This is a genomic window from Bacillus sp. 007/AIA-02/001 (genome assembly GCF_004634455.1).
Classification (GTDB): domain Bacteria; phylum Bacillota; class Bacilli; order Bacillales; family Bacillaceae_G; genus Bacillus_A; species Bacillus_A cereus.
Genome location: NZ_SEIY01000026.1, coordinates 1 through 49847, shown reverse-complemented (window position 1 = coordinate 49847; position 49847 = coordinate 1). Strand labels below are relative to the sequence as shown.

Sequence of the window (49847 nt, the reverse complement as noted above, 5' to 3'; positions counted from 1 at the left end):
TCTTTTAAAGACCAGTCAAGTGTACCTTTAGTATTGTTTGTCATATGAACTCTCATATCTGCTTTTTTTACATGCTCGAACGGTACTTCTCTTTCACCATTCATCAGACTGAAATCATCTTTAAGTATTTGGGTACGTTGGACAATTGGTGCAGAATTTTTAGTATTATCTACACCTTCTGTACTTGCTGATGTTGCCCCAATCCCTCCAGTTAATACGATACCAGTTGTTAATGTTCCTACTACTAATTTCTTAAACATAATAAATCCCCCTTAAATATTTTTTATAACTTGCACCTTAAATGTATCACTTTTGTATCTTTTGTAAATATTTTCAATTTGTAGAAATATTTATTTAATTATTAACAATATTGGGATTGTATTTTATCAAATGGAAAATAGAGGGATTTACAATGATATGTAATAATGCATAATAAATCAAGCAAATATCATGATATACTCTCAAAGAGCTGATACAAAATTTCTTTAGATTGGAAAACTAAAGTCTTATCTACCTAAAAGGAAGGCGCCTTATGGCGTCTTTTTTCTATTTTCAAAAGGACCTGCTCAATTAATTCTTAAAAACATAAGGTAAAGTGAACCCATTAAAATCCATGGAATGAACCCTAGTTTTACCCTCTAATCTAAAGGAGGCACTATTGTTATGGGATATGGTGGTAGTTGCGGCGAAGGCTGCGGTTTCGCTGGAGGATTCGCTTTATTAGTTGTATTGTTTATTTTATTAATCATTATCGGATGCAGTTGTTTCTGCTAAAAACTATTGGAAAAGGCACCCTTATATGGGCGCCTTTTTGTATATTAAAAACCTCCCTATTTCCGTAGGCAGGCTAAATGTGATTTTGCACAATTGAGTTATAGCAAAATCATTTATATTGAAAGTAATGAAAATTAACTTAGTAGTCCTAATACCTTAATAATCTCAATTGTTTTATTATCTTTTATTTTAAAATAAAGCCTTTTCCCTATACGTTCACTAATTACAATATTTCCAAAGGCTAATTTACGCAAATGTTGTACAATCAAATCCTCTGTAATTCTTGTTTGCTTACTTAAATCAGAAACTGACAACGATCCATATGTAATCAATTTACAAACAATTGATAAGCGAGTAGAATTCCCTAATAACCCTAAAACTTTTATACTTTCGGTATAGAAACTAAAATCCATATGAAAAGCATGTAACAGATTTTCCAACCTCCTAAAATAAGATGAATATCAACCAAAATATCTTAACATAAAAACAGTGAAAAACACCCTAAAATATACCAAATATTCATTAAGAAAAATGATACTTGAATGGGAGTCCAATACATATTATTAAAATTAATGTGTATTGGACTTTCCATCCTCAATGAATGGAAAGTAGAGATGCTTCAATTATGTACCGATCTGGAGCGTCTCCTATATAGTCAAAAGGATAACAAGTTGTTAATGTTAATGTTGGCTCACTTTTTTCTACAATAACTGTTCGATCTTCTGAATCTGTTATCCAATGCTTGTTAATTTCATATGTATATGTTTTATTTTCATATTCCACGATAAGTTGGTCATTTTCCTTTAATTGACCAAGCTCGGTAAAAACAGTATCTCTATGTCCACTTAAAACTGTATGACCATTTCCAGATGGTGTAGTAGTTAAGTCACTAACAAACATACCTACACCCTTTTTTAGTACTTTATCATCAGCTCCCCAATATATAGAGTATTTCTTTTGTATTTTAGGGATAATTAAATATGCTACTTTATCTCCTAACTGATGGTTTACCTTTGAAGCGGGAATTTGCACAGGTTCTTCAGGTTGTAATGAAGTGTCAATCTTTGTCTCTGTCTCTGTTTGATTGATGTTTTGCGTTTCATTTTCTTTAGAAGGTGTGGAGGTCTCATATTGTTTAGCCTCGTTAGTTGTTAACGACTCTGCTGATTGTCTAGCACTATACCATTCTAGAAAATAATAGGAAAAGATAGTAAGTCCAATAACAGTTAAACATAAGCCTATCCATTGTTTTTTATTCACTTTTATCACTCCATTTGAAAACGACAGGATTTCTCCTGCCGTTTTAAGGAACTATTTTATGCGTTTGTCTTTTTACGACGGAACATTAATACAGAACCAGCTAATGCTAATCCTAAGCTTGCTAACATCATTGTAACACCGTTTGATGCTGTATTAGGTAATTTTTCACCTTGTTTTTTCGTTTCTTTTTTCACAACTGTATTAGTATTTTTCTTTGTTTCTTTTGCAGTTGTTTGAGGCTTAGTTTGTTCTTGTTTATTATTTGTTGTTTGGTTATTTTGTTTTGAATTCTCTTGCTTAGTGTTTTCTTGTTTAACAGGTTCTTGTTTAGTGTTTTCCTGTTTAGTATTTTCTTGTTTAGGTTGTTCTTGAGGTTTAGTAGTTTCTTTATTTTCTGTTGTAGTATTTGTGCTCTTTGGATATTTATAATCTTCACATGGAATGCCGTCTTTATCATTATCTAAACGGTGTGGATCATTTCCAACACCATATCCATTTTGATCCCAGAATGCTTGAGCATCTTGTTGACTTTTAAAATGACCACAGTTTTTTGTATCATTAGGACTCTTAGCTGCAAATGCAGAAGAACTGTACCCCACTGTTAATAGTGTTACCGCTGTTGCTGAAGCTAATAATTTTTTCATAAATTTCTTCATCCCCCTAAATGGTATGTATTTACATTGAAATATTTTACATTTAAAAATCTAAAAATACAATAATAATTTGTAGATAAATGTAAGATTTCTAGATAATAATACCAAACTATTAATTCATATATTGTCATATTATGTCGAAAGAAAATAAAAAAGAGCCAAAGCTCTCTTTAATAACTAATACTAACCATAGTCACTATTCTCACAGTAATATGAATTTGATTTATCACAACAAATATATGTTGTTTGTTGGATAAATAATGGAATCAGTAAAGCGTTAGCTGTAGTAGCATTTGAGACAGTAATACTTTGAAAACATCCTCAAGTAAGAAAGTTTTTGTATCTCTTGATGTTAATGTTGTTAGTGTAAAAACTCCCTTTAGATGTCTACGGAGGTTTTTTAAATTTATATTTTATTAGATTCATAAACTTCTCATAAATTATAATACAAAATATAGAAATACAGTTATAATATACTATGTTCTTATATATTTTTGGGGAGGATTTATAGTGAATAAAGTATATGAATTTAAAAGTGCTGGAAAGTCTACAATTACTATTGATGGGAATTTTATCCGCATAAAAAGAAAAGGCTTTGTAAACCTTATGAATCATGGTTTAGATGGCGAAAAGACAATTGATATCAATACGTTAACTGGGGTACAAATGAAGCAGGCTGGATTTACTAGTGGATATATCCAATTTATTTTTATGGGGAGTAAAGAAAGCAAAGGTGGAGTATTTGCAGCTACAAAAGATGAAAATACAGTTATGTTTGTAAAAAAAGAGCAAAAAATGGCTGAAGAAATCAAAACATACATAGAAGGAATATTGTCAAATAAGGGGCAAACACAAGTGGCTGCAACTACAAGTGGTGCTGACGAAATATTAAAGTATAAAGAGTTGTTAGACCAAGGTATTATTACTGAAGAAGAATTCCAAGCGAAGAAAAAACAATTATTAGGTATATAGAGGGCACTCAGTTGAGTGCTTTTTTATTTTATGGATATCAACACATACACATCAAGCTAAAAATTCTTTGTGTTTTATACTAAGGAAATTTATTTTTATCATTTTGGTGAGGAACGTTTTCCTTAACCTGATAGCGATGGGGTGCCGCCAGCATTCCGAAAAAATCACGCTAAGCAAAAAATATAATAAGCTGTCGATATAGACAGCCCTTTACATAATTATCGTTATTGGAATCAAAATATACTTACACATCCAAACTATTGATAATAGCTAATATTTGATGATCTGTCCATTTGCCATTAATCCTTATATTTTCTTTCGCTATACCTTCTTTTTTAAACCCCACTTTTTCTAATACACGAATAGATGCTATACTATCAAGCATCGCTCCTGCTTCAATTCTATGTAGCTTTAATTCCCTAAAAGCAAAATCTACAACAAGTTGAAGAGCCTCTGTTGTATAGCCCTTTGCATTATGCTCCTTATCTAAAGTGAATCCCGTATAACAGCTTTGGAGGTCTCCCCTAACAATTTGAGTTAATGAAATGTCTCCAATCAGTTTATCATTTTCTCTTAAAAAGATTCCAAAAGGGTATACTTGCCCTTCAGCTGTCTTTTTTAGAGCTTGTTCAAGACGTATTTTTTGATGTTCTTCTGTATAAAAAACTTCTGGGAGCAACGGACAAACTCGTTGAAAAAATTCGCGATTTCTAATATGTAAGTTAGCTAACTCGTTGGCATCATCAGTTTTATAAAGCCGAATATAAATGTGCTTCCCTACTAGTTTCATAACATCCCTCCAACATTTTTATATGTCTAATGAGGCAAAAGTATACCGTATACTTTATACAGTTGGCTATTGTCAGGAATCATTTTGCACGAAAGAAAAGACACTCTATATGAGTGTCTTTTCCAATAGTTTTTAGCAGAAGCAAGAAGCTCCAACGATGATTAATAAAATGAATAACACAACTAATAAAGCAAAGCCTCCAGAAAAGCCACAACCGCCACAACTACCACCATAACCCATAATAGTTCCTCCTTTAGATAAGAGGGGAAAACTAAGGTTCACTCATGTATTTTAATGGATTCGTTTCATCTTATGTTTTTCCGCATTGATTGAGCAGGTCCTTTCGAAAACTATTCACATATTAACTATATTTTTAAAAATAAATAATTTAACTATATTAATATATAGATAAATTAATATAATGTATTAATCCTAAAAGAAGGGAGGAATAGCCATGCAATTAGTTTGTTTTAAAATAGTAAGTGGTCAGTATTTCTTGTTTGTAGAAGGTATTCAAATTCCTGTACCAATTCCAGCAGTTGCTGCAGCTTTATTAATTGGTTTAGGAGTAATTCCACTTTGTTCTTAATGTAAAGAATTCGGACCATTCCTATCTTTCCATTGGAAAAGCCTCAAGTATATGAATACTTGAGGCTTTTCTTTATATCAGAGAAAAAACACCTTACAGCGCTTGAAGATCTCCTGATTTAATTAATGCGGCCGTTACATCATCACCGAAAGTATTGAGACAGAATACTTGCTCGTCTACCTTATCCATCACTGTAGCTTCACCTATCACGCCACCTTGAAGTTTAATAAAATAGTTATGTTCTTCTACAATTTTACTAAAATCTCTATTTGCCCATCTTTCAGTAATTGCTAATAGCTCTTCTTTGTTCTTGAAATTGTTTCCGTTTAGAATGTTTCTTACTTTCTCTGCATTCTTTTTGGACATAGGGGTTGCTCCCTTTCCTTCACACGCTTTTACTTTTTGATGAGTCATGCTATGCATAGCTGAAATAACTTCTTCTTCAGTAGAAGTTACTGTAATGTGAAGTTGTGCATTTGAACCTTTCACTTCTGCTTCATTCGATAGTATGTCTTCTTTATTAACCTCTGCAAAAACATGGTCCTCACCCTTAAGCGGGACTTCAGCAAACTGTAATATTCCATAAGTCATACCAGTTGCAAGTACTACTCCCCCTATAATAGATGCTAGCCAATACTTTAGCTTCTTATCCATCTTCATTCCCCCGTCTTCGTTTACATATCTTAACTAAAGAATACCATATTTAATTCCTTTTTATTGAAGAGTCTCTAATTTCTACTATTTAAAAATGATTATATTGTCTAATGTAATACGATATAATCATTTTATAATACAAAAAAAATCATATTCTCATTCCCTATTTTTTTGGAGGTGATTGTCTTGAATAAAAACATCAATCTACTTCTTCAAATAATAATTGGAATTATAATTATGATTGCACCTATTCTCATAACAGGATCTATATACGATGTCACTAAATCATTTGGTGAACTATTAGTGGCAGAACTTATTATAAGAACACTTTCTCTCATTATTGGACTTTTAGTTATTAGCACAGCTTTGCATCGTTATTCTCAATAATTATTCATGTTCAAAAAATACAAATATTTTACATACCAATTCTTATGTATTAAGACATCAAAAACAAGTGTTACGAAAAAAATATAAAAAAGACATCTTTTTTAGGGAAAGATGTCTTTTTTATATAAACCTTAATGTTCGTTCTGTAAAACCCTCGCTGCCTTTACTCCCTTTTTCTCTTCTTTTAAAAATAACGATATGATAAACGCAACAATTATAAAGACTAGCCCCAGTGTAAATGCACCTTGGAATCCGGATGTTAAACCGTTTAACTTCTCTACTGGATTCAGTGGATTTGCAGAGCTTTCCATATAGCTAGTTGTTCCTGAAGACATTTTCGATATGAATATAGCTGTACCAATTGCGCCAGCTACTTGTTGCAGTGTACTAAACAGTGCTGTTCCGTGCGGATATAAATCTGGTGTTAACTGATTTAAACCGTATGTTTGTGCCGTCATGACAAACATGAGTCCAACCATTAATACGCTATGCATAACAATAATTTGTACCATTGATGTATCAGGAGTAATGCCTTTAAACAAGAACATTGCTATCCCCACTAACACAATACCGGGAACGATAATAACTTTTGGACTAAATTTATCGAATAGTTTACCTGCGATTGGTCCCATGATGGCGCTAATAACACTTCCCGGAAGCATGATAATTCCTGATTTAAAAGCTGTAACGAGTAAAACAGTTTGCAGGAACATCGGTAATAAAGTCATCGTTGAAAATAACGACATCATCACAATGACGATTAATCCAACTGATAATGTAAACATCGGAACTTTAAATGCGCGTAATTCTAAAATTGGATTCTCAATTTTCAATTGTCGAAAGACAAAAATACATAATGAGATAAGCCCAACAAGTAAAGTGCCATACACTTTCGCATCGGACCATCCTAAATCACCCGATGCACTAAAGCTATACACAAGTCCGCCAAATCCGAGTGTCGATAAAAGGATAGATGGATAATCTACTTTTGGCCTTGTTAACTCTGAAACATTTTGAATGTACTTCATTCCAATCATAATGGAAATGATCACGACAGGAATAACAATATAGAATAACCAGCGCCAATTTAGTGAGTCTACGATTACTCCAGATAATGTAGGGCCAATTGCTGGAGCTGCCATCATTACAAGTGCGATTAATCCCATTGTTGCACCACGTTTTTCAGGCGGACAAATAATTAAAATCGTATTCATTAATAACGGTGAAATTAACCCTGTCGCTACCGCTTGGACGATACGGCCGACTAATAAAACGGAAAATGTCGGCGCAAATCCCGCAATTAATGTACCAGCTAAAAACGTTACCATAGCGATTAAAAACATTTGCCTCGTTGTGAGCCATTGTTGAAGTAACGCTGTAATCGGGACTAAAACCCCAACTACTAACATGTAAGCTGTAGAAAGCCATTGAATCGTTGAAGCTGTTACATCAAATTCTTTCATTAATACGGTTAACGCATTACCAAGTAACGTTTCGTTTAATAATGCAACCATTGCCCCTAGAAGTAATGCAATTAAAATGGGGGTATGTTTCAAATTAGAAGTATCAACTTTGCCACTTGCAGGGCTCTTAGTTGTCATATTCATTTACAAATTCTCCTCCTGTTTCTTGCTAAAAAAACGATAAATATACCTAAACACATGTAATATAATATACATATGTAGATTAAAAAGGGAGAATCAATTTTCAGCCACTGTATATTTAATCTACAAAAAAGGAGAATTGTAGATGAACGATAATGAAAAACAAATTGATTTACGTATTAGACGTACACATAAATTACTATGGGATTCCTTATTTGAATTAATGACACAATCAAAGCAGAAATATAGTACGATCACAATTAACCAAATATGTGACCGCGCGATGGTACACCGAACAACCTTTTATAAACACTTTGAAGATAAAGATGCTTTATTAGCATTTGGATTTAAACGATACAGCAAGATGATTGCTGAAATACCCGTTTCAGATCGATTAAGTAAACCATTTCAAGTAATGGAACAATTTCTACACCATGAAGAAATCGGTAAAATATTAGAAACGCAAATGTCTGATGAACAATTTATTAACCGGACACAGTATTTAAGTCACGAAACGAGAAAACAAGAAATAGAAGCGTTACATCAACTGCGCAAAAATCATACGATGCCAAATGATCTAATCATTGAATTTTATTCAGGGGCAATCACCTCATTAAGCGCATGGTGGTTTAAAAATGAAAGAAGCGTTTCTGCGGCTGAAATGGATAGGTATCTCCACCAACTTATTAACAGGGATATTTTTCAGTTTGAAGAGGAATAAGACTACACCTTTTCAATCATGCAATAAAGTGAAACTTTAATCAGTGGGGGGTTTTGTTCATCCCCCACTGATTATTAGTTGAACCAATCGGACTTTTACGGACAGTTGATCCCCCACCTAACTTCTTTGCTTCCACTGAATTTTGAGGTGGGGGTCTTACTGCCCGTTAAAGCGGGATCAAATTGACCACAAAATAGGAATATGATATATTTTCCGTAGAATACTATATAAGTATGACATCAAATAAAATGGCATATAATAAAAAGAAGAGATGCGCTAACATCTCTTCCTTAACTGCTACCGTATAGGGTGGTGGTTATTACACGTTACTATTTTTTACGAAACCCACCCTTTTGCTTCCTACGGCGCGGAGTGGGTTTTTTGTTGTCCTTATCCAGAAGTTGCTTCCGCAAAAAATACGCTGAAACTTCACGTACAGTCGCTTTTACAAATTCTTTTACAAGGTCAAACAAAAACTCCATATTATCACCCCCTTTCCTTCCAAATGGAAAGAAGGGATAACCACCCACCCTCACAATATGCAGTTACATATATTTTATCAAATGATTGTAAAGATATTATGTAAACCAAACAAATGAAATTTTACATAGAAAAAAAGCCCTTCTAAACCGGGCTTTTCTATCACCATTATTTAGCGACCTTCTTCAAATCCGAACTTTCTATAACTGAAAGCTATTAAGACGGACCATAACCAATAAGATGAGCAATTATAACTGCTATTAAACCGATCGAGTATTCAATTAGAATTAAAGGAAGAATCCACCTTGCCCATCTTGTCCATGAAATTCCTGCAATTGCTAATCCAGCCATTAGCGTACCACCTGTCGGAAAAATAATGTTTCCAATACCATCCGCGAATGAAAAGGATAATACAGCTGTTTGGCGTGTAATGTCCAATAAATCTGCAAGTGGCGCCATGATAGGCATTGTCAACATTGCATGACCACTACCTGATGCTAAAATAAAATGAATCGCTACTTGGAAGTTGTACATTCCAACAACACTTAAAAAAGGAGAAATATGTTCCATTCCTTCCGACACTTGATACAGTAGTGGGTCTATAATATGCCCTTGATTCAAGACAACTAAAATAGCGCGTGATACACCAATAATTAAAGCTCCCCCGATTAAAGATGCCGATCCTTGTGTAAAAGATTCTACTGTATCATCAAGAGATATCTTGCCAAGAATTGCAATGATTATAGTTAAAATAATAAATAAGGCTGCAATTTCTTTTATATACCACTCGTACTTAATAACACCAAATACAAGAATAATATAATTGATTAAAAAGGCCGTTAATATCCATTTATGTCTTTTTGTTAACTCTACTTTCGCTGTTAGTAGGCTGTCTTGCTTGTTTGTATCGAATTTTCCGTAAATTCCGCTTGCAGGATCCCTCTTTACTTTCATCGCATGACGATAAACGAATGTAACAGCAATTACATATATGACTACGAATAAAACGAGGCGGAACCCCATCCCCGAATACATAGGAAGACCCGCTATCCCTTGAGCCAGACCAACTGTAAACGGATTCATAATTGCCGTTGTAAATCCGACGGACGCTCCTACTAGTACCATCGCAGTTCCTGTTATCGTATCAAATCCAACCGCAAGAGCTAGCGGAATAAATAGAGGTACATACACTAAAGCTTCCTCAGCCATCCCCATTAATGACCCGCCAAGTGCAAAGAACAGCATGATAATAGGAATCATTAACTTTTCACGGTTAGCGAGTTTTTTTGCCATCGTTGAAACAAGAGCCTCAACTGTACCGGATGCCTTTAATACACCAAAAAAACCTCCAATAATAAGAATAAAAAAGATAATATTAGCAGCTTCTACCATCCCTGTAGGAATAGATTTTACCGTATCAAAAAATCCAAGTGGCGTTGATTCAATCCATTTAAATGAATTTGGATCTACTGTTGTATACCCATTTTTTTCAATCTGTTCATATTTTCCGGCCGGCAATATATGTGTAATAACAGCCGCAATAACTAGCAAGACAAGTAACATTGCAAATACGTTTATTTTCCATTCTTTTCTTTCCTTTTTTTCTTCTGGCTCGAATGAAACTGCCTTCTCTGATACTTGACTCATATACCAATCCCCTTTGCAATAAAGTGAAACTTTGATCAATGGGGGGTTCGTTCATCCCCCACTGATTATTACTTTTCCGGGCAGCCGGCAGTCTGGTTGCCCCCACAACCATGACATACCAAGCTATCCACCAATTCTTTTATTTATAACACGCTATGATTTAACTACCTTTTTACTAATTTCATTTACAAATTGGTTAAATAAACGCTGCTGTAGAGCATCCCTTTCCGACATCATTTCTGGATGCCATTGAACCGCTGCTACATAACGATGAGCTTTGGATTCAACAGCCTCTATCACACCATCAAAGGACCATGCGCTTGCCTCAAAATCTTTCCCTAATGTTTTCACTGCTTGATGGTGAAAAGAATTAACCATTAAAGATTTTTGGCCAATGGCCTCATAAATTTTTCCCTCTTCGAGAAGATCTACAGAATGAGAGCCTTGCCATTTACGGAACTGTTCTCGAACATGGAAATATTCTGGCCCCATCTCGTGCTCTAAGTCTTGATAAAGAGATCCACCAGCTGCAACATTTAATACTTGTAATCCTCGGCAAATTCCTAAAATAGGAATATCTTTTTCTAAAGCCTGCTTTGCCAAATTCAATTCAAAATTATCTCGTTCTTCCTCTACAGTGCCTATATATGATTTTGGAGTATCACCGTAATAAATTGGATTGATGTCCGCGCCACCAGCCAATAACAATCCATCTAATTGATTAAGTGTGGACTCAATTTGATCCACTCCCTCAATTGGAAGTAGAACAACCGTTGCACCTGCCCTTTGAAGGGAGCGGATGTAGTCATAAGAAAAGAGAGCCATATCTTGACCTGGTAGCCCTCGCAAGCCCTCCTTCCCTATTTCACTATGATCAACATAATACCCAGTAACACCAATTAGTGGTTTCATTTTCTCTCACCTCATAATTTAAATGGTTTCGTTGTCTTTCTCTGCTGAAATTGTATACTCTTAACCTCCCTTTTCTAGCAAGTGGTAAAGAATTAAATATGTAAATTATGACTCTACTCATTTCCCTATTTCTTTACACACCATTGATATAAGCAAATATCGTGCCAACATTAAAATTAAAGTGATTATTTACATATTTTTAAATATTTTGTCGTTTTATCGGTGTTTACTCTACTGAAATGTATTATAATTGGTTATTAATTGGTTACATAATGACCAATTAATAACCAACTTTAGACCAATTCCATTCAACTAAAGAGGTGCTCTATGAACAAATTTGAAACCAACCACATTGTATTGATCACCGTTTTAAAAGAAACACGAAAAGCCCTACATCAACAACTAACGGAGATGGTAGGTGATCTCATAGATATCGAAAGTTTTTCTGTAGAAGAAAGTATTCCAAAAGTATTTCATTCTACATTAATTGTGTTACCTAATACATTTACGATAGAAACGGTGAAAGACTTTATTGGGGAAAACTGCGAAGTAATAATAGCAAAACGAACATTAAATTATGAAAACGTAGACCAGCTTTTATTTTTACCAGAAGGAACACAAGCCCTATATGTGAATGATAATCATGAAACAGTATACGAATCAATTGAAACGATGCGTCAATTAGGGCTAAACCATATTGAATATGTCCCATACTATCCTGGAAAAACGAATATACAAATGATCAAGCTCGCAATCACACCTGGCGAACTTGAAATTATCCCTGATTTTGTAGAAAAAGTAATTAATATTGGCCATAGATTAATAGATATTACTACAATCATGTCCATTCTAGATCGATTTCATTTAATGGAGGAATCAGGTAACCACGTTTCTGAGAGATACTATCGAAAAATAGTAGATTTAACAAAGAATTTAGCTAAAGCTCATCGACAACTTCATCAAGTTATTGATGGTGTTGGTGATGGCATACTAGCTATTGATTATGAAGGAAGAATTGTTGTCTTTAATGAATTTCTGGAAAGCATGCTGAAAATAAAAAGTAAAAATGCTATTGGTCATCCGATTGATGCCATTATTGATAATATCGATTTAGTAAACTTCATCCTTTTGAATAAGCAACAAGAAAGCGGAATATTTGTTGTAAACGGCTCGGATGTAATAGTAGAACGCCTACATATAAATGATCAATCGATTATTGTTACTTTTAGAAATGCCCTTAAGACCATCGGATTTGAACGGAAATTGAGAAAAGAATTTGTCAAAAAAGGTTATGTAGCAAAATACAATTTTCATAATATCGTTGGGATTAGCTCTACGATCCAAGACACGAAACAAATTGCCAAAAGGTTAGCTAAGACTGATTTAACTGTATTAATTGAGGGTGAGAGTGGTACCGGAAAAGAGTTATTTGCAAGTGCTATTCATAATGCTTCCCAGCGAAATAGCGGCCCTTTTCTTGCTGTTAACTTCAGTGCTTTATCGGATGATTTAGTCGAGAGTGAATTATTTGGTTATGAAGACGGAGCGTTTACCGGAGCAAAAAAGGGCGGGAAAATGGGATTATTTGAACAAGCAAATGGCGGCACTATTTTTTTAGATGAGATTGGAGATATTAGCCTGAAACTTCAAGCACGACTCCTTCGAGTATTGCAGGAAAAAGAGATTATGCGTGTTGGCGGAAGCCAAATTATCCCGATAGACGTCCGAATTATTGCAGCAACCAATAAGGATCTACTGAAAATGATTCAAGAAAATATGTTTAGAGAAGACTTATACCATAGGCTTAAAGTACTCTTTATACACCTTCCCGAATTAAGGGCGCGCCGAAATGACATTGAATTATTAGCTAAACATTTTGTCGCACTATCGGACCCTAAAGTCAAAATTGAACAAGAACTAATTGAAGAACTGCAAGGATATCCATGGTACGGAAATGTACGAGAACTTAAAAATACGATAGATTATATGCTTGCTGTCCGTACCGGAAACCAAATAACAAAAAATGATTTGCCTAATCAACATTATTTTCAAAAGCCTCCACATAAGAAAACAAATAGCGATCAGGCAGAAAATATTAAACCCTTTTCTTCAAATTCAAACGCTCTTGATCAAGAATCACTTTTCATCCTTACCCTTATCATGAATTATGAAGAAAAAGGAAAGGCAATCGGACGAAGAATTATTTCTGAAAAGAGCCAAGAAGTCGAAATGAAATTAACTGAGGCACAGGTTAGACACCGATTGAACTTCCTGAAGATGAAAGGGTATGTGGAAATAAAAAAAGGTAGAGCAGGGATTCATTTAACAAGAAAAGGGTTGGAGATTGTACGTAGTCTTTAGTCAAGGTTCGGATTTTCAGGTACATAGAGGCTGTTTTATAAACAGCCTCTTTTTTTTATGGAATAAAACGTCGATAAATTTAAGTTACAAATATTCAGAATTAATATTAAAATGAATAATGGGGATAGGGGTATGGGCTTATAAAATTTATACATAACGAGGGAATAGAAATGAAACTACAATTAAAAGCGGATTTAATGTTACTACTAGTTACATTTTTTTGGGGTGCATCCATCCTACTTACAAAACTTGGACTTGATGGCATAGAAGAATATAATTTAATCGCATTACGATTTATTATCGCTTTTCTTTTATCAGGTTTAATATTTTACAAACATTTATTTAAGATCGATTTTAAAACTGTAAAATATGCATTTATACTCGCTTCTGTCTTATTTATCGTTTACATTTTCGCGACTTTCGGTACAAAGTATACGAGTGTTTCTAATGCTGGTTTCCTACTATGTCTCACAGTCATTTTCATTCCAATATTATCAGCTATATTTTTAAAACACACTCCGGAAAAGAAAGTTATGGTGGGAATTATTTTAACGATAATAGGAATCGGCTTATTAACATTAACGAGCGAATTCAAGATCGGTAATGGCGATATATTTTGCATACTGTCTGCCTTATTTTATGCGATTCACGTCATCATTACTGGAAGTGTAACGAAACATGTGAATTCCATTGCACTTGGAGTAGTGCAACTCGGCTTCGTCGGCCTATTTAGTCTTATTTTTTCATTCATTATTGAAACGCCAAAACTGCCTAGCACAACCAACTCATGGCTAATCATCCTAGCCTTAAGTATATTTTGCACCGCAGTCGCATTCATCGTGCAAGTTATCGCCCAGCAATACACGACGCCTACACATACAGGACTTATCTTCTCATTAGAACCTGTCTTTTCCGCAGGCTTCGCTTTCGTTTTCACAGGTGAAACGCTGACAGGAAAAGGATACTTAGGGGCTACGCTTATATTATTGAGTGTGTTAATTGCTGAGTTGGATTTTAAGAGTTTGTTGAGGCCTAATTATAAGAAGAATATAGAGTAAACATTTCAATAGAATTAATAAACATACCCCAGAAAAATATGAGTTTATATTATTTTCATTCTCTTCACTTAGATTTTCTTTTTAGATGCTATCTTCAAACAAGGTAGCATCTAAAAAATGTTAAAAGGAATCTCTCCTTAGTATCTTCTTATACTCGATGTAGTTTGCATACTTGACCTTTTCTACGTTCTTTAATTACTTACCGAATATAGTCATACAGATTTTTCGCTAACAATAAACAAGTTACTGTAATGAAAAGGGCACGAACATACCCGCTCCCTTTTTTTATAGCGAATTTGGAGCCAACAATCCCTCCAGCAATTTGAGCAATCCCCATTATAAAACCATACGCATAGTTTACTTGCCCTACATACATAAACATCAATAATGCACCAACATTACTTCCTAAATTAAGAAGCTTCGCATTACCTGCTGCTTTTAAAAAGTCATACCCAATAAATAAAAGAGAAAACATTAAAAACGAACCTGTTCCAGGACCTAGAAATCCATCATAAAAACCAATAGCAAAAACAAAGAAAGTAAAAATAATGACGTGTCGACCAGACAATTTCTTATGAGTGGAAATACTACCCCAATCCTTTTTGAATATCGTATAAATAGCGACCGCACCAAGCATGATCAGCATTAATGGCTTCAATACTTCTGGATTCATTAAATGAACAGTCCATGCCCCTATTATGGAACCTATGAAAGTGAGCGGAACTAATTTAAACGCCGATTTCAAATCAAGATTACCAGAACGATAAAACACAATATTACTAGTTGCACTTCCCATTGTCGATGCTAGTTTATTCGTAGCTACTGCACTTGCTGGATTCAGTCCTGTAAATAATAAAGCTGGTAAAGCAATGAGTCCACCACCGCCTACAACTGAATCAATAAATGCAGCTACAAATCCAAAAACAATCAAAATAATTAATATAGATGGGTCTAAATACAAATCCATACTAGTAGCCTCCCCTTTAGTCACTATTGTAATAGTAACTACCAATTTGCTAAATGTAAAGAGTTATTGTAACGTTGAAATATAACAGCAAGCATCGGAGGACGAAAAAGTGGACTACATAGTACAACAGCTTAAAAAAATTGGTTTCAATGAATATGAAGCTAAATCTTATGTATCTCTTGTTAAACAGGGGCCTGTCACAGCCTATCAAGTGAGTAAAGATTCGGGTGTCCCAAGAGCGCGAATTTATGAGATTTTAGGTAACCTTGTAGAAAAAGGAATTGTCATGAAAGAAGAAATAAATGACACCACCCGCTATTCACCTCTACCTGTTGAAATCTTTTTACAGAAGGCGCAAACAGAATGGCAATCTACTTACGAAGGAATAAGTGATTCATTAAAAAAACTAGAAACTTCCGAGGAAAAAACGGATAATCGAGTAATTACTTTAAAAGACAATCAAACAATCATTAGCTACTGTCAGACATTAATAAAAAAAGCAGAACGACGTATTGTCATTTCAATGTGGGATGAGATGTATGAAGCGTTAAAAGAAGATCTATCTGAAGTAGCTGATAAAGTTACAATACAAGGTATTACCCTACATGTTGAAAATCCCATTAAAAATCTAGAAGCCCATCGCATAACACCTTATACAGAAACCTTGTCTACAGAACATTGGTTTATTGTATCGATAGATTCTAAAGAAATGATTTATGGACCATCACTTGAAGAGCGTAATATTGCTTTTTATACAGATGACCCCGTTCATATATACTTATTAGAGGATTATGTATGGCATGATGTTTTAGTAAATCGACTTGTCCGACGTAGCCAAGATGACTTGCAGCAATGGATTACTGCAGAGAGAAAGTCTTTCTTTATGGGGAAATAAGTAGCATATTGAAAGAATCAAAAAACAAAGCATAAGTGAATGAAATAGAACACTTATGCTTTATTTTATTTGCAAAGTGATACTCCAGTCTTTTCACTATTTTCCCTCCACAAACCGACCAAACTCCTTCATAAACCTCAGCTTAAAACTCCCCACAGGCCCATTCCGATGCTTCGCCACATGAATCTCCGTCATCTCTTTCTGCTTCGTTTCCTTATCGTAATAATCCTCGCGATACATAAGCATAATGACATCCGCATCTTGCTCAATTTGTCCGGTCTCTCTTAAATCAGATAATAGCGGACGCTTATCTTGTCGTGACTCTACAGAACGAGATAACTGTGATAACGCTACTACACAAACATTTAATTCACGCGCTAATAACTTAAGCTTACGAGAAATCTCACTAATTTCTTGAAATCGATTGCCCTTATGCTTCGGATCATCCGTAATAAGCTGCAAATAATCTACAATAATTAAAATCTTTTTATCACCGTGCTTCCTCTTTAACTTACGAGTTTGCATCCAAATATCTTGCACCGTAACGCCTGCATTGTCATAAATCTCAAATGGCAACTCACCAATCTCCGCAAACGCCTTACTTACCTTCTCCCAATCTTCCATCGCAAAACGATGCTTCGGATTTTTCAGCCTACCTCCTGACACTTCGCCTACGCAAGAAGCCATCCTTTTCAATAATTGCTTACTACTCATCTCTAACGAAAACAATCCCACCGCCGCTCCAGACTTCGCCGCATGTAGTCCAACATTTAGCGCAAACGCAGTCTTCCCCATAGAAGGACGCGCACCAAGGACGACAAAATCACCTTCCTGCAATCCGCACGTCATTTTATTTAACGATGTATAACCAGTCTCAATACCAGTAATCTCTTTCACATCTTGATGAAGCTCCTCATACAAATCAACTAACGCATCCTTCAAATCAAACTCACATACAGAGTCTTTCTCCTCTAACTCACAAAGTGCCGTAATCGTCTCACCGATAACTTTCTCACTCTTCTCCGCAATAAGACGCTCTCCCATCTTGTGCCCGAGAACACCAGCCTGATACATTTTCCACGCACCTCGAACAAGCCCCTCATAATATGAGAAGTTGCTAGTAGTAGGCACACCATCCATTAACCCTATAAAATACTCCATTCCCCCGATGCCCTTCAAAAAATTCGGGTCCAACCTAGAAGTGAAAGTCACAAGATCAATCGGTTGCCCCTCTCCTTCCATCTTTCGCATTAACTGAAATATAGACTTATGCACCGGCATCGAAAAATACTGCTCCGTCAAACGGCACTCCTTAATAAGCTCTCCATCAATTAGTAGAGAACCTAACACCGTCTTTTCCGCCTCCACATTTTGAATACTCATGGCCGCCACCCGCGCTCCGCTAAAAAGCGCTGCAACTCTTCCTCTGACGGCGCATTCTTCTCCCACTCCTCACACCTCGCCAAAAACTCCTCCGTCTCCCCCGTACTAACAGACGACTCCTTCTTCCGAAAGCTCGCCGTATCCGCCTCAACCTCAGAAACTTTCGTAAAACCTTTCCCATGCCAACCTCTCAAAATGCCCTTCACATAAGCAATCGTTCGCTTATTATTCTCAAACGCAATTTGAAGAGCCTTCAGCACAAGCTCCTCTGACAAATCTTCCATCCACGCACTCAGTTCCTCTACAGTATGAGGAGACAAACTACCGAAATGCTGCTCATAAAAAGAAAACACGCGACTTCCCGTTTCTTCCTCTATAACCTCTTCTTCCACCTCTGTCTCCTCACAAACTGGATCAACATCATCCACAGCTAAATCACTCGGCATACCAAAATGCGCTAAAAGCATAGGAACATTCAGCTCCTCCTCTACGCACTTCTGAAGAAACATATGTACAAACTCCTTATTCTTCACACCCTTAAGCTCACGAAGAACGCACTTCTCCACATTCGTATTCGTCACCGGATTATAACGAAGCCAATTTAAAACGAATAACTCTCTCGTATCCGCATCATAAAGAATCTTCCCATAATCAATGAAGCGCTGCACAAGCTTATCAACAGTCTCCCGATTATAACCCGTCTCCATCTCCGCTAACCGCTTCGGAAAAGGAAAAATCCCACACTGCGTCGTCTTCGAACAAGTTAACAAATAAACATAAAAATACCGCTCCTCCGGCGTCAAATCCAAAACAAAATCATCCTGCCAAAAATTCACCTGCACATTACGATACACCGCCATCCTAACTCCTCCCGTCTCCGTTCAAAAGTAAAAGCCTCTTCATAATATATATGGGAGACTGGCTGGGTTTTTGGCGTGTTATTTCAAAAATTTTTTTGACTACTACTACGGTGTTTGTTGGTGTTTTTGTTTTGTTGTGCTTTTTCTTAGTGATTTATTACTTGGTAGGGGCTTGTAAGGGGCTTAGGAGGGGCTAGTTATCGGTTACTTCGATTAGGAAGACTCGATCTGAGAAGCCGCCTCATTCTTTTTACGTATTTTATTGATTTCTTTTAGTTTTAGCTAGAGCATTTTTAGTTTTAAGAGGTTGGCGTGGTTCCCTTTGTTACTTTTTTCTTCTAATATAACTAAAAAAGCAGTTAAACTAGGTATGACTAAAATGCATTGAGCCATTAAAAAATGAAAGTGGCATTCTGAAAACAGAAGAATTTCAAAAGGTGCTATCAACCTCAACTTGGATGATTATTACGAACATTATTCATTATTATTTGGCTCTACTTCACGACAGTGCTGCGTATGAATAAAGCTGCTACATTACGTTGGAAGCAAGATATTGATTTAAATAATCATACACTAACTGTCAATCACTCACTACGTCTTAAAAATATTGATGACTGGACTGCTTGGACCAACAAAAACAAAAGCAGGTCTGCAGACAATTACTTTTAATAATGATGCAGTAGAAATTTCAAAAACTTTGAAAGATAGGCAAGGGGATTTTGGGAATTTAATTTCATATTCTCTTACGAGATGGTAGACCAACATGGTAATCAACAATCGCTCGAATTATAAAATGTCATGCGAAGATTGCTGGAGTTAAACCTATTCAAGATAAGGGATTACGTCACTCTCGCGCTTCTTTTTAATTAACGAATATAACACTAACCCCCTCATTATTAAAGATCGTTTAGAACATGACGATATCACAAAAACTTTAAGCACCTATTCACCTTTATATCCGAATGTAAACTTTGAAATTGATAATAATTTGAGTGGCTCAATTAAATATGAGACATCTAAAGAAAACTAGATTCAATAAAAAATATTAATTCTAATATAGTAATAAATAATTATTTTTTTTATAAATATAGAGACAGAAAAGATACTTATAACTCTTTTCTGTCTCCTCGAATATATATTTTAAAACTCTGCACTTTTACAGCTTAAAAGAATTTTGTTCTCTATTCGTTTCATATAATCTCTCATAAAAGCATAATCGATTTTACCATCTTCCATAATTGGTAGAAGGATTTTTTGTTTTTTTATTCTTTCTGTACCCATTTTATATCCATAAGCATACTTATCTTTTTGAGATTGAATCATCGTTTTAACAAACAAATTAATATATTTATCATCACTATACATATTCAATTTTAAAAATCTAGTATCCCCTGAAAAGTAAGCAACATAACTATGATAGAAGGTATATCCAACAGAACCATTACGATTCACGCCGATAACATTAGAATCTACTTGCCTTTCACGGCCGGCTGGATTAACGAAGTCTGTTATCCCATTCCCCATAGAAGTCGATCCAACAAATGGAACAAGCCCCTGCTTTCTATCTCTTTCTGGCCAGTCTTTACCACTTTTCACTTTAGCAATTTCATCTAATGAGAACTCTCCCCATCTAACTTCTTTCAATTCTTTAAAGTCATTTACAACATTTAATTCCGGAAATTCAAATTTATTTTCTGTTTCTTGTTTTTTCAAGCGAGTATATTCATCAATAAAATCCCAATCTGGTTTTTCATTTTCATCAACCGGTAACATGATTTTTTCTCGTTTTATTCTATAATCATTAATTTCTCTATTGAAAGAATATTTATCACCAATTCTACTTAAAACCGTTACTAAAAATAAATAGTGATTTTTAGTAAACAATGGATTACTAAGTATCGTTACATGATCAGAAGCTATAAATTCATAGTCATGATAAAAAACACTACCTACACTACCACTATTGGCAATAGTTATACATTTAGAAAATTTACGTACATTTTTTTCATTGCCTATAAATCCATCTATACCATTTGAAAAAGAGGTACTTGAAACATAGGGCATATCTCCCGGAAGCTGATTAGCCTTTGTCAAACGTTTCCCTCTTTGAATAGTAGTAAAAATTTCATTCAAGAAAAATGATCGCCAATTTTTAGATTTTAATATTTGATTAGACATTTACTCACCCTCTTCAAATAAATATCTTTTACCATGACTATACATATCGACTTGAAAGGTTAAGTAATCTGCCAAAGTTTTTTCAAAATCCTCTTCTTGAGGAACTTCCTCATTAAAATAATAAAAACTATGCAACCACTCATCCTCTGGTGCAATAGTAGTTTTTACAATAAATTTAGTTCCATCATCTGCATTACCATTTAATACATCAATTAAATGTTCTCTCTTTGATTTTTCAGTACCATTACTAATCAATCCAGTATGTTTTCTAACCTCATATCCATCATCCGTAAAATCTACAAAGTTAACACGTTTCTTTTTCAAGTCATGAGGAATACCAGCAGTAAAAATGCAAATACAAGGATTAACTCCTTTCCCATGAAAAGTGTCCGTATTTAAAGTAATTACAGTCTCTAAAGTATTATTTTCTAAAATTTCTTTTTTATATACTTTTTCTTCTTTTGTTTTCCCTACCATTGTACTTATAGGAACAATGGCCGCTAATTTCCCACCTTTCATCATCATTTTCAACGCCGTATTAATAAAACTAATTTCAGAAAGATGGGATAAAGCTTTGGTCTTAGCTTGACTATATGGTGGATTAATTAAAACCTTAGTAATGAAATTATGTTTCTCTTCCTCACCATTGTTAACTTTATCTTTCTTATAAATATCCTCTGGTAGATGGAACATATCCCCATTATATAGATTTGATTTTCCATCTCCTCTTAAAATCATATTAGTAGTAGCAATTGTAAACAATTTCCCTTGCAATTCTACTCCATATAGTTGATTTTGTTTAATTCCTTCTATCCACTCTTTCTTTTGTTGTGAATTTAAGTTTGGATTATTTTGCACTTGAGACATCATACGCTGCATTGCACTAATTAAAAACGCGCCACTGCCACAAGCTGGATCCAAAACATAATCATCTGGTTCAATATTAATAAGCTCTGACATTAAAGAGGTAATATGCCGAGGTGTTAAAACGATCCCCAGTGAGTTTCCATCTGAGCCTCCGTACTTAACAAATTCCCCATAAAATTTACCCAGAATATCTATATCATGATTTTGATTTTTAACGTGATGATGTACTTTTTTTTCAATTTGTTCTACAAAATACTTTAACGGTGTTTTACCTAAACTTGGATTAATTCTATTTAAAGTCTGGTCATTTTATATATATAAAAAATTTTCTAGCAAAATCCCGTATTTAGCCGGTCTTCCATTATATTCTATGCTCTTTAAATACATCTCAATAGCATTGTAAATTTTATCACCATCTTTGGCTCCATCATCTTCAAAGCCCTTCAAGTCTTCAATTGCGAATGTTTTTTGTTCTAATGCTAAAAGAATTCCGGACACTACAGTCGCTTTGAAATCATTAGACAAATTCCCATAATTCCGTAGATCTTCATGCAGTTCCACGGCTACTTTCGTAACCTCTTGAAGTTCTCGTTCCTCTTTAGGTAGTTCACCTTTAATTGCTACTCGCCAATATTCTTCAATATTTTCTGGTGAAAAATCTTCAAAGCTTTTTATACTATTTAGTTTTCTGACCTCATCCTTTGATACATAATAAGGTTGAATCTCATAGTAATGTTTATTACCTACAACACCTATTGCAATAACTTCATTAAAGTTAGTCTTTTCTACAATATGTTTAGAATAATGAACAGCCCCATTTACAGCATAATCATTACGATAGGGATATTCTGTGATAACAACATCATTATCCGTATACTCTAGCTGCTTTATATCTGTTTTATTTTCTATAATAAATAGATGTCCTCCAGAAATAAAAATATATTCAGGATTTCCTTTCCCCTCACCTTTTTGAGACTTACTTGCTCCCACCAAGGCCTGATCTACTTCAACTATGGTTGATTTTTGATAGGAGTAAGACACCCCTATTGAGTCAAGAAAATCTTTAACCATAAAATCTGTATCTACTTCTTTTCCAGTTAATTGATAATTACTCACAGCTTTTCTCCCTCTGTTCAAAATTATTTAATATCATTTTACATTATGTTCTTCTACTTATTATACAGATCATTGATAATAATTGTATTTAAATTGAAAATTTCCAATCATATTATCCCTATATTAAAATTATCGCTGCCATTTCTGTTATCACAAAATAAAAGAACTTAGAAAAAAACATAATTTATAGGCTCTCCAAGCTTTTTCTTGTCGCTATTTAATTATTCCCACTCAATGCGTTCTAAATATGGTAGGAATTAATTTATTGAATATCAAGCTTTGGGGATTATTTATAGTTCTTTGATTCATTATAAGTTGAATGCTAATGTTTGCAAATTGTTTGCATGTTCAAACCAACTCAAAATAATTATTAAAGATGATTTCTTACTCACTCTCAAACGAAAAGTGATCTTTTAGTGTTTCAAAACAAACTCGAATTTCCTATCCTTTTCTTCATAAGCAGTAAATAAAGCATCGATCTTTTGTGCTCTACATGTGTATTGTTTTCTGTTTGATAATCGGCTAATAAGTTTGCAGTCTGAAAGATACGTTTCATTCTCTGACTCGCTAATCTTTTAAAGTTTTCATTTATACTTTCTTTCATTTTACTCCTCCTTGCAAAACAATTTCGAATACCAATATAACACCACACACTTAATGAGCAACAAAAAAATGCAAAACCCCATATATACTTGTATTTAATATAAATATATTTTCTAATTATTGACCGTGTTATTTTTTGAATCATCTCGTTTATAAACTCGTTAGAGTAAATATAAATATTTTCAGGCGTACTATACGAGGTTTAACAAAATAAGAGGGATGATATAATGAACGCAAAAGAAATATTAAAAACAATTAAATATGTAGAAGAAAAATGTCATGAAATAACTCAAATGAGTAAGTCAAGAGTACGTTATTTTCACAAAAAAATTTATCAATAATAGAGGGAGTAGAATACGATAGTTCATTTGATGATTTTATCAAAGAACTGCAAGATGTAATGGAAAGTGAGATTGAACAAACTATAGCAAGAAAATCCCTAACAATTGATACATATGGGCTGAGGATAACTTAAACACTTTTCAATCAATTTCAAAATCTGAATACAGTTCAGACCCGAATAATTTTCTAATAAAAAATGATTTTAAACCAGTATGTAAAGAGAAATTTGTAAGAGAGCTAAATGCTCTCTTTTTAATATTAGAGGATTTTTATATTAAGTTATAGAATATAAATAATATAATTTTTAAGGAGTGATTTTATGGAGGAGCCTAAATGGAAGGATGAAATTGTCGAAGTCTTGCAATTTCTAGGTGGCGAAGCAACTTTAAAAGAGATTTACCAAGAAATAAGAAATAGAGGTAATAAAACTCTCACTAAATCTTTTAAAAACACTATACAAGGTGTTATTTATAGTAAATCAAGCGATAGCGATTATTATCAAAACGGAGAAGATTTATTCTACACTGTATCTGAGAAAGGAGAAGGTCGCTGGGGTCTTAGAAATTATAAGGCAACAAAAGAAAGTATTGATCTTACAGAAGAAGATTCTTCTTTCCCAGAAGGAAAACAAACATTACGTTTACATATTTATAGAGAAAGAAATTCTAAATTAATTAGAACTGTAAAGGAACAATTTAAAAAGGAAAACGGAAAAATTTTCTGTGAAATTTGTGAATTTGATTACACAGAAAAATATGGAGATTTAGGTGAAGATTATATTGAAGCTCATCACACAATTCCTGTTTCTGAATTAAAAGAAGGTTCAAAGACGAAAATAGAAGATATTGTTCTAGTATGTGCTAATTGTCATAGAATGTTACATAGAAAAAGACCTTGGCTTTCAAAGAAAGACCTAAAAGAAATTCTGCAGGCAAAAGTAAAATACTAAGCTAAATTTGTTAATTCATTGGGATGAACCTACCTATTGTAAAATTACGTAATTTTATTAACCAGCAGTATATTTATAGAAGTGGGGCATATAATAGATCAAAAAAAGCTCAATATAACAAAGAAGGTTATACATTTGTTACTGGTAAAAGATAGCTAGAAAATATGCAAAACAATTTGTTCAATTAAAACTTTCATAATCTATTTTTTAAAATCAATCGTTTTTTTTGCAAATTATTCACAAATGCAAAAAGAAAGCCTAAAGCCCTTTTAAATAAGGAGTCTAGGCTTTCTTTTTATTATTTCCACTCAATAGTAGCTGGTGACTTCGACCTAATATCACATACAGCATTAAAAAATATTGTTATATTAATGTTCACAGTTATTTCAAAATACATGGTGGCTCTTAAACCCTACACCATATATTCAATCCTAGTAGGTAAAGGGTGTTTTTACAACATTATTGAAGTTGAATAATGAAACTGTATCAAACAAGCTTTCTTTTACTCCTTAATAATTTTTCTGCTTTTTTAACAATTCGTTGTTCTTCTTCACCAATTGACAAAAGCATAAATGTATTCATTAATACTTCATTCGAAATTTCCTTAAACTGTTTCGTAACCTTAATTTCTTTAATCCCAGCTGGAAAAGATCTTTTATGTAGATCATATATTCTTCTAATAAAACCTATACCTGCTTCATGTAAGCATTCATCAATTCCTTTATAAATTGGGTTCGCCCACTCTGCTAACCAACAAATAAAAGCATCTTGCGAGAACTCACTTGTTCCATGTGAAAATTAATTTGGTCTCTTATCCATTATTTAATCCCCTTTATATCTAAGTGCTATTCCCCAACATTTAACACTTCTAAAACTTCCCTAAACAACACCGATCCTCTCCCAACAACCAACTCCAAAGGAACTTCCTTAACTCGCCCATCTCTCCCCACCACAACAACCCCATTCTCATAATCAACCCAAATCTGAACATCCTGCACATAATAACTCTTAACAGAAGAAGCCTCATCTAAATTACGATGATCCAGCTCAACTTTAACCTGTTTCGTAAAACGACGCAGCGTTTTCCAAAGAGTTCGTTCTTCTTTTGATTTCATAAATAGTTCTGGGAGTTCTTGTACTTCTTTTAATAAAGACATAGTTGTTATTGTGTATGTTTGAATACCATATCCTACCGGGCGGATGAGGTGTTCTAGTTTTTTCCATGGCTCTAGTTCGAAATGTACATACTCATCGTTTTGTTGCATTTGAATGTGTTTGATTTTGGCTACGTATTGGATACCACCTTTTTCTCCGTGCCATTTTTTCGGTGCATATAATGCTATGTGTTTTGCTTCTTGCCATCCTGGTTTTAACTGTGTGACCGGTAACTGGTATAAGCCATTCTTTCTATATGTTTCATATTCACTTTCAGTTTTCACGCTGCCCACTAATACTTTTTCTTCTAGTGAAGAGTGCCATTCTTCTTTTGTTCCTCTTGGAAGGATGCCTTCTCTTATAATTTCTTCTGGGCTTTTTTCAATGAGATGGTCTAGAAATTGTTCGACTAGTCTTGTTGCGTTTGGTAAGAATGGAAAGCCACCGATATTTACTTTTTCGATACTTTTATAAAATGGATGGTTCTCGTACGCTTCCTCTTGGTTCCATGGGAATAATACGTACGCTCCGTAAGCTGTCCGCTCAAAAGGTCCATCTTGTTCCACAACTAATGCATCTCTGTAGCGGTGCATTGTATTAATGTCTTCTTCCATTGGACCAGGAGTACCATACTTCTTTTTATAATGAGACCTTTCAGCAAAATCAATTCGGTATTTTGCATCAAAAATGTATTGATATTGATAGTTCTTTCCCTTTTTCTCAATAGCGAGCATCGTATCTGGCTTTTGTGTAACTGTTGGCAGTCTACCGTTCCTTTTCTGGAAATACAGTTCTATTACTTCACCAGTGACTGGATGCTTAAACGCTCTTTTTGCAGTTTTACTTTCATCGAGCGTTACGTATAAACCGTCTTGTTTAACTTGGATAACATCTTGATGGAGCGGTATATATTTTTCAGATAGAATTTGTCCGAGTTTTAAATACGTCCAGTATTCGTATAACCTTGCGACATCTTTTAACGACATTTTGAAAATTTGTCCTCGTAATGTTAAACCTCGCGATAGCATTAAGAAGATTTGATACGCATCTCGATAGCCCGCTGCCATTTGAATAACGAGCGAAAAAACTGAGCGATCTAATTTTCCGATTTCTCTCCAAAATGGATCATTCAATTCATTTTTCATTCGATACTTCATATTTTTTACACGCTCTAGCAAATCTTCATCAGTTACACCACGTGTATATCTAGACTTTGGCTCTAGCGCCTTAAGTAAATCATCTATTTTATGTACGACTCTTTGAATCATCCATTTAACAAATCTATTTTCTAACGTATCATAAGAAACTTCCTTATAAGCTGTAATCCCTTTAGTCGGTATACTTTTTTCTCCTTGCAGTAAGTGTGGTCGCTTTCGCAAATAGTTCATTCCGACAGAATCCAATTTACGAATTTTTTCTCCTCGTACAAGTTGATGTCTAGTCATAAGCGTATGATGCGGCTGTCTTTTAATATGAGAGATCGACTTCATAAACCGCTCAAAGGAATCATTTAAAATATGATAGAACTCACTCTTCGATGGATTTGTAGCGTAAATTGTAGATGCTCCTAAGTAAGTTCTCTTTAGTAAATGAAACGCTAAATTATAAATTTCATCATTTACTTCATCTAATAAGGATCTGTAATCATCCTTATAATCCAGTTTTGCCGGGAAAACTTCAAATGTAACAGTTAATAAAGTTTCTTGCTCGTCTTTAATTTCGAATGTTGTATTTCCTACTTCATTTGGAAACGAAAGATTCCCCATTAACACATGAAGTGATCCCATTTGAATAGAACTAACTTGCTTTCGAAAACCCGGATGTTCATGATAAAAAGAGAGCTGTTGACTCTTTTTTGGAACAACAACAAGCTGGTAACTTCTATTTTCAAAAAAGATTGGTGGGTGTTCTTTCCATTCGTCTAGCCTCTGCAATCTCGCATCAAATACAGAAACGGATTCCGTCTTCCCATCTACATGAAAATACATCATTTCATCTGTGTTCATAGCCTGATATTCTTTTAAACTCTCATATTTTTCATGATAAGGATTTCCCTTAATTGTCAATGATAGCTCCTCTGTTTCAATCTTAACTAGCTCTATCTCATTATTAGATCCAGAAAGAAGTGAAACCATCATACTCGAACCTCCTTAACATATGAGACAGCTTGTTAGCTGAACGAGGATACTTAGCGTAGGAAGCGTCATTATTGCCACTATCATATTCTTCATTTGCACATAATACATACAACTGCTTCAATACCTCTTCTGTTCTTCCATCGCTCCCCGCAAGACGCGGTAAAATCTTTTGATATATTTGATAATCAAGTGCTTCATCGAATGACAATAACTTTCCTTGTTCGTTGTATGCCATATAGAAACAAATTTCATCTCGTATACGGTATCCAACTTGAGCACCTACTGATTCAAGTATTTTATTTATTTCTATTAAAATGTTCGATATATTTCTCACAAGATCTTCGTTTTCTTTAAAACATTCCTTCAGATGAAGATACTCAGTTTCTAAAGAGCGATTTGAAGCAATTTCAGCTTCCTTCTCTTCTACATCCATTAAAAAATTAAAATAATCTAAGTTAACGGTATTAAATTCAATTGTATTCGCACGATCTAATACTTTCTTACTTAACGGATGTGTCGTTTCATCCATATTTACCGTTCCGATAATGTATACATTTGATGGAATCGTAATATGCTTATTCGTAATTGATTCTGGAAGCACTGGTGACGTAACAATTTTCCCATCTTTCCATTTACGGCTTTCAATTACACTTAAAAAGTCACTAAAGTAGTACTCCACTCGAGCTAAGTTCATCTCGTCCAACACTACAAAATACGGCCTATTTGGATTTGCATCTGCATTTTCAAGAACTTTAATTAACGGTCTTTCTTGAAAATCCCCTTGAAGATTCACATAACCAAGCAAATCAGAACTATCACTCCAATCAGGTCGAACCGGAATAAGTGTAAACTGCCCATTCTCTTCCGTAGCCCCTAAACTCTCCGCAAACCACTGAACAATTTTCGTTTTCCCTGTACCTGAAATACCTGATAAAATTACAAATGGCTTTGTTTTTAATGAAAGGAAGAAATTAATAAGACCCTTTTTCTCATAAAAGAAACCTTTACTTTGAATATAAGAAGACACGTGATCGATAATTGATTGCTGATCTAAATACACTTCTTTCCTCTCATAAATCATTTCATATTTCGTTCCTTCCTCTTTGTAACCAATAAACCCCTCATAATAACGAAGCATTTCTTCTAGATCTTCTACTAACTCTTTTTCACTTGGCATTTTATTAGCATCATAAGCAATATAAGCCGCTGTTGAATTCGCATATCCTCTCGCTTTTGGACTTGTTCCTAAGAAAATCTCATCATCTTTTTTTACCTTTTGGGACATATGTATTTGTTCACGAATCTCTTCTTTAATTTTTTGCATCTCTTCTTTAGACGTTTCCGTCACACCTTGCGCCAATGTTAAATATAATCGTTCCATATCTTCACTAAATAAATAAACGATATAGTATCCTCGTTGCGTAGATGTCGTAATATCTTTATTCATAATTGCAAGCCATGGAACAGCAGCCCAGTTTCCTTGTCCAATTGATCCTGTGACAACATACTGATTATGATCAATAAATGGTAACCTCGTTATTTCCGTTGTCATCTCATTCCTAACAACCGATCCCATTTTATGACCCGCAAATCTTTCTGTTCTTGCCTGTAAATACTCATTCATAACTGTTAAAAACTTTTCACGTAAATTACTGTTCATGCTACCGCCCTTTTCTCCATCATCTTTTACATATTTTTCAATAGGAATCCATTCATCATTAATTAGTCCTACTTGTTCAAGCCAATCCAGTAAGTTATTCGTACGCTTCCTCGTCACCGATTCAACCATTAAATTATCCCCTACTGAATTTCGGACAATCGTCATTCCAAAATCAACTAGAGCTTCTTTCTTTTCACCCTTTGAATATTTCTCTAGCAATCCAAGAACAAATAGAACATGTCGGAAATATTCCTGCTTTAAAACTAAATGGGCAATATAGATATTTTTATCTTCTGATTGAACATATTCATTTAATAGAAGTTGATTCATTTCATGAGATTCATTCAAAAATCCCAATAATCTTAAATCCTGGCGCGCATTAGATTTCATTCTATATAAATTTTCATCCGTTTGTTCACGTAATGTACTCGGATTATATGTACCATCCATTATCTCTTTTAAAAACAGCATGACTTTATCATATTTTTCACTTGGAAGGTTATCAGTTTTGAATTCTTTAAATGTAATAGCTCCCGATTCCTTTACATCCACAAATGGAAGCTGTGAAAGGAAAGTTACCAAGAAAGTATTACATTCACCCGCTTGTCCAAAATCTTCACTCTTTACTGTACGCATAGCGATAAATTTTCTCCAAGCATCCTTAAGAATTTCAAAGCTCACTTTAAAATAAGGTGATGCTTCCTCTTCATATTGCTCACGTGAAACTTTAGCTTCAACGTATAATCCTTCATCATCTTTATTTATAACTAAATAAGTTTTATCATCATTTATTTCTTCAACCTGCTTCGTTAATTTAACCAATTCAATTATAAGTTGCTCTAACATTTTCATCCCCACCGTTACAATTAATTACAATTACTACTATTTTACCAAACTATGTATAAAAGAAAAATCATACAATATGATGTATGATTTTCTACTCTATTATTTAAAATACTTCTGATAATCCTCTTCATTTTTAAATTCAATCGGTCCGACATCCATTCGAAACTTCCCGTTCTCGTACAAGAGTGGTGAAGCTTCTGAATGGTCTTTTGAGTAGCTTTCTACATGTGAAATTTTCATCTCATTTGAATTCGTGAAATCAATATGAGCAATACACACCCAATAAGCATGGTCATTTATTTCTAATAACGGTGCTGTTACAACGCTTCCCATATGATTATCGACAACAGCTTTTGCCCTCATAGAATAAAAACTACCTACCCCATTGCCGACAGCACTATACGCAGCAAATAAAACATATTTTAAAGCTTCTGGTCGGTAAATACGAATTGTTTCTTTTCCTGGCTCTTGCGAATCACCATCTAACACAATATATGGCGAGACTTTAGACGAACCTAGATTTTTATAATAAACCTTTCCTATTTCTCCATTAGTTGTTACGTAAAAACAGTATAAGTCTAAATCTTTATTTGTTTCCCATTCTAAAGTAGCTGTTACCATTTTAGATTTTTGTATATTTATAGATTGTTTTTTCTTCAATTCAACCTTCACTGCATTAATAGTTTTTTGTACTGGAGGCGGAGTAGGAACTATTTTCTTCTCTACAGGAGGAGCAAATTGTTTTTCATCTTCTGCGATTTCTATTCCAAAATTTGTACACAATGCAGCTAATCCACCAAAATAGCCAGCTCCAATAGGATTGAACTTCCATTCTCCTCCATGTCGATATAGCTCTCCAACAATAATGGCACTTTCATCTGTAAATGGATACGTGATAGGAAAATGAATAATTTCTAATCCTGATTGTGCGTTGTTTATTTTCAATTGAATATGGGAAACATCTCGTAGCGCCTGTTTCTTCTCTTCAGCATTATGAATTGTAATCGAAAATACAACCTTTTGTACCTCATCTTTTATATGAGTAAAATCTATCGAAAATCTTTGTTTACTTCCATTTGCGATATTTTGATTTAATTGAACAGATCGACAACTAGAATAAGGTTGTCCATAAAAAACGAAATCCTCTTCTTTAGTAATTTTCCCATTAAAACCTACTAAAAAAGCTGATGCATCTACATCCATATTCATCGGGGCATTCCAAGTTAAATCTACCAGTAACCCTTCCATCTCTGGATGATTCTTTGTAACATCTATCTTTTGTCCCCTTACTAAAGTATGTATCATCATAATTCCCCCGTCCTACACCTTTAATGTTTTATCACTCAGTTCAATTATACTCCTGTTTAGATTTTCAAGGATATCCTCAAGATATTTCGTTCCTTAATACTTGTCCAAAGGAAGGTTTATCATAACTTCCAGCATGAATGTATAAATGCTCAGATGATCTTGTCATGCCTACATATAATAGCTTACGTAGTTTAATATCATTTTGTTCAAGCTCCATTCTTTCAAACTTGTCCACATCAACTAAAAAGACAATTGGTGCCTCAAGACCCTTTGATGAATGATATGTTGTTATAATTAAATGTCCTTCAGTAATATTTTTTGTAACTTTTACTTTTTGACGTATCTCACGATTTAATTTCTTTTGTATATTCTCACAATCTTTTCCTTCTCTACACAAAATTAATATATCTTCAGGCTTATAGCCCTTGCGCTTAATAAGCTCGTAGACTTTATTACTAATATCTTCATACGATCCTTCAATAAAACTAACTCCATCTTTCATTTCATTCTCAAAAGATAGTTCGCTCATTGGACAATAAAATTTATTTACTTCCTCTTCCAATTTCTTTTCTTGTTTCAAGAAATTAAGGGCTAAATCTATATGTTGACTACCGGCACGATAAGATTTCTTTAATAAAGAACTTCTCCCGCGCATATCAATACCTAAGCTCTTTCAACTATGATCTGAGTTGTTATAGATGCTCTGTAGTCTATCTCCTGCTAAAAATAAATTTATCCCCGTAACAGTTTCCTTTTGATTATTAACATACGTATGTTCTTTACAAGACTTCACACATAATCGAATCCAATCATCTAGAAAGTCTTGGTATTCGTCCACTAAAACAGCATCATATGATGACTGAGCTCGCTGTATAGCTACTTCCGGCAATTCTTCATTCCACCACTTCACTGTATTTTTTTGGGGTACACATATACTTGCTGTATCTAGCGCAAATTTATGAAAAGTGCTAACATCTATATTCTCCAAGCGCACATTCATAAAGACAAGATCAGCTGCTAAAGAATTCAATTTGTTTTCAATTTTTGTTTTTAACGACCTATTATACGTTAATATTTTTATTTTCCATTCTGGATGTTCACGTACTAGATGAATTGCACGACCTAGCAATAAAACCGTTTTCCCACTACCCGGAACTCCAGTTACCATATAGTGACCGTATGGTACACGCTTCGCGAAACGCTCTTGCTCTGCATCTAGTGCTGTAATTAATTCTTTTGTACTGATTTGATTATCGCTACAACTAACCTTAATTTCTGGAAATAATAGTGTTCGTATTGCAATAATTTCATCTTCTTCTACGAAACTAAATTCATTTTTAAATAATTGATTTATATTTACTGTACTTAACATGTCAGATGAAATACACTGCGCTGGTGGCTGATTAAATACTTGATCTAATCCACTCTCTTCAATCTTATTAGAATGAAGATACGGAAATATAACATTAGTATGTAATTTAAACTTTAATTCGTTCCGTTCATTTTTTAAAATATCGTGCAACCTAAATAATCTCTGTGCTGCAGTATGGTATAAGTTAGCTTTACAAAATGGATTATCTACCTGTTTTCCATCTGCTAAATCTATTTTTCTTCTATCTGCTCTATTAATATAAGAAAGTTCCCAATCTTTCACTTCAAAGATTGTTACACCTCTTTGTGAATCAATTAAAATAAAATCAGGTTCTAAATGTCTAATTCTTGGCTGAATATATAAGTACGCTTCTCGCTCCACGTCTTTATATAAAGAGCGAATCTTTTCAAGCACTCTTCTTTCACCTGGAGTCAAGCTTGGCAAATCATTCGGTATAATGTGTAAACCCACAAGAATCCCCTCTTTTTTCATATTATGCGTGTATTTCATTTATATAAATTAAATATAAATATATATAAATAAGTGAGTTACAATAATAAAAAATAATCAAAAGTTCTCTTTTACTATTAAAAATATTATTACACGCCATTCTCATTTTAAATTATATACTAAAATATAAGTTTTCTGGATTATTTTTCTATATCCAAAACAAAAAGACACTTTTCATAGTGCCTTTTCCATAAGTCTATACCTGACCTTTTGTATCACTAATTTCTCTTTTCTCGTTTGCCCTGACTAATTAACTTAATAAGTTTCTCTCTATTAATTAATACAACTCGATTCACTTTAGCGAGTTTGTATGCTGCAGCTGTAAATTCACTATTTGTAACAACCCATGTTTCATCAGCTTTATAAAATTCTTTTGCACCAACAATCTCCTGAACAGATTTAATTCCAACGTTATTCTTATAGCGTTTTGCCTGTACAATAATTCTTTTATCATTTTTTCTCAAAATTAAATCTGCACCAAAATCGTTAGATGCTTTAGTAATCTCTGTTTTATAACCCAAAGCCGGAAATAGACTTCCTAAATATTTTTCAAACTGGTGTCCGCTCATTTTATCAATATCATAAATTCCTGATTGCCGAAGTTCTCTTAGCTTTTTTACATTCACATACATATATAATAATATAATTGCTGCCGATACCATTACTATCGGCACTAAAAATTCCGGTTTCCACAACACTCCGAAAAACGTAATAACTAGTAAAGATCCCAATATTGATTCATCTTGCTTTTTCTTTCGCTTAGCCATCTTAACTCCTTTTCACTCATAAACTATAATAATTACTTTAATGACCTAAATAAAATATCCCACCTAAAATAACTAATGCTATAGCACCTTTAATTATAGGTAGCATATTATCTGGTATATAAGATCTAATAATTACAAGCACAGTACATACAACAAATATAATACCAAGGAACATCCATCCATCCCAAAGTACTTCTTTTAATGATTCTGGTAACTCTATATTATTAACATCCATTTTAGTTCCCTTTCTATCTTAATTTATAAAATTATAATAACGCATTATTTTTATAAAAGGAAACATTTATATAAATGTATATACTAAGAATGATATCGATATTTTATAAGTACAAAGCACTAAAATTACTTATCTCCCCTATCTCCACCAACCATCTCTCCATACCACTCATATCTCTCCTCCAAAAACCCCCTAGTCTCCCCACTCCCCTTATAAAAACTCTCCCAACCTCTCTCCCTCAAAATCCCCTTCCAACTATCACTCTCCACCATCTTCTTAATAATGCTATCCCAATAAGCAATCTCTTCCTCCGTCATATCTTTCGGTCCCATAATTCCTTTCCAGTGTTGGAAGATGACGTTGATTCCTTGTTCTTTCCATGTTGGGATTTCTGGTAGTCGGTCTAGGCGTTTTGGTGCGGATACGGCTAGTATTTTTATTTTGCCGGCTTTGTATTGTTTTTCGGCTTCGGATAGAGTCATGGTTGCGGCGCTGATTTGTTTGTTCGTTAGGGCGTTTATGATTTTTTCTTTGTTTTCGTAGACGAAGAATTGTAGTTCGGCTGGATTTATGCCGAATGCTTTGCTTACTTGTACGAATGATAGGTGATCGTCGTTTCCTAGGCCTGGGGCAACGCCGATTTTGAAGTTTTTCTTGTCTTGTTTTAGTTGTTCCATGAGTTGTTTTGCGTTTTCTATGTTTGATTCTTTTGATACGACAACGACTTCCCAGTCCGATGCTAGTGTCGCGAGCGGCGTGAAGTCTTTATATGTTAGTTTACTGTGGCCTAGTAGGTTGTTCGTTATGAGTAAGCTTGAGTTGATCGCTAGTACGTGACCACCTTTTTGTTTCGTATATTTCCATCCGACGTCACCGCTGCCACCTACTTTGTTTGTGACTGTGATTGGTTTTGTGAAGATTTTTTCTTCTGTCAGTGTTTTTTGCATCGCTCGTGCCGTTAAGTCCCATCCTGCTCCTTGAACGTTTGGCGCAACGATTTCTACTTTGTCTATGTTTACTTTATTCGTATGGGATTTTTCCGAAGAACAACCAGCTATTACTCCTGTCATGATCCATATACATAGTAATAATCGTTTTTTCATAGTCCTCGTCCTATGCGATATTTTCGTTCTGGTCGTCCGATAATGCCGTATGTGTACTCTACTGTGCATTCGTTTGTCGCTACTAAGTATTCTAAATATCTTCTTGCGGTTGTTCGGGAGGCCCCCATTTGTTCTCCCATTTCTTCTATTGTAATGCCCTCTTCGAATCCTTTTATAATCCCTTTCACTTTTTGCAGTGTTAACGGGTCCACACCTGTCGGTAAGTTTTTTATGTCTTGTGTTTGCGAGATGCCGAAGAAGTTATCGATGAGTGCTTGATTCACTTCATTGTTACTATGTAATAATTGCTTCTTTCTTTTATAGTCTTCAATTGTGCGAACGAATTTTTCTAACGTAACCGGTTTTATAAGGTAGTTGCTTACGCCATTTCGAATTGCTTTTTCTAACATATGATTTTCATTTGCCGCTGTAACCATAATGACGTCAACGTTTGGAAAGTCAGCATGGATTTTTGGTAATAAGTCCGTTCCGATTCCATCTGGTAAATAATTATCTAATAGAAGCAAATCGACTTCTTCCTTTTGTAGTAATTCCATCGTTTCTTTCGCGTTCAATGCTTTTCCGATCACTTTTACGTCCTTTATTTTTGATAAAAACTCTTCCTGAATTTGCGCGACGCGGAAATCATCTTCTGCAATTGCAACCTTCAACATATGTCCATCCCCCTGTTTGTTATGTACTTTCTTTCAATGTTTTCGGAAGGTAAATTGTAAAAATAGCTCCCCCATTTTTCTCGTTTTGAATTTCAATTGTTCCCCCTAGTAGATCTACCATTTCTTTCACGTTTGCTAGTCCGTAACCACGATCATTTCCTTTCGTTGAAAATCCTTTTTGAAAAATAGTCGTGATTTTTTCTGCCGGTATCCCTATCCCACTATCTATCACTTCAAACACAATATCGTGCCCAATATCCGTAACAAAGAAGGACACATTCTTTTCCTCTTGTGTACTCACCGCATCAAATGCATTGTCGATTATGTTTCCAAGAATCGTAATAAGGTGCGAAACTTTTATATGGTCTGGTAACGGATGAAGCGCACTATCTCCTTCAATATGAAAATCAATTTTCTTCTCAGATGCTGTTCCGATTTTTCCTAATAAAATAGCTTGTACTTTCGCATCATGAATTTGATGGAATAAAATATGGTTTTGACTTTGATGAATATTAGATTCTTGTTGAATAAATTCAATCGCTTCTTTGTAATGTCCTAATTGAAGTAATCCTGATAAGACGAAAAGTTTATTTGTAAATTCATGCGTTTGAGCGCGTAAATCCTCGGAATACTTTCTTACCTCAGATATTGTGTTCACAAGGTTTTGCAGTTCTGTTTTATCTCTAAAACTGCATACAACGCCTACCGTACTATTATTTTCGAGTATCGGTGTCATGTTTAAAATAAACACTTTATCTTGAAACGCGATTTCTTGATCGCTTTCTAGCACTCTTTCCATATTAAATTCCGGTAAAACTTTTGAAATGTGCTGCTGCATATAATCACCATTTACATGAAGCATCTCTTCTGCCGAAGTGTTCATCATCGTAATAAAACCGTTTTGATCAATAGCGATAATTCCTTCTTTTATAGATAGTAGTATCGCGCTTCGTTCCCGGTATAACGCCGCAATTTCATTCGGCTCTAAACCGAGTGTATCTTTACGAATGCTACGTGCTAAAAGAATGCCGCCAATAATTCCGACTACTAATACAGCTAAGGAAAAGAGTATAATTTCTTTCGTTCTGCTCAGTATGTTAGATTCAATACCTTTTATTAAAAACTCTACTGTCACAACACCTACGACTTGATCGTAGTCTCCGTTATGAACAATAATGGGTGCCTTTGCCATTAAAGCCGGACCACTTTCACCATTTCCTTCGAGCGTATAATAGCCACCAAAAGTAAGTGCCTCATAGTTATACGGGTTGTTACTCTTTGTGCCAATTAATTCCGAATTTGAATGGGAATACATCACCCCAAAGCGATCTTCTATAATGATATAATCTGCATCAGCTTGCTCACGAACTTGTTCCGCAATGGATTGGATCGTACTTTTATGTTCTTTATTTTGAAAAGCATCTTTTATAGCTGGCATGAAAGAAAGAGATTTAGCCGTTTGCAGTGCTAACTGTTCCACTTGGTGCTTCGTATCAACGGACTGAATGTAAACAAATATTCCTGTTAGTAGGAGAACGACAAATACAATTAACGCGATAATTAAGCTTACTATTTTCGTTTGTAATGACACTTTGCGTGATTTTTTCATGCTTCATATCCTTTGATAAAATATTCAAAACTATCAATCTCCTTTTTCTATTATTATGACAAAACTGAAAATGAAGCAACTATTAAAACTCTCCATGTACATAAAGTACAAAAAGAATAAAATTGTCATAATATTGAGATTTCTAATAAAGAACAGTACAATTCAAATACAATGAACACGCTTTCATATATACCTTTTATTACTAAGCAAGAGGAGGAAAGATTATGGCTCAAGTAAAATCTAATCGAGTCGCCGGCAATATTTTTAAAGGGTCTGTCGGCAATTTAATTGAATGGTACGATTGGTACGTTTACTCTGCTTTCGCTGTTTACTTTTCAGCAGAGTTCTTTCCTAAAGGAGATCCAACGAGCCAGTTACTGAACACAGCAGCTATTTTTGCAGTTGGATTCTTAATGCGCCCTATCGGAAGTTTATTAATGGGACGCTATGCGGATCGGCACGGACGCCGGGCAGCATTAACGCTTTCGATTACAGTTATGGCCGGTGGTTCTTTAATTATCGCCTGTACACCTAGTTACGAAAGCATCGGTATTATGGCACCAATTATTTTAGTTCTTGCTCGTTTACTACAAGGATTATCACTCGGCGGAGAGTATGGAACTTCCGCAACGTATTTATCTGAAATGGCTAGTAGTGGTCGCCGTGGCTTTTATTCAAGCTTCCAATATGTAACGCTCGTTGCTGGGCAAATGGTTGCGTTAGGCGTTCAAATTGTTCTTCAGCAATTGCTAAGCGAACCAGATATGAAGGCTTGGGGCTGGCGCATTCCATTCATTATTGGAGCGATGGGTGCAGTAGCTGTATTATGGCTTCGCCGCACGATGGATGAATCGGAGCAGTTCGCAAACATAAAATCACAAAAACGCGAAAGCGCAGGAACCGTTCGCGCTCTTATGAAACACCCGAAAGCAGTATTAGCAGTAGTCGGCCTAACATTAGGAGGCACTGTCGCATTCTATACGTACACAACATATTTACAAAAGTTCATGGTAAACACAGTCGGTCTTCCGAAAGAAGTTGTAAGCTGGATTAACTTTGTCGCACTACTTATTTTCGTCGTACTTCAACCAATTGCAGGACTACTATCAGATAAAATCGGACGCCGCCCATTATTAATGGCATTCGGTATTCTTGGAACATTACTAACAGCACCGATCTTCTTCTTCATGGAAAAAACGACAGAACCAATCGTAGCATTCTTACTCATGATGGTCGGTCTCATCATCGTTACTGGTTACACTTCTATTAACGCAATTGTAAAAGCAGAACTCTTCCCGACCGAAATTCGCGCACTAGGCGTAGGTTTACCATATGCACTAACAGTTGCGATATTTGGCGGAACAGCTGAGTTCATCGCATTATGGCTAAAAAGTATCGGAATGGAATCACTATTCTACTTCTACGTAGCTGGATGTATCGCGATCAGCTTTATTACGTATTGGCGTATGGATGAGTCATCGAAGACTTCGCAGATTGAGGCAGAGCTTGGTGGTGGGGATACATTAGTTAATAATAAGTCTAGTTAAAATTATGTATTCTATAATCTTCGTTTATCTGAACTCGATTTACTTTATCTAAGAAGGCATAATTCATTAAGATATAATTTAAAAACCTCTACTTATATGTAGGGGTTTTTGTATGACGAAAAAACACGTATTATCGACAATTGCAAAAAGCTGGAGACTTTGCTGGTATAGAATCTATCGGTACTCACACCATGCGAAAAACCTTCGGCTATTGGTTCTATAAACAAACAAAAGATGTTGCTATGTTACAAGAAATTCTTAACCATAGCACATCCCCCTGAAATATATTGGAATTAATAAAGAAGAAAAAGATAATATTCTTGATACATTTCAAATTTAATTCACTTAAAATTACTATTTCAATCATCATAAAAAAGACCTTTTATTTTAAAATAAAAGGTCTTTTTTATAAACATATATGTATTAAGATTTATATTTTTTTACTGTACAAGGAATAGTTACAATGTACAAATCAATAGCATAGATTGTAACACAGATACCTTTACCTTCAGCTTCTAACTTTTTATCTAGTTGAGACAAATGCTCTGAAACTTTTCTTTTTCCCCATCTTCTAGGAAACCATTGAAAAACCTTAGGAACATTATATTTTTTATTATACCAAGTATTCAATCTCCAAAAAATGAAAAAAACCAAAACAATAATTATGATATGAAAAATATCAGAATATGAAATTCCTAAAACCATATTATATTTTCTCCATTTTCACTAAAACTCAGATAATTTACTTCTTAATTCTAATTCATCCTCTGTTTCGAAACCCTTAAATAATAAATGAATTATTTGATTATGATTAAAAAACACATTATATTCTTTTGATAAATTACCATGAGGATATGGACAAGAAACATAATCGCATAATTTATTATCAGCTTGTTGTTGCTTTCTTCCATAAATCATAAGAGGTTGATTAATTTCTTCTATAAGAGCTACAGAACCAATTGGTAATAATTAGCCTCCAATTGGAAAATAAGAGACGAACAAAGACAATCTACTCAGCTCTCCTAAGATTTTAATAGTTTAATATTTGATTTTCAAGTTTGCCTTCACAAATTCCTGTTAACACTAATAATAAGAAGAACAGGCCGTAAAACGGGCGATCAATTTGATCATATAGGTCATACGCTTCGCCAAGTGGAACATCCGAATCATGTGGTTGTTCACCCTGTAACAATTACTAACAGCGCGTAGAAAACATTTGGATAAATAAGAGGCAAATAAATGATTAAAAAGTTGTAACCCCTACTATAAGAAATACTATTATTACCAAAGGAAGAATGATAATCATAAAGGATATTATTATTGTTAATAATGCTTTCCATGCTGAAAATTGGTGTGCTTCTCCTAAACATTTTAAGGAAATAATGATTGTCCAAATTCCAATAACTATATCAATTATGGCAAAAATAAGAAACAAAATCGTTAAAGTTATGCTACTCTCCATTTTCGGTGTCTCACTCGTAAAGTTTTCTATCCCAAACAAGAAAAATGAAGGCACCCAAACTAATATAAGAGAGTAAACGTAAGGGATATAAGAATAGGCAACTGAGTAACGTGTTTTCTCAAAGGTACCTTGTCCACCAAGTTTTTTTGCCACCCAATTAAATAACGCTGGTAACAAAAAATAATAAATTAAGAAGGCAACGAAGGTACCGAATATAACCATTGAGATTAATGAAACTGGACTACTTATTGAATCCGCCATATTTTTAGAAGATGCTCGATCTAAAGTCTGTACGAATGAGCCTAGTAAAATGAGTAAAAACACATTCTTTGGTTTGGATATAAAAATTTCTTTCATTGTATCACGTGGTTTTGTCCAAATGGAGAACCAAGGATTAAGCGCACGTTTAAATTGATTTTCTGGAGTTTCCATATAAAAAACATTCCCCTTTCTTAAAACATATTAAATTTAAATCCCTAATTATCCCAATTATGTACATATAAATATTAAAGCATAAATAGTCGATTATTTAAATGTAAATATTCAATCATTTAATTTCATCTGAAACTTAGGGGGAGTGCTTCTTAGCAATTACCTCTATATTTTCTTACATTTTTAACTATGGGCTGATTAGTTACTTTCATTTTTGAGTACCTCACATTCTTTAATACACGGGATAAACAGCTATAATCTTATCATTAATAAGAACAAACCTAATTTCCATTCCTTCAGATGTTTTACCACAATATAATCTTCCACTTATACATCTTTTATTGCTATAAGCCTCGTGAATGGCTTCCATAAGAAGAATGCGATTATATACTTGAAATGCAACAAATTCTCTTTAAAAGCCTATACGTATTTTCCCTCCATCTTCTATATGCTTCCGTAAATAATAATACTTATGGAGTTCTATAATCATATAAAACAAACCAAACGAAAACACTGTGCATGCACACATAAATACAATCGCACCCATCTGTTGTGTTGCAATGCTAAGAATTATATTAGCAATTAACTGCCCCGATCCAGCTGCAATAGCTGCTACTTTTACACCACCAATTTCTTCATTCTTAAATGTTTCTTTTATCATAATTAATTTATTTTCTTCAATGACCTAATCCTCTCTAACTAAATAGCTTTTATTCTTATCTTCCCAGTATCTATATTCATAGGGTACTTGTTCATCAAATCGCTGTAAATAACCTCTCCAGTTATTCGGAATATATTCTTCAAAAGATATTGATTCCGGATAATTAGAATAAAAAGTTAAACGCTCAAAATCTATTAGGAAACATGGATTATAATCATAATAGGCTTCTTCTCTATTAGTTCTTAGTTCTCTTAAAAATTCTAACCTAATATCTTCTGTAAATCTTTTATATTTTTCTATTCTTTCTAAAAAGTTAGCTATTGTAGTCTCATTTAAAATACTAATGCCTTTTCTTTCTTCTGGATATTCACTAGGAGGATAACCAGCTTGATTATAATCTAAACACCATAAATCTGATTCAGTTATATACCAATTGAGCTTATTTTTATATTTTACACCCACTATAATATTTTCGGCGTATAAAGGCTTAATCATTTAACTCGTTCTCCTCTCTTACTTAATAACTTTAGCATTTCGTCCATATTCTACTAACCACCGACTAGTGGGGTCAGGTAATTCGTATGCAATACCTTCAAATTCATTTTTATCAAAAGTACCCTTGTCAACAATCTTAGGAGCTGTTCTACCCTCGTTAAGTGGATTAGTTTTATAATCCTTCTGAATAAAAACAGCCTATGTAGTTATACAGGTTCTTCAACCATAAGTAGTTGTTTTCTTCCGTAAATTACAACCTTTTTTGTCCCTCCTTTTAAGAGAACAATAGAGCCATTTGGTAAAAACTTTTCTTTAAAAAATTGCATAATTCCCTATCCTTGCTTTATCTAAATGTAATTCTATATTCATGATGTTGCTTCTCCCTTTTCTTTTCCGCATTCTTTACTGACTATAGGAGAACCACGATTATATACTTAAAATTCAATACAGACTCTTTAAATGGTTTCATGTGTTCTACCCCCATCTTCTATATGCTTCCTTAAATAATAGTACCTATGGAGTTCCATAATGAAATGAAACAACATAAACGAAAGCATGGAGTATACACACATTAATACAATTGCTACCATCTTTTGTGTTGCAAAACCAAGACTGATATTAGCAATGAGTTGACCCAATCCTACAAAAGCCACTACTCCAAAACTAGAGTTTTTTTTCGATGATTTTGATTTTTTGATTGATTCCTGAAGTTTTTTAATATGATTTTTATAATAATAATGCAAAGCAAAAATATACAAACCAACCGAAAAAATAAAATAGATAGGAGTTTGTAATCCTAACATTCCATATGCAAACTTTTGGGTTATAACTAATAATCCTACTGAACATACGATGCCAAATACCCCACGAAATAGAGTGTATTGTAATTGCTGTTTCCTAGGATTTATAACAATCTATATCGCCCACAATTTACACTTAAATACATTGGTATCAATAAAGAAGAAAAGGATAATATCCTTGATACATTTCTCCTTTAATTTCTTTAAAATATATATCAACCTATTAAAAAGCAAATATTAGTCTTCTTTTTTAATTAAAATATTAAAAGCAAAAAAACTTTAATAAAAATTCAAACCCATAAATAAAATTTAATTATTTTTCTTACATTATTCTTTTAACATACTTAAAAACTCACTAAAATTATCTGCAACTTCACTAGTTACCGGATTCAACTCTTCTGATTCTTCATGATACCATACCACAACAGATGGTATTTCCTTTTCTCTAAAATCTAAACAAAGAAAATCACCTGCGAATAAAACAGCAAATGGAATAACATTTATCCCTGTTAAATCTTCATCATCCGTTAAACGAGTATCGATATCAGATAATACAACCTCTATATCATACCAACCATTTTCATCATCATCTTCTGGGTCCTCCAACAAACATAAGAAACGTTCAATTAAAAGTTCGTTTTTTTCATGTGAAAAAACATTAGTAATTGGAATAGAGCCATTATATTTTTTCAAAAAATCTATAAAATCATTTGGTAATTTTATCTCACAATATTCCTCAAATGATTCAATTAATTCATCATTTGGTGATTGAAGTTCACTACCATTTTTAATCTTCATTTTAATTCCTCCATTTCTTTACCTACCTTTAGATCTATAAGACCAATGTCCTTCACTCCGCCCACCTTTATGAAATATGCTATTATGTATTCCAAATGGTACTAATTCCATTTTACCTGGCATCTAACCATTTAAATTGTTGTTTGTCACTTGCCAACCACATTTCCTCTGGTAACTCATCCGATTTAATAATTAAACCAGCTTTCTTAAAATCAGGATATTGTGTACCTAATTTCATAGGGACATCAGGTATTAAACCTTTCTCAATAGCAACCTGCCTAATAATAGCTTTTTGGGGAGCTGTTAATTTTTCTCCACCACTAATCTACCTCCATTTCCACGGACTATTAGAATTTACTACTGCAGCATTATATTCTAATTCAAAATCGAGATATTTCCCTTCTACAGCATCGTCTAAAATCTTTATATATTCATCCACTTCATATAAATTTTCTATAAAATCAGATACAATAGCAATCTCTTCCTGTAAACGAATTCTTAATCCACTAAATGGATTACACCAAAATTCATGCGAACTATCTCTCCACCCATCATCATATCTAAATACCTTTAGATTCTTTTGCAATGACTATTGCTGATAATTATTTAGGAAAAAAGACTTTAAAACCTGAGATAATGGAGAAATATGAAATAATAGATAGAGCTGACCTCTATAAGAAGTCAGCTCTATCTATTATTTCAATTCTTTATTTTTTCCTTTTTTAAATTCTTTTTGTTTATCTTGCCAAATATGAATTAAATCTACTAATTCAATCGTTTCTATCTCACAAAAATCTCCCTTACCATCTTCAGCCAAATTGTCTAGGACAGTAGTTGTATCTTTCCGAATTTCTAAACCACAAATGTTTCCATTTACTACTACGTAATTTTCTTTCCCATTTAAAACACTATGTATTTCTTCTAAAATCCAATCTCCAAACGCAGAAACTTCAACGCCTAAAAAAGTCTCCATAAGTTTAATTTCTTGAGGAAGCCTCATAACTAGTTTTCCATTGGTAAGTACTTCAAAGCTATATGGATATTTCATTACTATTGTACTCCTTTATACTAAAGATAAAATTTATTCCGCTGGGAAAGCAGAGATAATTTTCCCATTCCCATCTATATACATGCTAATCCTTATACCCTCTGAACCTATTCCAGAATATGTGTTACCAAATTCATACGTTCTATTATTATATGCTTCATTTATATTATCTACAATCTTTTGCGGGCTCCAATCTTTAGGAAAAAATGTAGAAAATCCTCTATTTCCAGTTTTAGGGGTTCCATTCACTTCTACCCTAGCTTTATAAATGCCTTGATCATTTAATATCTCTTCTGTTCCGCTAATTATTTTTCCAGGTGTATTCTCCAATACTTCAGTATGATAACCCATTGCGTCACCACGCCAATTTATTTCACCCTCTAGGATATGTTTGAGTGTATTTGGTCTAAATTTTTCTGTATGTTGTAAATTAGATATAATTTCCCTATTAGAAAGTGAAGATCTATGATTTTCATTAACAAAATTACTCCCACCAGAATTACTTTCACCTCTAGCAAACTGATAGGTCGACAGCTTTTCTTCAGCTTTTTTAAAATCAGGCGTATCAAATCTAAATCGCAAACTATTTCCACCAGCAAAAGCAAAGCGATCTCCCATTTGTAAATTACTTGTAATATGTGAAACAGCTTGCGGAATCTTATTTTTTGCTAGTTTGGTCACTTTACCTGCTTGACCTAATTTACTTGCTTTACTTAATCCTTTATCACCAATAAATCCTAATCCAACTTGTGTTAAAGCATAACTTCCCCATTTAGCACGACTTTCAGCATCTCCATTTATTACATCATTAATAAATGAATCTGACAATACATTATACATCGTACTGAGGGTATCAATAGGGTGCAAAGCAGCGTTCCCCATGTTTTCCCACGTTTCCCAATCTCCTAAAGCTTTTATTCCGTCTATTGTATCGCTAACTGCTTGTCCCGTACCATCTACAATACCGTCCCAAATTTTTTCACCAGTAGATTTTTCAGGTAGCTTACCACACATTTCACCTTCTTCAATTGAATTGGTAGCTTGTCGTGCCCTCTCTTCTGTAATCCCTTGAATTGAAGTTGTCCATTCCATATTCAACCCTTGCGTACTAAATGTACCACTTGCAGGACTAAACCCTTTCCCACTTTGAACTTCCGCAAGACCTGCAGCAATACTAGCTGCTAATTGAAGGGCTGTACTATAATTATTACTAGAGGTCTGATTGAATTGATACAAATGATCCAGCTTTTCTTGCAGTTTTTTCCTCATCACAGTAAAAAGATTCGCCATAGCGTCCATACCTGGGATTGGCATAGCTTGACTGATGGCTTCCATACTTGCTTTCATTCGGTCAATTTCTCGAATTTGTTCTAATATTTCTTGTTCAATTACATCTGTGGAAGCGACTTGTGATTGAAATTGACTTGGAAAAGCATCGTTCTGGCGAATTAACTCTTCACACAGATAAATGATTCCTTGCGCTAAAGGACGAAAGGTTTGTACAAAAAATGATTTTGCACTGCTATAAGTTTGTCCTTGTAGAACAGTATCAATTGCAAAGGCATCAATTGACTGAATGACTTGTTCCATACCTTGAATAGTAGCGTTACATACAGCATTCATACTTTGAGTTTGGCCTTGTACTTCTCCTAAATACATATTTAAGCTCATGCATTGACCTCCCTCGCTAATTGTTGTTGTTGATAGGAAAGGTCGTTTTCTAAATCACTAAGGTTTCGTCTTTCTTTAAGCAACGTTTCTTTTTGGTTTTCTAATTCAAATGTGACTTTTCGTTCAATATGTTGTGCCTCTTGATATGTATTCATAAAAAATTGAGACATTTCTCTATCACCATGCCAAGTTCCTAAAATTCGATCAAACAAACGATGGTTTCGACCTCTCCATTCATAAAAATCTGCTTCCGCTTGCTCCTGAATGTGAATCGCGGATTGATTTCGGTCTTGTTCTTCAAATACACTTCTTAACTTTTGATTTACTTGATTGATTTGTTTTTCAATATCTTGACTCATTATATTCCTCCTACTATTTTACCTTTACGTAGGTTGTCACATTAGCGAAAAGTGTTGTGAAGTTCGTTATCCATTCTCTCAAACTCTTGGGCTACTGAATGAATATTATCGACCGCTTGTTGAAAGGCAGTGGAAAATTGTTTCGTAAAATCTAACATTTGTTGATTCGCTTCTTGTGCTTTGGAATTAACAGATAGTGTTGTACGCGTCGCCTTTGTTATAGAACGATTTGTTGCACTTTGGATTATATTCGAAGCTGTTCTCATCTGCGTAGCAATTTGTTGTGCCGTTTGAAAATTACTTTGAAATTGTCCCATCACTCAAATCCTTTCTCTAATTTTCAGAAGATGCCAAAGAAATCCCAATAAATATATGAAAATTCCCTATTAATATCACTCTTTTTAAACGTGTGTCCAGCTAAGTTGGGCATGCAATCAAATGAGCCATACACTATAAGCTGTATGGCTCATTTGAAATGCCTGTTATATAGAGTATGACAATTTTTATTTCAAACCGAAATTACGTGATAATTCTTCATCATGAGAAGCAACAGCTTCTGCAGTTTTATTAAGCTGCATATTAATTTCTTGTAATAGCTGTGCGAAGTTTTGTACTTTTGGCTTTAATTGATTGAACTGTTGATCAAAACCTTCGAAAGCACGACCTTCCCATTCTCCTCTTAATTCATTTTGTAAATTTTGTAGTTGACTTAAAATGTCCTCAATTTGATTTGCACCTTGTCCATATTGAGCTGCTTTCGATTTAAGCTCCTCTGGTGACATACGAATTTGTCCAGCCATTTTCATTTCCCCTTTAATACATAATGAGCAAAATATAAATTGGTTAATTTTACTAAATATATTATAATGTATTATTTTGAACTTTAAAACATTTTATCTTTCTATTGAATATTAGAATATTAATATTCAACTTTTTCTTACTTTACAAGATTTTATGCAAAAAAGACCACCAAAAGGCAGTCCCTCAAAACTCAATCCCATCCCGCGCTCCACTACTTTCTCATACAAATAATTCGCAACGATTATATCTACTACAGCCAAACCAACTGATTTGAAAATAGTAATCTCTTCATCATTTTCGCGTCCGTTTTTCCCCCGCTTAGGATTTGTCCAAGTTTGGCGTGGAGATTGCTAGTTTTATCGGAATTTGAAGATCATCTGTTTCTAGATCATATTCAATTAAGCAATCCTACAAATACCTCTTCTTCCTCCTCTATAAAACCTACAAATATAATTTCTTCGATATCCTTATGATTAAATACAAATGTATACTCAGGATTAATATATCCTTCTGAATAAAAACAGCCAATATAGTCATACATCACAAGTTCTTTAATCCCAAGTTTTTGTTTTCTTCCATAGTTATTTATGTGAATTCAGCTCGTTTTTTTGTTTTGGGTGAAAAAATTTTTAACTTGATAGCAATGTGGTGCTGCACCTATTAGGCAAATTCGACAAAGAAAAGATACCCAAAGGTGCCTTCCTCCCACTTGAACCATCTTAATTTTATTGTGTTGTTATTATATAAGAAAAGAAGACATCACTTAAGATGTCTTCTTTTCTTGTACACTTGGTGTTAAGAAGGTATTTATTGCTTAAAAACCATAAAAAAATATAACAATCATCGAGTAAACCTATTATAGCATCAATAAATAGAGTTTTTATATGCATTTTTACATATATATAGATTTATTTATGTTTTATCTATATAGTTAAATTGTCTGTTTCTTGTTTTAATTCGTTTGTTTATTTTGAGTGCTCCAGCAATGGAGCCTTTTTTATGCAATAAAACATTTTCTTAGCATTACTTAGTTGATCTATATTAACTTTACCCTCTTAAATTATATCTATATTTTACCAAACAATTATATAGATAACCAGTTTTTTCTAATAATCTAGTGGATTGATAATTTTAATGGTAGTTATTAATACTTACAGGAAAATTCAGTATGCAATGGAAATTGAGAAATCAAGAATTATAAAAAACTTATAGTATCTTTTGTAAAAGCATATTTATAATTTGTATATTAATATGTTATAATTTAATTTCTAAAACTACCAAAAAAGGACTGCCAGTATGAAGTGCACCCCAATTGTTAGACACATAATTAACAATTGGAGGTGCATTTTTTATGGCTAAATTTTCTTCAAAAGA

At 33.9% G+C, this 49847-nt stretch carries 50 protein-coding genes and 10 pseudogenes; 12 read left to right on the top strand and 48 right to left on the bottom strand.

Annotated elements, in window-relative coordinates; genetic code table 11:
• Positions 1-260, bottom strand: a pseudogene (locus ES895_RS27440) (hypothetical protein); the annotation flags it as partial.
• 403 nt (positions 261-663) lie between these two features.
• Between ES895_RS27440 and ES895_RS27435 the strand changes: the two are divergent.
• Positions 664-774: a YjcZ family sporulation protein gene (locus ES895_RS27435; protein WP_000540371.1), complete on the top strand. Its 111-nt coding sequence runs from the start codon at positions 664-666 to the stop codon at positions 772-774.
• A 134-nt stretch (positions 775-908) separates the two neighbouring features.
• On the opposite strand, the gene ES895_RS27430 is transcribed toward ES895_RS27435, so the two are convergent.
• The 3 genes from ES895_RS27430 to ES895_RS27420 all read right to left on the bottom strand — a co-directional run bounded on the left by ES895_RS27430 (position 909) and on the right by ES895_RS27420 (position 2678).
• On the bottom strand, positions 909-1187 hold the full coding sequence (locus ES895_RS27430; protein ID WP_000347623.1) for an ArsR/SmtB family transcription factor: 279 nt from the start codon (positions 1185-1187) through the stop codon (positions 909-911).
• 181 nt (positions 1188-1368) lie between these two features.
• The gene (locus ES895_RS27425) at positions 1369-2034 is read right to left on the bottom strand and encodes a class D sortase (protein WP_001036106.1); all 666 of its coding nucleotides are present in this window, start codon (positions 2032-2034) and stop codon (positions 1369-1371) included.
• A 56-nt stretch (positions 2035-2090) separates the two neighbouring features.
• Positions 2091-2678 (bottom strand): excalibur calcium-binding domain-containing protein, encoded by a 588-nt coding sequence (locus tag ES895_RS27420; protein WP_000734536.1) that lies wholly within the window; start codon positions 2676-2678, stop codon positions 2091-2093.
• Between the two features lie 519 nt (positions 2679-3197).
• Between ES895_RS27420 and ES895_RS27415 the strand changes: the two genes are divergently transcribed.
• Positions 3198-3659: a DUF4429 domain-containing protein gene (locus ES895_RS27415; RefSeq protein ID WP_001045577.1), complete on the top strand. Its 462-nt coding sequence runs from the start codon at positions 3198-3200 to the stop codon at positions 3657-3659.
• A gap of 244 nt (positions 3660-3903) precedes the next feature.
• On the opposite strand, the gene ES895_RS27410 is transcribed toward ES895_RS27415, so the two are convergent.
• Together ES895_RS27410 and ES895_RS27405 are read right to left on the bottom strand one after the other, a co-directional pair.
• Entirely contained in the window at positions 3904-4449 is a 546-nt protein-coding gene (locus ES895_RS27410; protein WP_098587217.1) for a GNAT family N-acetyltransferase, read from the bottom strand.
• Between the two features lie 132 nt (positions 4450-4581).
• Positions 4582-4689 carry a YjcZ family sporulation protein gene (locus ES895_RS27405; RefSeq protein WP_000540375.1) on the bottom strand — a complete coding sequence of 36 codons (108 nt, stop codon included), beginning with the start codon at positions 4687-4689 and terminating at the stop codon, positions 4582-4584.
• A gap of 214 nt (positions 4690-4903) precedes the next feature.
• Between ES895_RS27405 and ES895_RS30060 the strand changes: the two genes are divergently transcribed.
• Positions 4904-5038, top strand: a complete 135-nt coding sequence (locus ES895_RS30060) for a hypothetical protein (RefSeq protein ID WP_001177693.1) — start codon at positions 4904-4906, stop codon at positions 5036-5038.
• 93 nt (positions 5039-5131) lie between these two features.
• Here ES895_RS30060 and ES895_RS27400 read toward each other — a convergent pair whose 3' ends face one another.
• On the bottom strand, positions 5132-5692 hold the full coding sequence (locus ES895_RS27400) for a PRK06770 family protein (RefSeq protein WP_000358638.1): 561 nt from the start codon (positions 5690-5692) through the stop codon (positions 5132-5134).
• Between the two features lie 186 nt (positions 5693-5878).
• Here ES895_RS27400 and ES895_RS29530 point away from each other — a divergent pair, with 186 nt between their 5' ends.
• A complete protein-coding gene (locus tag ES895_RS29530; protein WP_001038824.1) occupies positions 5879-6079 on the top strand; it encodes a hypothetical protein in 201 nt (66 codons plus the stop codon).
• A gap of 131 nt (positions 6080-6210) precedes the next feature.
• Here the strand turns inward: ES895_RS29530 and ES895_RS27395 are convergent, their stop codons facing one another.
• Entirely contained in the window at positions 6211-7686 is a 1476-nt protein-coding gene (locus tag ES895_RS27395; protein WP_135238814.1) for an MDR family MFS transporter, read from the bottom strand.
• A gap of 142 nt (positions 7687-7828) precedes the next feature.
• Between ES895_RS27395 and ES895_RS27390 the strand changes: the two genes are divergently transcribed.
• Positions 7829-8404 (top strand): TetR/AcrR family transcriptional regulator, encoded by a 576-nt coding sequence (locus ES895_RS27390; protein WP_000999275.1) that lies wholly within the window; start codon positions 7829-7831, stop codon positions 8402-8404.
• A 329-nt stretch (positions 8405-8733) separates the two neighbouring features.
• Here the strand turns inward: ES895_RS27390 and ES895_RS29525 are convergent, their stop codons facing one another.
• The 3 genes from ES895_RS29525 to ES895_RS27380 form a co-directional block, all read right to left on the bottom strand.
• Positions 8734-8886, bottom strand: coding sequence for a hypothetical protein (locus ES895_RS29525; protein ID WP_000394754.1), 153 nt, complete (start codon positions 8884-8886; stop codon positions 8734-8736).
• A 214-nt stretch (positions 8887-9100) separates the two neighbouring features.
• On the bottom strand, positions 9101-10531 hold the full coding sequence (locus tag ES895_RS27385; RefSeq protein WP_000084616.1) for a YfcC family protein: 1431 nt from the start codon (positions 10529-10531) through the stop codon (positions 9101-9103).
• Positions 10532-10684: 153 nt separating this feature from the next.
• Positions 10685-11443 (bottom strand): gamma-glutamyl-gamma-aminobutyrate hydrolase family protein, encoded by a 759-nt coding sequence (locus tag ES895_RS27380; protein WP_135238813.1) that lies wholly within the window; start codon positions 11441-11443, stop codon positions 10685-10687.
• Positions 11444-11770: 327 nt separating this feature from the next.
• Here ES895_RS27380 and ES895_RS27375 point away from each other — a divergent pair, with 327 nt between their 5' ends.
• Positions 11771-13804, top strand: coding sequence for a sigma 54-interacting transcriptional regulator (locus tag ES895_RS27375; protein WP_098542648.1), 2034 nt, complete (start codon positions 11771-11773; stop codon positions 13802-13804).
• A 170-nt stretch (positions 13805-13974) separates the two neighbouring features.
• Positions 13975-14862, top strand: coding sequence for a DMT family transporter (locus ES895_RS27370; RefSeq protein ID WP_135238812.1), 888 nt, complete (start codon positions 13975-13977; stop codon positions 14860-14862).
• A gap of 199 nt (positions 14863-15061) precedes the next feature.
• On the opposite strand, the gene ES895_RS27365 is transcribed toward ES895_RS27370, so the two are convergent.
• Positions 15062-15829, bottom strand: a complete 768-nt coding sequence (locus tag ES895_RS27365; RefSeq protein ID WP_000366891.1) for a TSUP family transporter — start codon at positions 15827-15829, stop codon at positions 15062-15064.
• 109 nt (positions 15830-15938) lie between these two features.
• Between ES895_RS27365 and ES895_RS27360 the strand changes: the two genes are divergently transcribed.
• Entirely contained in the window at positions 15939-16724 is a 786-nt protein-coding gene (locus ES895_RS27360; protein ID WP_000384623.1) for a TrmB family transcriptional regulator, read from the top strand.
• A gap of 96 nt (positions 16725-16820) precedes the next feature.
• On the opposite strand, the gene dnaB is transcribed toward ES895_RS27360, so the two are convergent.
• From dnaB to ES895_RS27335, 7 genes and pseudogenes are all read right to left on the bottom strand, one after another.
• Positions 16821-18107, bottom strand: coding sequence for a replicative DNA helicase (dnaB, locus tag ES895_RS27355; protein WP_135238811.1), 1287 nt, complete (start codon positions 18105-18107; stop codon positions 16821-16823).
• Positions 18104-18967 carry a DnaD domain-containing protein gene (locus tag ES895_RS27350; RefSeq protein WP_070757277.1) on the bottom strand — a complete coding sequence of 288 codons (864 nt, stop codon included), beginning with the start codon at positions 18965-18967 and terminating at the stop codon, positions 18104-18106. The genes dnaB and ES895_RS27350 overlap by 4 nt, the downstream gene beginning before the upstream one ends.
• A gap of 193 nt (positions 18968-19160) precedes the next feature.
• Positions 19161-19249: pseudogene (locus ES895_RS30315) on the bottom strand (nucleoside triphosphate pyrophosphohydrolase); the annotation flags it as partial.
• 858 nt (positions 19250-20107) lie between these two features.
• Entirely contained in the window at positions 20108-21145 is a 1038-nt protein-coding gene (locus ES895_RS27345) for a restriction endonuclease subunit S (protein WP_135238810.1), read from the bottom strand.
• On the bottom strand, positions 21146-22198 hold the full coding sequence (locus ES895_RS30165) for an HsdM family class I SAM-dependent methyltransferase (RefSeq protein WP_346986750.1): 1053 nt from the start codon (positions 22196-22198) through the stop codon (positions 21146-21148).
• 123 nt (positions 22199-22321) lie between these two features.
• Positions 22322-23128, bottom strand: coding sequence for a hypothetical protein (locus tag ES895_RS30160; protein ID WP_346986749.1), 807 nt, complete (start codon positions 23126-23128; stop codon positions 22322-22324).
• A gap of 421 nt (positions 23129-23549) precedes the next feature.
• Entirely contained in the window at positions 23550-23732 is a 183-nt protein-coding gene (locus ES895_RS27335) for a hypothetical protein (RefSeq protein ID WP_135238809.1), read from the bottom strand.
• Between the two features lie 660 nt (positions 23733-24392).
• On the opposite strand from ES895_RS27335, the gene ES895_RS27330 reads away from it, so the two are divergent.
• Positions 24393-25022, top strand: coding sequence for an HNH endonuclease (locus ES895_RS27330; RefSeq protein WP_135238808.1), 630 nt, complete (start codon positions 24393-24395; stop codon positions 25020-25022).
• Positions 25023-25598: 576 nt separating this feature from the next.
• Here ES895_RS27330 and ES895_RS29940 read toward each other — a convergent pair.
• The 11 genes and pseudogenes from ES895_RS29940 to ES895_RS27280 all read right to left on the bottom strand — a co-directional run.
• Positions 25599-25781: pseudogene (locus ES895_RS29940) on the bottom strand (PD-(D/E)XK nuclease family protein); the annotation flags it as partial.
• Positions 25782-25867: 86 nt separating this feature from the next.
• Positions 25868-28312 carry a restriction endonuclease-like protein gene (locus tag ES895_RS27320; RefSeq protein ID WP_135238815.1) on the bottom strand — a complete coding sequence of 815 codons (2445 nt, stop codon included), beginning with the start codon at positions 28310-28312 and terminating at the stop codon, positions 25868-25870.
• Positions 28287-30821: an MrcB family domain-containing protein gene (locus ES895_RS27315; protein WP_135238807.1), complete on the bottom strand. Its 2535-nt coding sequence runs from the start codon at positions 30819-30821 to the stop codon at positions 28287-28289. Before ES895_RS27315 ends, ES895_RS27320 begins: the two co-directional genes overlap by 26 nt.
• 99 nt (positions 30822-30920) lie before the next feature.
• Positions 30921-32126 (bottom strand): TerD family protein, encoded by a 1206-nt coding sequence (locus tag ES895_RS27310; protein ID WP_135238806.1) that lies wholly within the window; start codon positions 32124-32126, stop codon positions 30921-30923.
• Between the two features lie 79 nt (positions 32127-32205).
• On the bottom strand, positions 32206-32784 hold the full coding sequence (locus tag ES895_RS29935) for a 3'-5' exonuclease (RefSeq protein ID WP_240690248.1): 579 nt from the start codon (positions 32782-32784) through the stop codon (positions 32206-32208).
• 18 nt (positions 32785-32802) lie between these two features.
• Positions 32803-33972: a UvrD-helicase domain-containing protein gene (locus tag ES895_RS27305; protein WP_240690247.1), complete on the bottom strand. Its 1170-nt coding sequence runs from the start codon at positions 33970-33972 to the stop codon at positions 32803-32805.
• 257 nt (positions 33973-34229) lie between these two features.
• Positions 34230-34778: a restriction endonuclease gene (locus tag ES895_RS27300; RefSeq protein WP_050000889.1), complete on the bottom strand. Its 549-nt coding sequence runs from the start codon at positions 34776-34778 to the stop codon at positions 34230-34232.
• Between the two features lie 37 nt (positions 34779-34815).
• Entirely contained in the window at positions 34816-35013 is a 198-nt protein-coding gene (locus tag ES895_RS27295; protein ID WP_135238805.1) for a hypothetical protein, read from the bottom strand.
• 125 nt (positions 35014-35138) lie between these two features.
• The gene (locus ES895_RS27290; RefSeq protein ID WP_135238804.1) at positions 35139-36116 is read right to left on the bottom strand and encodes a tripartite tricarboxylate transporter substrate binding protein; all 978 of its coding nucleotides are present in this window, start codon (positions 36114-36116) and stop codon (positions 35139-35141) included.
• Positions 36113-36790, bottom strand: a complete 678-nt coding sequence (locus ES895_RS27285; protein ID WP_135238803.1) for a response regulator — start codon at positions 36788-36790, stop codon at positions 36113-36115. Before ES895_RS27285 ends, ES895_RS27290 begins: the two co-directional genes overlap by 4 nt.
• Positions 36791-36809: 19 nt before the next feature.
• Positions 36810-38399: an ATP-binding protein gene (locus tag ES895_RS27280; protein WP_135238802.1), complete on the bottom strand. Its 1590-nt coding sequence runs from the start codon at positions 38397-38399 to the stop codon at positions 36810-36812.
• Positions 38400-38623: 224 nt separating this feature from the next.
• On the opposite strand from ES895_RS27280, the gene ES895_RS27275 reads away from it, so the two are divergent.
• Positions 38624-39946 (top strand): MFS transporter, encoded by a 1323-nt coding sequence (locus ES895_RS27275; RefSeq protein WP_084065374.1) that lies wholly within the window; start codon positions 38624-38626, stop codon positions 39944-39946.
• Positions 39947-40077: 131 nt separating this feature from the next.
• Positions 40078-40286, top strand: a pseudogene (locus ES895_RS27270) (site-specific integrase); the annotation flags it as partial.
• Positions 40287-40369: 83 nt separating this feature from the next.
• Here the strand turns inward: ES895_RS27270 and ES895_RS27265 are convergent.
• The 8 genes and pseudogenes from ES895_RS27265 to ES895_RS27230 all read right to left on the bottom strand — a co-directional run.
• Complete coding sequence (locus ES895_RS27265) at positions 40370-40651, bottom strand: hypothetical protein (RefSeq protein ID WP_135238801.1); 282 nt, start codon at positions 40649-40651, stop codon at positions 40370-40372.
• Between the two features lie 21 nt (positions 40652-40672).
• Positions 40673-40864: a DUF4176 domain-containing protein gene (locus ES895_RS27260; protein ID WP_000639126.1), complete on the bottom strand. Its 192-nt coding sequence runs from the start codon at positions 40862-40864 to the stop codon at positions 40673-40675.
• Between the two features lie 112 nt (positions 40865-40976).
• Positions 40977-41138 (bottom strand): hypothetical protein, encoded by a 162-nt coding sequence (locus ES895_RS29515; protein ID WP_043328555.1) that lies wholly within the window; start codon positions 41136-41138, stop codon positions 40977-40979.
• Positions 41139-41189: 51 nt separating this feature from the next.
• A complete protein-coding gene (locus tag ES895_RS27255) occupies positions 41190-41840 on the bottom strand; it encodes a Yip1 family protein (RefSeq protein WP_000449722.1) in 651 nt (216 codons plus the stop codon).
• A gap of 412 nt (positions 41841-42252) precedes the next feature.
• Positions 42253-42471, bottom strand: a pseudogene (locus ES895_RS27245) (hypothetical protein); the annotation flags it as partial.
• Positions 42472-42525: 54 nt separating this feature from the next.
• A complete protein-coding gene (locus ES895_RS27240) occupies positions 42526-42996 on the bottom strand; it encodes a hypothetical protein (RefSeq protein WP_000595043.1) in 471 nt (156 codons plus the stop codon).
• 178 nt (positions 42997-43174) lie between these two features.
• Positions 43175-43322, bottom strand: a pseudogene (locus ES895_RS27235) (DUF4176 domain-containing protein); the annotation flags it as partial.
• Between the two features lie 129 nt (positions 43323-43451).
• Positions 43452-43928, bottom strand: a pseudogene (locus ES895_RS27230) (hypothetical protein); the annotation flags it as partial.
• Here ES895_RS27230 and ES895_RS29930 point away from each other — a divergent pair.
• A pseudogene (locus ES895_RS29930) lies at positions 43920-43994 on the top strand (integrase); the annotation flags it as partial. The pseudogenes ES895_RS27230 and ES895_RS29930 overlap by 9 nt on opposite strands.
• A 129-nt stretch (positions 43995-44123) precedes the next feature.
• On the opposite strand, the gene ES895_RS27225 reads toward ES895_RS29930, so the two are convergent.
• The 10 genes and pseudogenes from ES895_RS27225 to ES895_RS27185 all read right to left on the bottom strand — a co-directional run.
• Entirely contained in the window at positions 44124-44594 is a 471-nt protein-coding gene (locus ES895_RS27225; protein ID WP_000694781.1) for an SMI1/KNR4 family protein, read from the bottom strand.
• Positions 44595-44612: 18 nt separating this feature from the next.
• Entirely contained in the window at positions 44613-44705 is a 93-nt protein-coding gene (locus ES895_RS29925; RefSeq protein WP_088351714.1) for an HNH endonuclease, read from the bottom strand.
• A 244-nt stretch (positions 44706-44949) separates the two neighbouring features.
• Positions 44950-45180, bottom strand: a pseudogene (locus tag ES895_RS29505) (hypothetical protein); the annotation flags it as partial.
• A gap of 108 nt (positions 45181-45288) precedes the next feature.
• A complete protein-coding gene (locus tag ES895_RS27215; RefSeq protein WP_000877046.1) occupies positions 45289-45642 on the bottom strand; it encodes a type II toxin-antitoxin system toxin in 354 nt (117 codons plus the stop codon).
• Between the two features lie 33 nt (positions 45643-45675).
• Complete coding sequence (locus tag ES895_RS27210; RefSeq protein ID WP_098005583.1) at positions 45676-47313, bottom strand: ribonuclease; 1638 nt, start codon at positions 47311-47313, stop codon at positions 45676-45678.
• On the bottom strand, positions 47310-47672 hold the full coding sequence (locus tag ES895_RS27205; RefSeq protein ID WP_000076120.1) for a DUF3958 family protein: 363 nt from the start codon (positions 47670-47672) through the stop codon (positions 47310-47312). The genes ES895_RS27210 and ES895_RS27205 overlap by 4 nt, the downstream gene beginning before the upstream one ends.
• A 41-nt stretch (positions 47673-47713) precedes the next feature.
• Positions 47714-47989: a TIGR04197 family type VII secretion effector gene (locus ES895_RS27200; RefSeq protein ID WP_000529655.1), complete on the bottom strand. Its 276-nt coding sequence runs from the start codon at positions 47987-47989 to the stop codon at positions 47714-47716.
• Between the two features lie 186 nt (positions 47990-48175).
• Entirely contained in the window at positions 48176-48472 is a 297-nt protein-coding gene (locus ES895_RS27195) for a WXG100 family type VII secretion target (protein WP_000918587.1), read from the bottom strand.
• 126 nt (positions 48473-48598) lie between these two features.
• Positions 48599-48751 carry an ornithine cyclodeaminase gene (locus tag ES895_RS27190; RefSeq protein ID WP_229163620.1) on the bottom strand — a complete coding sequence of 51 codons (153 nt, stop codon included), beginning with the start codon at positions 48749-48751 and terminating at the stop codon, positions 48599-48601.
• Between the two features lie 116 nt (positions 48752-48867).
• A pseudogene (locus tag ES895_RS27185) lies at positions 48868-49053 on the bottom strand (DUF4176 domain-containing protein); the annotation flags it as partial.
• Positions 49054-49847: the final 794 nt, after the last annotated feature.

Bases quoted from the DNA above. Each gene is read 5' to 3' on its own strand.
- ES895_RS27285 (WP_135238803.1), bottom strand. From the start codon at position 36,790: ATGTTGAAGGTTGCAATTGCAGAAGATGATTTCCGCGTCGCGCAAATT.
- ES895_RS27280 (WP_135238802.1), bottom strand. From the start codon at position 38,399: ATGAAAAAATCACGCAAAGTGTCATTACAAACGAAAATAGTAAGCTTA.
- ES895_RS27430 (WP_000347623.1), bottom strand. From the start codon at position 1,187: ATGGATTTTAGTTTCTATACCGAAAGTATAAAAGTTTTAGGGTTATTA.
- dnaB (WP_135238811.1), bottom strand. From the start codon at position 18,107: ATGAGTATTCAAAATGTGGAGGCGGAAAAGACGGTGTTAGGTTCTCTA.
- ES895_RS27420 (WP_000734536.1), bottom strand. From the start codon at position 2,678: ATGAAAAAATTATTAGCTTCAGCAACAGCGGTAACACTATTAACAGTG.
- ES895_RS27200 (WP_000529655.1), bottom strand. From the start codon at position 47,989: ATGGGACAATTTCAAAGTAATTTTCAAACGGCACAACAAATTGCTACG.
- ES895_RS27260 (WP_000639126.1), bottom strand. From the start codon at position 40,864: ATGATTTATGGAAGAAAGCAACAACAAGCTGATAATAAATTATGCGAT.
- ES895_RS27205 (WP_000076120.1), bottom strand. From the start codon at position 47,672: ATGAGTCAAGATATTGAAAAACAAATCAATCAAGTAAATCAAAAGTTA.
- ES895_RS27435 (WP_000540371.1), top strand. From the start codon at position 664: ATGGGATATGGTGGTAGTTGCGGCGAAGGCTGCGGTTTCGCTGGAGGA.
- ES895_RS27275 (WP_084065374.1), top strand. From the start codon at position 38,624: ATGGCTCAAGTAAAATCTAATCGAGTCGCCGGCAATATTTTTAAAGGG.
- ES895_RS27255 (WP_000449722.1), bottom strand. From the start codon at position 41,840: ATGGAAACTCCAGAAAATCAATTTAAACGTGCGCTTAATCCTTGGTTC.
- ES895_RS27295 (WP_135238805.1), bottom strand. From the start codon at position 35,013: ATGGATGTTAATAATATAGAGTTACCAGAATCATTAAAAGAAGTACTT.
- ES895_RS30060 (WP_001177693.1), top strand. From the start codon at position 4,904: ATGCAATTAGTTTGTTTTAAAATAGTAAGTGGTCAGTATTTCTTGTTT.
- ES895_RS27290 (WP_135238804.1), bottom strand. From the start codon at position 36,116: ATGAAAAAACGATTATTACTATGTATATGGATCATGACAGGAGTAATA.
- ES895_RS27380 (WP_135238813.1), bottom strand. From the start codon at position 11,443: ATGAAACCACTAATTGGTGTTACTGGGTATTATGTTGATCATAGTGAA.
- ES895_RS27330 (WP_135238808.1), top strand. From the start codon at position 24,393: ATGGAGGAGCCTAAATGGAAGGATGAAATTGTCGAAGTCTTGCAATTT.
- ES895_RS27310 (WP_135238806.1), bottom strand. From the start codon at position 32,126: ATGATACATACTTTAGTAAGGGGACAAAAGATAGATGTTACAAAGAAT.
- ES895_RS27345 (WP_135238810.1), bottom strand. From the start codon at position 21,145: ATGTCTAATCAAATATTAAAATCTAAAAATTGGCGATCATTTTTCTTG.
- ES895_RS27400 (WP_000358638.1), bottom strand. From the start codon at position 5,692: ATGGATAAGAAGCTAAAGTATTGGCTAGCATCTATTATAGGGGGAGTA.
- ES895_RS27335 (WP_135238809.1), bottom strand. From the start codon at position 23,732: ATGAAAGAAAGTATAAATGAAAACTTTAAAAGATTAGCGAGTCAGAGA.
- ES895_RS27375 (WP_098542648.1), top strand. From the start codon at position 11,771: ATGAACAAATTTGAAACCAACCACATTGTATTGATCACCGTTTTAAAA.
- ES895_RS29925 (WP_088351714.1), bottom strand. From the start codon at position 44,705: ATGGAATTAGTACCATTTGGAATACATAATAGCATATTTCATAAAGGT.
- ES895_RS27370 (WP_135238812.1), top strand. From the start codon at position 13,975: ATGAAACTACAATTAAAAGCGGATTTAATGTTACTACTAGTTACATTT.
- ES895_RS27315 (WP_135238807.1), bottom strand. From the start codon at position 30,821: ATGTTAGAGCAACTTATAATTGAATTGGTTAAATTAACGAAGCAGGTT.
- ES895_RS27390 (WP_000999275.1), top strand. From the start codon at position 7,829: ATGAACGATAATGAAAAACAAATTGATTTACGTATTAGACGTACACAT.
- ES895_RS27410 (WP_098587217.1), bottom strand. From the start codon at position 4,449: ATGAAACTAGTAGGGAAGCACATTTATATTCGGCTTTATAAAACTGAT.
- ES895_RS27350 (WP_070757277.1), bottom strand. From the start codon at position 18,967: ATGGCGGTGTATCGTAATGTGCAGGTGAATTTTTGGCAGGATGATTTT.
- ES895_RS27215 (WP_000877046.1), bottom strand. From the start codon at position 45,642: ATGAAATATCCATATAGCTTTGAAGTACTTACCAATGGAAAACTAGTT.
- ES895_RS29525 (WP_000394754.1), bottom strand. From the start codon at position 8,886: ATGGAGTTTTTGTTTGACCTTGTAAAAGAATTTGTAAAAGCGACTGTA.
- ES895_RS27320 (WP_135238815.1), bottom strand. From the start codon at position 28,312: ATGGTTTCACTTCTTTCTGGATCTAATAATGAGATAGAGCTAGTTAAG.
- ES895_RS27225 (WP_000694781.1), bottom strand. From the start codon at position 44,594: ATGAAGATTAAAAATGGTAGTGAACTTCAATCACCAAATGATGAATTA.
- ES895_RS27385 (WP_000084616.1), bottom strand. From the start codon at position 10,531: ATGAGTCAAGTATCAGAGAAGGCAGTTTCATTCGAGCCAGAAGAAAAA.
- ES895_RS27365 (WP_000366891.1), bottom strand. From the start codon at position 15,829: ATGGATTTGTATTTAGACCCATCTATATTAATTATTTTGATTGTTTTT.
- ES895_RS27240 (WP_000595043.1), bottom strand. From the start codon at position 42,996: ATGATTAAGCCTTTATACGCCGAAAATATTATAGTGGGTGTAAAATAT.
- ES895_RS27195 (WP_000918587.1), bottom strand. From the start codon at position 48,472: ATGGCTGGACAAATTCGTATGTCACCAGAGGAGCTTAAATCGAAAGCA.
- ES895_RS27300 (WP_050000889.1), bottom strand. From the start codon at position 34,778: ATGGCTAAGCGAAAGAAAAAGCAAGATGAATCAATATTGGGATCTTTA.
- ES895_RS27265 (WP_135238801.1), bottom strand. From the start codon at position 40,651: ATGGTTTTAGGAATTTCATATTCTGATATTTTTCATATCATAATTATT.
- ES895_RS29935 (WP_240690248.1), bottom strand. From the start codon at position 32,784: ATGCGCGGGAGAAGTTCTTTATTAAAGAAATCTTATCGTGCCGGTAGT.
- ES895_RS27405 (WP_000540375.1), bottom strand. From the start codon at position 4,689: ATGGGTTATGGTGGTAGTTGTGGCGGTTGTGGCTTTTCTGGAGGCTTT.
- ES895_RS27395 (WP_135238814.1), bottom strand. From the start codon at position 7,686: ATGAATATGACAACTAAGAGCCCTGCAAGTGGCAAAGTTGATACTTCT.
- ES895_RS27210 (WP_098005583.1), bottom strand. From the start codon at position 47,313: ATGAGCTTAAATATGTATTTAGGAGAAGTACAAGGCCAAACTCAAAGT.